Origin of the sequence: Pseudoalteromonas caenipelagi, assembly GCF_013140855.1 — a bacterium.
GTDB classification, from domain to species: Bacteria; Pseudomonadota; Gammaproteobacteria; order Enterobacterales; family Alteromonadaceae; genus Pseudoalteromonas; species Pseudoalteromonas caenipelagi.
Map to the genome: position 1 here is coordinate 1 of NZ_JABBPG010000010.1, position 57,671 is coordinate 57,671.

55 protein-coding genes and 11 tRNA genes (1 of these 66 running past the window's edge) are annotated in these 57,671 nt (G+C 41.7%); 33 read left to right on the plus strand and 33 right to left on the minus strand.

All coding sequences use genetic code 11. The annotated features are described in order from the left end of the window. Nucleotides 1-277: 277 nt before the first annotated feature. The 4 genes from HG263_RS18300 to HG263_RS18315 form a co-directional block, all read right to left on the minus strand. Nucleotides 278-353, minus strand: a tRNA-Glu gene (locus tag HG263_RS18300). 73 nt (nucleotides 354-426) lie between these two features. Continuing rightward, nucleotides 427-502, minus strand: a tRNA-Glu gene (locus HG263_RS18305). A gap of 189 nt (nucleotides 503-691) precedes the next feature. Beyond that, nucleotides 692-767: transfer RNA gene (locus tag HG263_RS18310), tRNA-Glu, on the minus strand. Nucleotides 768-804: 37 nt separating this feature from the next. Further along, nucleotides 805-880 (minus strand) — tRNA-Ala (locus tag HG263_RS18315). A 625-nt stretch (nucleotides 881-1,505) separates the two neighbouring features. Between HG263_RS18315 and HG263_RS18320 the strand changes: the two genes are divergently transcribed. From HG263_RS18320 to HG263_RS18355, 8 genes are all read left to right on the plus strand, one after another. Then, nucleotides 1,506-1,581: transfer RNA gene (locus tag HG263_RS18320), tRNA-Val, on the plus strand. 39 nt (nucleotides 1,582-1,620) lie between these two features. Beyond that, a tRNA-Val gene (locus HG263_RS18325) sits at nucleotides 1,621-1,696 on the plus strand. Nucleotides 1,697-1,713: 17 nt separating this feature from the next. Further along, nucleotides 1,714-1,789 (plus strand) — tRNA-Val (locus HG263_RS18330). A gap of 212 nt (nucleotides 1,790-2,001) precedes the next feature. Continuing rightward, nucleotides 2,002-2,077, plus strand: a tRNA-Val gene (locus HG263_RS18335). A gap of 16 nt (nucleotides 2,078-2,093) precedes the next feature. Then, nucleotides 2,094-2,169 (plus strand) — tRNA-Val (locus HG263_RS18340). 33 nt (nucleotides 2,170-2,202) lie between these two features. Continuing rightward, a tRNA-Val gene (locus HG263_RS18345) sits at nucleotides 2,203-2,278 on the plus strand. A gap of 194 nt (nucleotides 2,279-2,472) precedes the next feature. Further along, a tRNA-Val gene (locus HG263_RS18350) sits at nucleotides 2,473-2,548 on the plus strand. 522 nt (nucleotides 2,549-3,070) lie between these two features. Continuing rightward, nucleotides 3,071-4,702, plus strand: coding sequence for a response regulator (locus HG263_RS18355; protein WP_171627543.1), 1,632 nt, complete (start codon nucleotides 3,071-3,073; stop codon nucleotides 4,700-4,702). Here the strand turns inward: HG263_RS18355 and msrB are convergent. Continuing rightward, nucleotides 4,699-5,139 (minus strand): peptide-methionine (R)-S-oxide reductase MsrB, encoded by a 441-nt coding sequence (gene msrB / locus HG263_RS18360; protein WP_171627544.1) that lies wholly within the window; start codon nucleotides 5,137-5,139, stop codon nucleotides 4,699-4,701. The genes HG263_RS18355 and msrB overlap by 4 nt on opposite strands. A 22-nt stretch (nucleotides 5,140-5,161) precedes the next feature. Further along, nucleotides 5,162-5,647 carry a DUF2919 domain-containing protein gene (locus tag HG263_RS18365; RefSeq protein ID WP_171627545.1) on the minus strand — a complete coding sequence of 162 codons (486 nt, stop codon included), beginning with the start codon at nucleotides 5,645-5,647 and terminating at the stop codon, nucleotides 5,162-5,164. Between the two features lie 435 nt (nucleotides 5,648-6,082). On the opposite strand from HG263_RS18365, the gene HG263_RS18370 reads away from it, so the two are divergent. The 8 genes from HG263_RS18370 to HG263_RS18405 all read left to right on the plus strand — a co-directional run bounded on the left by HG263_RS18370 (nucleotide 6,083) and on the right by HG263_RS18405 (nucleotide 11,641). After that, a complete protein-coding gene (locus HG263_RS18370; RefSeq protein WP_171627542.1) occupies nucleotides 6,083-6,244 on the plus strand; it encodes a hypothetical protein in 162 nt (53 codons plus the stop codon). Between the two features lie 86 nt (nucleotides 6,245-6,330). After that, on the plus strand, nucleotides 6,331-7,308 hold the full coding sequence (locus HG263_RS18375) for an MvdC/MvdD family ATP grasp protein (RefSeq protein WP_171627546.1): 978 nt from the start codon (nucleotides 6,331-6,333) through the stop codon (nucleotides 7,306-7,308). Continuing rightward, entirely contained in the window at nucleotides 7,305-8,204 is a 900-nt protein-coding gene (locus HG263_RS18380) for an SDH family Clp fold serine proteinase (RefSeq protein WP_171627547.1), read from the plus strand. Before HG263_RS18375 ends, HG263_RS18380 begins: the two co-directional genes overlap by 4 nt. 3 nt (nucleotides 8,205-8,207) lie before the next feature. Then, entirely contained in the window at nucleotides 8,208-8,717 is a 510-nt protein-coding gene (locus HG263_RS18385) for a MauE/DoxX family redox-associated membrane protein (RefSeq protein ID WP_171627548.1), read from the plus strand. Next, nucleotides 8,710-9,252: a redoxin domain-containing protein gene (locus tag HG263_RS18390; protein ID WP_171627549.1), complete on the plus strand. Its 543-nt coding sequence runs from the start codon at nucleotides 8,710-8,712 to the stop codon at nucleotides 9,250-9,252. The genes HG263_RS18385 and HG263_RS18390 overlap by 8 nt, the downstream gene beginning before the upstream one ends. Continuing rightward, a complete protein-coding gene (locus tag HG263_RS18395) occupies nucleotides 9,252-10,883 on the plus strand; it encodes an ABC transporter ATP-binding protein (RefSeq protein ID WP_171627550.1) in 1,632 nt (543 codons plus the stop codon). The genes HG263_RS18390 and HG263_RS18395 overlap by 1 nt, the downstream gene beginning before the upstream one ends. Nucleotides 10,884-10,969: 86 nt before the next feature. Continuing rightward, entirely contained in the window at nucleotides 10,970-11,395 is a 426-nt protein-coding gene (locus tag HG263_RS18400; RefSeq protein ID WP_171627551.1) for a GNAT family N-acetyltransferase, read from the plus strand. A 93-nt stretch (nucleotides 11,396-11,488) separates the two neighbouring features. Further along, entirely contained in the window at nucleotides 11,489-11,641 is a 153-nt protein-coding gene (locus HG263_RS18405; protein ID WP_171627552.1) for a PDZ domain-containing protein, read from the plus strand. Nucleotides 11,642-11,690: 49 nt separating this feature from the next. Here the strand turns inward: HG263_RS18405 and ligA are convergent, their stop codons facing one another. From ligA to HG263_RS18430, 5 genes are all read right to left on the minus strand, one after another. Then, nucleotides 11,691-13,709, minus strand: coding sequence for an NAD-dependent DNA ligase LigA (gene ligA / locus HG263_RS18410; RefSeq protein WP_171627553.1), 2,019 nt, complete (start codon nucleotides 13,707-13,709; stop codon nucleotides 11,691-11,693). A 76-nt stretch (nucleotides 13,710-13,785) separates the two neighbouring features. Beyond that, complete coding sequence (gene zipA / locus HG263_RS18415) at nucleotides 13,786-14,529, minus strand: cell division protein ZipA (RefSeq protein WP_171627554.1); 744 nt, start codon at nucleotides 14,527-14,529, stop codon at nucleotides 13,786-13,788. Nucleotides 14,530-14,548: 19 nt separating this feature from the next. Continuing rightward, nucleotides 14,549-17,947: a chromosome segregation SMC family protein gene (locus tag HG263_RS18420; protein ID WP_171627555.1), complete on the minus strand. Its 3,399-nt coding sequence runs from the start codon at nucleotides 17,945-17,947 to the stop codon at nucleotides 14,549-14,551. A 55-nt stretch (nucleotides 17,948-18,002) separates the two neighbouring features. Further along, nucleotides 18,003-18,734: a TrmH family RNA methyltransferase gene (locus HG263_RS18425; RefSeq protein ID WP_171627556.1), complete on the minus strand. Its 732-nt coding sequence runs from the start codon at nucleotides 18,732-18,734 to the stop codon at nucleotides 18,003-18,005. A gap of 70 nt (nucleotides 18,735-18,804) precedes the next feature. Further along, complete coding sequence (locus tag HG263_RS18430; RefSeq protein WP_171627557.1) at nucleotides 18,805-19,530, minus strand: DUF6445 family protein; 726 nt, start codon at nucleotides 19,528-19,530, stop codon at nucleotides 18,805-18,807. Between the two features lie 494 nt (nucleotides 19,531-20,024). Between HG263_RS18430 and HG263_RS18435 the strand changes: the two genes are divergently transcribed. Beyond that, the gene (locus tag HG263_RS18435) at nucleotides 20,025-20,456 is read left to right on the plus strand and encodes a hypothetical protein (RefSeq protein ID WP_171627558.1); all 432 of its coding nucleotides are present in this window, start codon (nucleotides 20,025-20,027) and stop codon (nucleotides 20,454-20,456) included. A gap of 59 nt (nucleotides 20,457-20,515) precedes the next feature. Here HG263_RS18435 and HG263_RS18440 read toward each other — a convergent pair whose 3' ends face one another. Beyond that, nucleotides 20,516-23,011 (minus strand): S8 family serine peptidase, encoded by a 2,496-nt coding sequence (locus HG263_RS18440; protein ID WP_171627559.1) that lies wholly within the window; start codon nucleotides 23,009-23,011, stop codon nucleotides 20,516-20,518. A 483-nt stretch (nucleotides 23,012-23,494) separates the two neighbouring features. Here HG263_RS18440 and HG263_RS18445 point away from each other — a divergent pair, with 483 nt between their 5' ends. The 5 genes from HG263_RS18445 to HG263_RS18465 all read left to right on the plus strand — a co-directional run bounded on the left by HG263_RS18445 (nucleotide 23,495) and on the right by HG263_RS18465 (nucleotide 27,419). Next, a complete protein-coding gene (locus HG263_RS18445; RefSeq protein WP_171627560.1) occupies nucleotides 23,495-23,962 on the plus strand; it encodes a curlin subunit CsgB in 468 nt (155 codons plus the stop codon). A 23-nt stretch (nucleotides 23,963-23,985) separates the two neighbouring features. Next, the gene (locus HG263_RS18450) at nucleotides 23,986-25,710 is read left to right on the plus strand and encodes a curlin (protein WP_171627561.1); all 1,725 of its coding nucleotides are present in this window, start codon (nucleotides 23,986-23,988) and stop codon (nucleotides 25,708-25,710) included. Nucleotides 25,711-25,838: 128 nt separating this feature from the next. After that, the gene (locus HG263_RS18455) at nucleotides 25,839-26,171 is read left to right on the plus strand and encodes a CsgE family curli-type amyloid fiber assembly protein (RefSeq protein WP_246240028.1); all 333 of its coding nucleotides are present in this window, start codon (nucleotides 25,839-25,841) and stop codon (nucleotides 26,169-26,171) included. 2 nt (nucleotides 26,172-26,173) lie between these two features. After that, nucleotides 26,174-26,596, plus strand: coding sequence for a curli assembly protein CsgF (locus HG263_RS18460; protein WP_171627563.1), 423 nt, complete (start codon nucleotides 26,174-26,176; stop codon nucleotides 26,594-26,596). Further along, nucleotides 26,583-27,419, plus strand: coding sequence for a CsgG/HfaB family protein (locus tag HG263_RS18465; protein WP_171627564.1), 837 nt, complete (start codon nucleotides 26,583-26,585; stop codon nucleotides 27,417-27,419). The genes HG263_RS18460 and HG263_RS18465 overlap by 14 nt, the downstream gene beginning before the upstream one ends. Here the strand turns inward: HG263_RS18465 and HG263_RS18470 are convergent. Then, nucleotides 27,364-28,113: a helix-turn-helix transcriptional regulator gene (locus HG263_RS18470; protein WP_171627565.1), complete on the minus strand. Its 750-nt coding sequence runs from the start codon at nucleotides 28,111-28,113 to the stop codon at nucleotides 27,364-27,366. The genes HG263_RS18465 and HG263_RS18470 overlap by 56 nt on opposite strands. Nucleotides 28,114-28,454: 341 nt before the next feature. On the opposite strand from HG263_RS18470, the gene HG263_RS18475 reads away from it, so the two are divergent. Then, a complete protein-coding gene (locus tag HG263_RS18475; RefSeq protein ID WP_171627566.1) occupies nucleotides 28,455-28,751 on the plus strand; it encodes a hypothetical protein in 297 nt (98 codons plus the stop codon). Between the two features lie 63 nt (nucleotides 28,752-28,814). Here the strand turns inward: HG263_RS18475 and speB are convergent, their stop codons facing one another. The 5 genes from speB to paeA all read right to left on the minus strand — a co-directional run bounded on the left by speB (nucleotide 28,815) and on the right by paeA (nucleotide 34,192). Then, nucleotides 28,815-29,738: an agmatinase gene (gene speB, locus HG263_RS18480; protein ID WP_171627567.1), complete on the minus strand. Its 924-nt coding sequence runs from the start codon at nucleotides 29,736-29,738 to the stop codon at nucleotides 28,815-28,817. Between the two features lie 3 nt (nucleotides 29,739-29,741). Beyond that, nucleotides 29,742-31,655 (minus strand): biosynthetic arginine decarboxylase, encoded by a 1,914-nt coding sequence (gene speA / locus HG263_RS18485; RefSeq protein WP_171627568.1) that lies wholly within the window; start codon nucleotides 31,653-31,655, stop codon nucleotides 29,742-29,744. Between the two features lie 229 nt (nucleotides 31,656-31,884). Beyond that, nucleotides 31,885-32,475 (minus strand): CBS domain-containing protein, encoded by a 591-nt coding sequence (locus HG263_RS18490; protein ID WP_171627569.1) that lies wholly within the window; start codon nucleotides 32,473-32,475, stop codon nucleotides 31,885-31,887. A 57-nt stretch (nucleotides 32,476-32,532) separates the two neighbouring features. Then, entirely contained in the window at nucleotides 32,533-32,814 is a 282-nt protein-coding gene (locus tag HG263_RS18495; RefSeq protein WP_171627570.1) for a hypothetical protein, read from the minus strand. A 76-nt stretch (nucleotides 32,815-32,890) separates the two neighbouring features. Continuing rightward, nucleotides 32,891-34,192: a polyamine export protein PaeA gene (gene paeA / locus HG263_RS18500; RefSeq protein ID WP_171627571.1), complete on the minus strand. Its 1,302-nt coding sequence runs from the start codon at nucleotides 34,190-34,192 to the stop codon at nucleotides 32,891-32,893. 260 nt (nucleotides 34,193-34,452) lie between these two features. On the opposite strand from paeA, the gene cysZ reads away from it, so the two are divergent. Together cysZ and HG263_RS18510 are read left to right on the plus strand one after the other, a co-directional pair. Continuing rightward, nucleotides 34,453-35,178 (plus strand): sulfate transporter CysZ, encoded by a 726-nt coding sequence (cysZ, locus tag HG263_RS18505; RefSeq protein ID WP_171627572.1) that lies wholly within the window; start codon nucleotides 34,453-34,455, stop codon nucleotides 35,176-35,178. Nucleotides 35,179-35,336: 158 nt separating this feature from the next. Further along, complete coding sequence (locus tag HG263_RS18510; RefSeq protein ID WP_171627573.1) at nucleotides 35,337-36,671, plus strand: glycerophosphodiester phosphodiesterase family protein; 1,335 nt, start codon at nucleotides 35,337-35,339, stop codon at nucleotides 36,669-36,671. 55 nt (nucleotides 36,672-36,726) lie between these two features. On the opposite strand, the gene HG263_RS18515 is transcribed toward HG263_RS18510, so the two are convergent. Continuing rightward, entirely contained in the window at nucleotides 36,727-37,455 is a 729-nt protein-coding gene (locus HG263_RS18515; protein ID WP_171627574.1) for a transporter substrate-binding domain-containing protein, read from the minus strand. 282 nt (nucleotides 37,456-37,737) lie between these two features. On the opposite strand from HG263_RS18515, the gene HG263_RS18520 reads away from it, so the two are divergent. Next, nucleotides 37,738-39,486, plus strand: a complete 1,749-nt coding sequence (locus tag HG263_RS18520; RefSeq protein WP_171627575.1) for a winged helix-turn-helix domain-containing protein — start codon at nucleotides 37,738-37,740, stop codon at nucleotides 39,484-39,486. A gap of 104 nt (nucleotides 39,487-39,590) precedes the next feature. Here the strand turns inward: HG263_RS18520 and HG263_RS18525 are convergent, their stop codons facing one another. Beyond that, entirely contained in the window at nucleotides 39,591-41,171 is a 1,581-nt protein-coding gene (locus HG263_RS18525; RefSeq protein ID WP_171627576.1) for a formylglycine-generating enzyme family protein, read from the minus strand. Between the two features lie 288 nt (nucleotides 41,172-41,459). Between HG263_RS18525 and HG263_RS18530 the strand changes: the two genes are divergently transcribed. Next, a complete protein-coding gene (locus HG263_RS18530; protein WP_171627577.1) occupies nucleotides 41,460-41,753 on the plus strand; it encodes a putative quinol monooxygenase in 294 nt (97 codons plus the stop codon). Between the two features lie 47 nt (nucleotides 41,754-41,800). Here HG263_RS18530 and HG263_RS18535 read toward each other — a convergent pair whose 3' ends face one another. From HG263_RS18535 to hemA, 13 genes are all read right to left on the minus strand, one after another. Further along, nucleotides 41,801-42,166: a cupin domain-containing protein gene (locus HG263_RS18535; RefSeq protein WP_171627578.1), complete on the minus strand. Its 366-nt coding sequence runs from the start codon at nucleotides 42,164-42,166 to the stop codon at nucleotides 41,801-41,803. A gap of 164 nt (nucleotides 42,167-42,330) precedes the next feature. Next, nucleotides 42,331-43,416: a 23S rRNA (cytidine(2498)-2'-O)-methyltransferase RlmM gene (rlmM, locus tag HG263_RS18540; RefSeq protein WP_171627579.1), complete on the minus strand. Its 1,086-nt coding sequence runs from the start codon at nucleotides 43,414-43,416 to the stop codon at nucleotides 42,331-42,333. Between the two features lie 12 nt (nucleotides 43,417-43,428). Continuing rightward, a complete protein-coding gene (locus HG263_RS18545; RefSeq protein WP_171627580.1) occupies nucleotides 43,429-43,797 on the minus strand; it encodes a DUF423 domain-containing protein in 369 nt (122 codons plus the stop codon). Further along, complete coding sequence (locus HG263_RS18550; RefSeq protein ID WP_171627581.1) at nucleotides 43,790-44,419, minus strand: alpha/beta fold hydrolase; 630 nt, start codon at nucleotides 44,417-44,419, stop codon at nucleotides 43,790-43,792. Before HG263_RS18550 ends, HG263_RS18545 begins: the two co-directional genes overlap by 8 nt. Further along, the gene (locus tag HG263_RS18555) at nucleotides 44,419-45,312 is read right to left on the minus strand and encodes a transcriptional regulator GcvA (protein WP_171627582.1); all 894 of its coding nucleotides are present in this window, start codon (nucleotides 45,310-45,312) and stop codon (nucleotides 44,419-44,421) included. Before HG263_RS18555 ends, HG263_RS18550 begins: the two co-directional genes overlap by 1 nt. 56 nt (nucleotides 45,313-45,368) lie before the next feature. Beyond that, entirely contained in the window at nucleotides 45,369-46,223 is an 855-nt protein-coding gene (kdsA, locus tag HG263_RS18560; RefSeq protein WP_171627583.1) for a 3-deoxy-8-phosphooctulonate synthase, read from the minus strand. Between the two features lie 12 nt (nucleotides 46,224-46,235). After that, nucleotides 46,236-47,486: a DUF819 family protein gene (locus HG263_RS18565; RefSeq protein ID WP_171627584.1), complete on the minus strand. Its 1,251-nt coding sequence runs from the start codon at nucleotides 47,484-47,486 to the stop codon at nucleotides 46,236-46,238. A gap of 24 nt (nucleotides 47,487-47,510) precedes the next feature. Then, nucleotides 47,511-48,314, minus strand: a complete 804-nt coding sequence (locus HG263_RS18570; RefSeq protein WP_171627585.1) for a tetratricopeptide repeat protein — start codon at nucleotides 48,312-48,314, stop codon at nucleotides 47,511-47,513. Nucleotides 48,315-48,502: 188 nt separating this feature from the next. Then, complete coding sequence (locus HG263_RS18575) at nucleotides 48,503-48,877, minus strand: SirB2 family protein (RefSeq protein WP_171627586.1); 375 nt, start codon at nucleotides 48,875-48,877, stop codon at nucleotides 48,503-48,505. An 11-nt stretch (nucleotides 48,878-48,888) separates the two neighbouring features. Then, a complete protein-coding gene (locus HG263_RS18580; RefSeq protein ID WP_171627587.1) occupies nucleotides 48,889-50,439 on the minus strand; it encodes a response regulator in 1,551 nt (516 codons plus the stop codon). Between the two features lie 34 nt (nucleotides 50,440-50,473). Beyond that, nucleotides 50,474-51,328: a peptide chain release factor N(5)-glutamine methyltransferase gene (prmC, locus tag HG263_RS18585; protein ID WP_171627588.1), complete on the minus strand. Its 855-nt coding sequence runs from the start codon at nucleotides 51,326-51,328 to the stop codon at nucleotides 50,474-50,476. Nucleotides 51,329-51,330: 2 nt separating this feature from the next. Next, a complete protein-coding gene (prfA, locus tag HG263_RS18590) occupies nucleotides 51,331-52,416 on the minus strand; it encodes a peptide chain release factor 1 (protein WP_171627589.1) in 1,086 nt (361 codons plus the stop codon). 7 nt (nucleotides 52,417-52,423) lie between these two features. Further along, the gene (gene hemA / locus HG263_RS18595; RefSeq protein WP_171627590.1) at nucleotides 52,424-53,680 is read right to left on the minus strand and encodes a glutamyl-tRNA reductase; all 1,257 of its coding nucleotides are present in this window, start codon (nucleotides 53,678-53,680) and stop codon (nucleotides 52,424-52,426) included. Nucleotides 53,681-53,763: 83 nt separating this feature from the next. On the opposite strand from hemA, the gene lolB reads away from it, so the two are divergent. From lolB to ychF, 6 genes are all read left to right on the plus strand, one after another. Then, on the plus strand, nucleotides 53,764-54,348 hold the full coding sequence (lolB, locus tag HG263_RS18600; RefSeq protein ID WP_246240029.1) for a lipoprotein insertase outer membrane protein LolB: 585 nt from the start codon (nucleotides 53,764-53,766) through the stop codon (nucleotides 54,346-54,348). Between the two features lies 1 nt (nucleotide 54,349). Then, nucleotides 54,350-55,198, plus strand: a complete 849-nt coding sequence (ispE, locus tag HG263_RS18605) for a 4-(cytidine 5'-diphospho)-2-C-methyl-D-erythritol kinase (protein WP_171627592.1) — start codon at nucleotides 54,350-54,352, stop codon at nucleotides 55,196-55,198. An 80-nt stretch (nucleotides 55,199-55,278) separates the two neighbouring features. After that, a complete protein-coding gene (locus tag HG263_RS18610) occupies nucleotides 55,279-56,226 on the plus strand; it encodes a ribose-phosphate pyrophosphokinase (protein ID WP_070993200.1) in 948 nt (315 codons plus the stop codon). Between the two features lie 166 nt (nucleotides 56,227-56,392). Next, nucleotides 56,393-57,007, plus strand: coding sequence for a 50S ribosomal protein L25/general stress protein Ctc (locus tag HG263_RS18615; RefSeq protein ID WP_171627593.1), 615 nt, complete (start codon nucleotides 56,393-56,395; stop codon nucleotides 57,005-57,007). A gap of 19 nt (nucleotides 57,008-57,026) precedes the next feature. Then, nucleotides 57,027-57,611: an aminoacyl-tRNA hydrolase gene (gene pth, locus HG263_RS18620; protein ID WP_171627594.1), complete on the plus strand. Its 585-nt coding sequence runs from the start codon at nucleotides 57,027-57,029 to the stop codon at nucleotides 57,609-57,611. A gap of 47 nt (nucleotides 57,612-57,658) precedes the next feature. Continuing rightward, a protein-coding gene (gene ychF, locus HG263_RS18625; RefSeq protein ID WP_171627595.1) for a redox-regulated ATPase YchF crosses the window boundary here: on the plus strand, nucleotides 57,659-57,671 show its beginning. It continues 1,079 nt past the right edge of the window; 13 of the gene's 1,092 nt are visible here — the first part of the coding sequence; it begins with the start codon at nucleotides 57,659-57,661; its stop codon lies beyond the right edge, outside the window.

Here is a 57,671-nt window from a genome sequence, read left to right on the forward strand (position 1 = left end):
CTAGGGGATTCGAACCCCTGTTACCGCCGTGAAAGGGCGGTGTCCTAGGCCTCTAGACGAAGGGGACGCAGAAATTGGTTTGCAAATCACTGATTTGCTATTTCTGCGTTAGATGAGACCGAGCCTGAGAGGCGAATGGCCTTATTATCTTTTGCAGAAATTGGTTTGAGTATCGAAGATGCTCTTAGTGAGTATCTAGATGCTCATTTCTGTGTCACTAGGACTGGCTGTTTTAACTCGCACCATATGAGTTTTTTGTACTTCACCTAAAGTAAAGTGGCGTCCCCTAGGGGATTCGAACCCCTGTTACCGCCGTGAAAGGGCGGTGTCCTAGGCCTCTAGACGAAGGGGACACAGAATGTGTCACTAGGACTGGCTGTTTTAACTCGCACCATATGAGTTTTTTGTACTTCACTTAAAGTAAAGTGGCGTCCCCTAGGGGATTCGAACCCCTGTTACCGCCGTGAAAGGGCGGTGTCCTAGGCCTCTAGACGAAGGGGACGCAGAAATTGGTTTGCAAATCACTGATTTGCTATTTCTGCGTTAGATGAGACCGAGCCTGCGAGGCGAATGGCCTTAAATAATACAGAATTTTCTGTGTCACTAGGACTGGCTGTTTTAACTCGCACCATATGAGATTTAATTTTACAAGCTACTCGAGAACTTGCAAAAACATCACTTAAAATATAAGTGGCGTCCCCTAGGGGATTCGAACCCCTGTTACCGCCGTGAAAGGGCGGTGTCCTAGGCCTCTAGACGAAGGGGACACTAAAATGTGTTCTAGGACAATGCACTTGGAAGAAATGGTGGAGCTATGCGGGATCGAACCGCAGACCTCTTCGCTGCCAGCGAAGCGCTCTCCCAGCTGAGCTATAGCCCCATTCCTTAACGAACTTAGCAAACAAAACTGTTTAACCGTATCGCTGAGTGCGGGGCGCATTCTATGCAGGCACACAAACAAAGTCAACAATTTTTAGCGAACTTTTTGCTAGGCGTTTTAAAAAGCGTCAATTAGGCGACAATATAATCAAAAAACTTCCTAATCACAATAAAAACCCTTGTTTTTGCACAAAAAAACAACGCCCCTCCCCTGATGAATCTTCTTTTTTATTTACCGAGATAATCAACTCTCGTCCATGAGGGTATAAAGCCTTTATATTGAATCAGGTTTACGACTAGCCTTAGCAAGCTCAAACTTGCATTTGTGATGACATGGCAACAGCAGAAAATATGATTGCAAACAAAACTGCGCGTGCCCTCGCTACTTTGCATAAAAATCAAGCAGCGCATTCATTGCATATTCACATAAAAGCTAATTAAAAGCTCCAAAGCGCATCACGCAACTTTTAAACATTAATTCTGGTATATAAAGAAGGACTATTTCTATTTGGCGATAAAAACCGCACCTAAACTAAATTTGTAACTTCAAGTATTGACACTATTTCAAGTCTCCCTATAATAGCGCCCCACAACGACGCAGCAATTGTCGTGTGTAACTTAGATATGGGTCGTTAGCTCAGTTGGGAGAGCATCGCCCTTACAAGGCGAGGGTCACTGGTTCAAGTCCAGTACGACCCACCACTTAATTTAGTGGTAAATCATTATCTAAGGTTCTATATTGGGTCGTTAGCTCAGTTGGGAGAGCATCGCCCTTACAAGGCGAGGGTCACTGGTTCAAGTCCAGTACGACCCACCATTATAGAGCAGCATATTGGGTGATTAGCTCAGTTGGGAGAGCATCGCCCTTACAAGGCGAGGGTCACTGGTTCAAGTCCAGTATCACCCACCACTTTTATAGGTGGTAAAATCGGGAGAGCATCGCCGCCCTTCATAACGAAAGGCGAAGATAACTGGTTAAGTCCAGAGCACCCACCACTTTTATAGGTGGTAAAATCGGGAGAGCATCGCCGCCCTTCATAACGAAAGGCGAAGATAACTGGTTAAGTCCAGATCACCCACCACTTCGGTGCTTCCTAAGCATAGAAGGTTAGAAATCTAAATGGGTCGTTAGCTCAGTTGGGAGAGCATCGCCCTTACAAGGCGAGGGTCACTGGTTCAAGTCCAGTACGACCCACCATTTAGATACTCTTTGCGGGTCGTTAGCTCAGTTGGGAGAGCATCGCCCTTACAAGGCGAGGGTCACTGGTTCAAGTCCAGTACGACCCACCATTAATTTGGTGAACGCAAAGAACTGATTACTTGGGGTCGTTAGCTCAGTTGGGAGAGCATCGCCCTTACAAGGCGAGGGTCACTGGTTCAAGTCCAGTACGACCCACCATGTAATCAAAAACATAGTGGAGAGCATCGCCACCTTTTACTAAGTAAGGGCGAGATTAGCTCAAGTCCAGTACGACCCACCATGTAATCAAAAACATAGTGGAGAGCATCGCCACCTTTTACTAAGTAAGGGCGAGATTAGCTCAAGTCCAGTACGACCCACCATGTAATCAAAAAGCACTACCTTACATATGTGGGTGATTAGCTCAGTTGGGAGAGCATCGCCCTTACAAGGCGAGGGTCACTGGTTCAAGTCCAGTATCACCCACCACATATGTCTACTCTGATTTATCCACTGTAAAAAAGCATCGCCATTCTCTTAGAACAAAGGCGAGGGTCACTGGTTCAAGTCCAGTATCACCCACCACATATGTCTACTCTGATTTATCCACTGTAAAAAAGCATCGCCATTCTCTTAGAACAAAGGCGAGGGTCGCAGGTATAAGTCCAGTATCACCCACCACATATGCCTATTCTGATTTATCCACTGAAAAAAAGCATCGCCACTCTCTTAGAACAAAGGCAAGGCTCACAGGTATAAGTCCAGTATCACCCACCACATATGTCTACTCTGGTTTATCCACTGTAAAAAAAGCATCGCCATTCTCTTAGAACAAGCGCGAGCGCTTCTTAGATTGCCTCTTCTAAGCACCTTAACCTCTTTATAAAGCAACAACCACCAAAACCAATACTTTATAACTAATTTACGCCTCCACTCTGCGCTAAATATTTTAAAACTATCAATATCCGACTAGACTTGAAACAAGCCAATTATTACAAGTAAATATTGTTCGTGAGTATTCAGCCCTTTGTTAATGCAAAAATTTTAATTGTTGAAGAGCAACCTCTTGCGCTAAGTTATATGAAGCGCTCTTTAGAACAATTGAGTTTTAGAGATATACAATTTGCAGATAATGCAGCCACAGCAAAGGATTCATGTAAAGCGCATAACTTTGAGCTGATCATTTGTTCGTTTGATCTAACTAATGGTCAAGATGGCTACCAACTATATGAAGAACTCAAACACAAAAAGCTAATTCGTAAAACAACAGCATTTATTTTTGTGTCAGCTGAAACTAGCCCCAGCGTTGTACATAGTATTTTGGAACTCAACCCAGACGAGTTTTTGGTTAAACCCTTTTCGATAAAAGAATTGAAAACTAGGATTGACCGCGTCCTAAAGCGAAAGCATGCCTTGAAAAATATTTATGCGTTGATTGATGATGGCAACGACTCCAAAGCCTTAAAGCTAATTGACGCAGCGCTAGACAAGCAAGACCATGCGTACAGCCCTATTCTACTCAAATTAAAAGGTGAAATCTTACTCAGACTTAAACGGATCGATGATGCAAAACACTTTTATAAATCAGCATTAGAACTGCAAAAGTTTACTTGGGCAAAAATCGGCTTAATAGAGGCACTCATCATAAACAATGAAGATACCTTAGCACAACGAATGCTCGCAAATATGATTGAGCAACCAGAGACTAGGCTAGTTGCTTTAGATTTGCTTGGCAAACTGGAAATAAAACTAAACTTGCTTGAGCAAGCACAAGAAAGATTGCAGGAAGCATCACAGATTGCACCTAGAAACATAGATAGGCAAAAGTCACTTGGTCGTATCGCATCATTAAACCATGATTATGAGTCAAACTATAATGCGATGAAAGAAATTGCCCATTATGCGAAAAACTCTATTCATGACGGTCCTGATGTTTATTTAAATGCAGTGAGAGCCGGCATTGATTTTGCTCTAACGACCGATCAAAGCGACCAGATACACAGAGTTACACGTCAAAGCCAACAATATCTAGGTGATTTAAAAAAGCAGTTTCCTGATTCGAGTAATCAAGCACAAATAGATGTATTACATGCGAGGATACACTATTTAAAGGATGAGAGTAAAAAAGCACGCCAGCTTATTGAGCAATTAGATGACGAACCAACTATAAAGTCAGTAGATGGGGCCCTAGACAAAGCAAAGGCTTTTCATGAACTTGGGTTTCATAACAAAGCACAAACTTTGTTTACCCAAATAATCGAACACTGTAAACATCACGAGCAAGTGAGCGATCCAATCACCAGGCGATATATAGAACAACAACAACAAGAGCGCAAAGATATAACCTTGGGCCCTAAAGAGCTCAATAACCACGCTGTTACTCAATTTAAGCGTGGCCAGTTACAAGTCGCGATGGAAGCATTTTCTCAAGCATTTAGGATTATGCCTAAGAATACCAGTATTGCATTGAACTTACTCCAATGCATGTTGGATCACACTGGAAAAAGCGGAGGCACGTTCAACTCCACTTTAGCAAAAAAGTGTTATAAAACATTAAGCACAATGCCCTTAGACGCAGAGCAGCACCAACGCTTTGCCAAACTACTCGCACATATGCAGGAGCTCGGATTATCTATAGACTAGAGCTTGGCCATTGACAGAGCATTCACACAATAGCGTAAACCACTAGGAGGAGGCCCATCAGGGAATACATGTCCTAAGTGCGCATCACAAACATTACATATAATTTCTATACGCTGCATACCAGCAGAACAGTCTTCAACATACGCAATGGCATTTTTTTGTACGGGCTGAGTAAATGACGGCCACCCTGAACCACTTTCAAACTTTTCTCGTGCATCAAAAAGTAGATTGTTACAACAGACACACGCATATTCACCTGGTTCAAATAAGCTGCAGCTAGCACTACTAAAAGGCCTCTCTGTGCCCTTTTTTCGGGTTATGTAATAAACCTCCTCATTGAGCTCTGTGCGCCACTGTTCAGGGCTTTTCTCAACTTTGTACGCAGGCTCTGGGTTACCTGTTTGGGCAAAGTTTAAAATATCTTTCCACTTCAACATATGCTCTCCTCGATGGAACACCTCAACGTGACTTATCACTGTTTTCAGGTTCAGGCCAGTCGTTAAAGAAGTAGCCTAAATAGTTACTTTTTAGTAAATATAAAATAACCCACAGCAGCATAACCATTTGCACTGCAATAAACATCGAAAACTGATAATGGCTTTGCGAGGCTTGGATTGTTAACCATGCCAAATCTGCAATAGCAGTCAATAATAAAGGCCAACGCATAAATCGCCAATATTTAGCCAGCCTTTGTGAACTCGAAGGTCTGCGCAAAGAAAAAATAATGGTTGGAATAAGTGCTATCGCACCGATCCCCAAGGCAACAAAGAAATGTGTTTTAGATTTAAAGAATATGGACATTAAATCTAAATCTGGTCGCCGAGCGACAGCCGAAAATATCCATAACAAATATGCACGCAGAAGCACCACTAACGTTAAGTTAAAACCAATAGGTGTGCGATATACACCATACTTATCCCAGTACTCTGGGCCATACTGCTTCATTTTCTTACTCCGGATAGCTCTATTGAGTACAGGTTTTGCCCTATAAAACTTTAACTATGCTCGCATTGAAGTGTTGATACTTCTCGTATCATGGAGTCTAGTTGGCTCAAATTCAAGGTTTACCGATGGAAGAGAGTTGTTTTTTGTGAGCACATACACACCTTCACTAAAACATACAACCGCTTTGCATGCTAATCAAATGCTCAGCATACCAGCAAAAATACATATAGCATTTTAACGTCACTTCTTCCAAGGAATGGAAGCACTGCAACTTAAAAAAGGAAAATTTAAAAAGCAGAGATATATTACCTTTTGAAATATAAAAACAACAAACATTAAAAAATTAATATAAAAACATCATTGACCAAATATAAAAACATCGATAGTGTGAAATTCGACCACTTGGTCGATAAAATAAATCAACAGGATATGATTATGAAAAATGTAAAACCATTTGCATTCGCTTCTGCAAATAAAAACGAAGTGAAAAACGATAAAAAATGGCAAGCTAATAACAAAGCTGCAACTGCTGGCTGTTCAGGCCCTTGGGCAAGAGGTAGCACCCGCTGGGGCAGAGATGATGGCATTTGGTGTTAATTAATCACTAAAGCATTAACGGCACAAAAACAGCTTTTAGTGCCGTTATATAAAATAAGTAAATCGTTTTAGTCAAGGAATGAACGATGAAAGAAGTACTTATAATAAGTTACAGTGACGACTATCATGTAAAAAAAATTAAACCCCTCCTAAAACACAATAACATAAATTATTACACACTTTATTTAGATAAATTCCCAAAAGATTATAGCTTTACGCAGCTATTTAAATCCGATAATTCTGAAGTTTATATTACTCACTTAGAAACACATAAAAAAATTAAATTTAGTGATATTGGTGCTGTATGGTTAAGAAAGCCTTCTACATACAGCTACTTAAGTGAAGAAATGGAATCAGGCCTAAGAGAATTTGCCGATCAAGAAACTGAACACGCTCTTTTTAGTGCTCTCTACTGCCTTGACTGTTTCTGGATAAGCCATCCTAAGCACTTACGTGCGGCAATGTGGAAAGGAGAGCAATTACAAAGGGCAAGCCAATTTGGGTTTCAAATTCCGAATACAATTATTAGCCAAAATGCGAGTGACATCAGGTCCTTTTATCTTGATCACAATAAAGTAGTATATAAAGCAATGGCAAGTAGTACATTTATCGACTCAAACGGTCAAGAACAGGGTGTTGCCACAACGTTAGTTGATCAAACTATGCTAGAAAACACCGATTCGTTATCACTACTACCCAACCAGTTTCAAGAATACATCGACAAAGCCTATGAGTTAAGAGTGACTATCATTGGTGAGCAAGTATTTGCAGCAAAGCTAGATTCACAAGCACACGAAGAGACGCAAGTCGACTGTCGAAATTTAACCGTAGATATACCTATGTCCGCCTATACCTTGCCATCTCATATTGAGCATGCATGCTTGTCTTTGGTAAAGAGTTATGAGCTTAATTATTCAGCACTTGATTTGATTGTCACCCCCCGCGGGGAGTACATATTTTTAGAAAATAATCCTAATGGGCAATTTATGTTTGTTGAGGAGAAAGTCCCCGAATTAGGTATCTCAAACGCACTTATTAATACTCTACAGAAGGCATGCCAATGACAATTCACAATGCTTCTCTACATGCTCAATTAAAAGCAGCACAAGTACGCTTTTATCCACCAATAAACGATACCTTACAAGGCAGTAAGGTGATCACGTTAGCCGCCTCACATATCGATATGAGCATACTCCCAACACTAAATCGTCACCTAAAAAGTACGCCAAAAAGTGATAAACTAGCGCTACTACTTTATACTCGCGGCGGTGACGTTAATGCAGCGAGGAGAATAGCTTTGCTGCTACGCCATTACTGCAATCACCTGAGTATCATTGCTCCCTATTGCTGCCAATCATCAGGCACTTTGTTAGCGCTAAGTGCTGATGTTATTTACTATACACCCTTATCTGTGTTTTCAGCTTTTGATCCACACTTAGAAGGTGGTGATGAAGGAAATATAGTTTCTCTCTCAAGTGCAGACGTTAAGCTTTTTAAGGATATGGCGCACGAATGGTTTAATCTAGATATCGCCGAGCAAAGCAATATGCTTGGTATGCTATGTGAGCATATTTTCCCCCCGACGCTCACTTCATTCTACCGCACAGTGTGCGAGGTAAAGAAAATTGCTAGCGAACATCTAACACTAGCAAACATTGTGTGCCCAACAACCAAAGATGAGATCCTCAATAGTTTACTCCTAGGTTCATATAGTCATGATTACGCCATCAGTGGTGAGCAGCTCAATACTCTTGGCATTAACTGCATTCAAAATAATTACATAGAAGACAACACTCTACCTTTTGTTGAGATTTTTGAGCTACACCTCGGCGCTGGTAATCGTGAAAGCTTAGATGCTCCTTGGTGCGATTCCGTGATAATGAGCCCTACATTATTGAGCACGAGATATAAAAAACCTTCGGGGCTTAATCCGCAATGGTCAACTGAATTGCTGGAGTAACTAATGGAACAATTTAGTACATTTTGTCTTATGGTGATTGCTGTCACCTTTTTTGTAGCCGCACTAAAGAAAACACAGAACTTTAGTACTTTTTACGCAACCCTAGAATTATCATTTAAGGTACCTCTACCACTTAGCAAACCCCTTGCTGCCATCATTATTTTTATAGAGCTAGGATTAAGTCTATTACTATTAGCAAGCGGCGATGCTTTATGGCTACGTATTTTCACAGTAATAATTACCTTTATTTTTATGCTTGCTCCCTTATATGCCTTAATATCAGGTAAAGAGATACAATGTAGCTGTTTTGGTGAAGAAACCACTTTAGGTGCTTATGAGTTAATACGTAATTTAACTTTATTTACGCTTTCTACTTACGCTTATTTAATAGAACCAAAAAACACATCTATAACAAATTTATTAATCATTATCTTGCTAGCCACAGCAACATTCCTACTAATAAAAAACACTAAGGAAATCCACTACTTTATCAAGGAAAGCAAAAATGATTAACCAACAAGAAATGCAAATAATATTATTAATAATAGCATCACTAACTTTAATAAGTATAAGCCTAAATATAGTTATAATAACAACCTTGGTTAAATCCAGAAAAAGCAGAGAAAGCGCTAGTTTTGATTTAGAGTTATTCCCTAAAGTTAATGCCAAATCATTTTCAAAAAAAACTGGTAACGAGATAGAAAACCAGAAAAACAAAGTCATAATATTTCTTGCCACTAACTGTCCAAAATGTAAAAGCAAATTAAAAACAATAGAAAAGGTCGTAAAAAAATCCCAAACACTAGACTTGCCTGTTTACATTTTACTCCATGAAAACATGAAAAATATCGATAAATTTTTTACTGACACGGCGCTCTTAGACCATATTTGGCTACTCGACTATAACGAATATAAAGAAATTAACCCTCATGAAATTTCACCCGGATATTTATTTGTGAACGAAGAAGACCTAGTAGAAGGTCACGGTATGATTGACGATGAAAATTGGCGCTATTTCCATGGCCAAATAATGCAAGAGGCCGCGTAATGTATCAGGCTCACAAACAGCGCTTATCACTGCTATCCCCTTATCAAAAAGACACCTTTGTTGCACTACTCATTATGGTGATCACCGCAGCTGCGCAACTCACGTTACCAGAAATAGCCAATTACTATATCGATGGACATGCACCAACTACACTGCTAGACCCATTTCACCTGTGGATAATGGCTTTCATTATGATTTTTGCGCTACTCAGCGCGCTTCGTTTTTATTTGTTTGAAAGCCTTGGTATTAAAGTCATTACCCGATTTAGAACGTCTTTACACAAGGCTCTGCTCAATAAACCTTCGAGTTACTTTGACGAAATAAATGCAGCCGAGCTAACAAGTAGAATTAATGCTGATACTCACATGCTTAAAGATGTGCTTACAACCAGTGCCGCACTATTTTTGCGCTCAGCCCTGATTGTATGTGGCTGTATTATCATGATGCTAAGTATTTCATATCTGCTTAGCGCAGTTTTATTGCTGCTAATTCCTATTTTTGTGTATGCGACTAAGCTTCTAACAAACAAAATAGAAAGTCTCGCCGAATATGAGCAAGATGCACTAGCAAAAACCAATAAAGTCGCATTCGATAACCTAAACTGTCACACGCTAATCAAGTTGTATAACTGGTTCGACTCAAGTCAGCACCGATACGAAGGCGCCAATAAAACATACATGTCTTATGCGTATAAAACTATCTACTCTATTTCAACCTTTCAGGGTTTTTTCAATTTACTGATTTACAGCTGTTTAATTTCGATGCTTATTTTAGGCAGTCATCAAATTGCTAAAGGCCAATTAAGCATTGGTGAGCTCACTTCCTTTGTTTTATATCTTGGAATGGCTTTTACCAGTCTAAATACTTTATCAGGCTTTTGGGCTGAGTGGTGCCAATCCATAGGTGCAACCAAGTACTTATTTGAGCTTGAAAGTATGCAACCACGCAACGCAAGTGCTCAGCCTCGTATCATTTCAATAGAGGATATTCAGTTTAAAGATGTCTCATTTGCTTATCCAAATAAAGCACAACAAACCGTGCTTTTTGAACTGAATTGTAAAATAAAAAAGGGCCAAAAGAACGTCATCGCAGGCCCATCAGGAAGCGGAAAATCAACCATTGCTAAGCTCTTGCTTGGCTATTACTCGCCCACTAGCGGTAAAATTTTAGTTGGCGATAATGTGCTTGATGAACAAGGGTTCATTAATCTTCGTCAGCAAACCGCCTATGTTGAACAAGAGCCGCTATTTATGTCTCTATCAATATTGGATAATTTACTGCCAGAAGCAATGGGAACACCCAGCGAACAGCAAATGCAGAAAGTTGTTCAAGCCTGTAAGCAAGCTAATGCGCATGATTTTATCATGACCTTGCCTGATGGTTACAACACACATATGGGAGATAGAGGAAACTTATTATCTGGTGGTCAAAAACAACGTCTTGCTATTGCCAGAGCACTATTGAAAGAGCCTGAAATGGTAATTTTAGATGAATTTACCAGTGCGCTTGATGCAGCTAATCGTCAAGGTATCGAAGATGCGTTAAATAACCTTTTAAAAAATAAAACTGTATTAGTCATATCGCACCAACAATCACATATAGAACATGCAGATAACTTGATCACGCTATAAATCATAAGCTTGCTTAATATTTTTTAGTCATGCACTCTAAAGGGCTTAAAAATATTATCAGTAGCCTCTTCGACTAGGATAGTAACTTGAAAATAGAACTTACAGTCTCTCCGACCCAAGCTCAATTAAACGCAATTAGCCGAGGGATCGCGGAGTTTAACGCCCAATATCTCCCCAATGATAACAGCCATGATACTGGGCTAAAGTGTGTCATCACCGTTCAAGATGATAATGAACAAATCATAGGCGGTTTACAAGCAAGTGTGGTGTGGAGCCATTGCGTATTAGAGCTTTTGTGGTTAAGTGAGCAAGTAAGAGGCAAAGGTGTTGGCACACAACTTATGCAATACCTAGAACAATTTGCAAAACAACATAACCTTTACCAAATTCGCACTGAGACCTTGGACTTTCAAGCTAAACCGTTTTACGAAAAATTAGGGTTTAAAGTTTACGGTGAACTGGAAAATACCCCACCTGGGCACACCAGTTATTTTTTAGTTAAACAGCTATAGCAGCTCAACGCCCAACTATTAAGTGTATTTATTTAACTTAATAGTTGGGCGTTAAACCAAAGCACTTCTTAAGCTGTCGGTACATATGACAGCGTGATCATACAGATTAATCACCAAGCACTCACGGCCAGTAACTTTGATGAGCTACGCCAACTGCTGAGCAGTGCCAAGCAACCTGTTACCCTATGTTGGCAAGCTGGTGAGTTACAACAATGTGGCAATTTAAAGCTCTTTAATCGTTTTTAAATGCAAAATCAGCGCGGTTCAACCGCGCTGATTTTCAACAGCTAGGGAGTTATTCGTGCTCTGCAAACAATGCAATTAAGGCGTCCTCATCTAATACATCAATACCGAGCTCTTGCGCTTTGGTTAGCTTTGAGCCTGCCTTTTCACCTGCGACCAGCGCATGCGTATTCTTCGAGACACTCCCCGATACTTTTGCGCCAAGTGCTTGTAATCGCGCTTTAGCATCATTGCGATTGAGTTGGTTAAGAGTACCAGTCAGCACGTAGGTCAATCCAGCCAGCGGTTGTTGCTGTTCAGATTTACGCTCAATAGCAGGCCAGGTTAGTCCTACCGCCAATAACGCACTGACCACCTCTTGGTTATGTGGCTCCGCAAAAAACGCGTGTAAGTGTTTGGCAACAATTACACCCACATCACTTACTTCTTGTAATGCTTCAACCGATGCTGTCATCACATTTTCAAGCGTTAAAAAGTGATTTGCAAGGTTCTGAGCGGTGGCCTCTCCTACTTCTCGAATACCCAGCGCATACAAAAACTTAGCAAGCGTGGTGATTTTAGCAGCATCAAGTGCTTCAACTAGGTTTTTTGCCGATTTTGGCCCCATACGCTCAAGGGATTCAAAGTGACCTTGTTTAAGAATAAACAAATCAGCCGGTGTATGGATAAGCTCTCTATCAACCAACTGCTCCACAATCTTATCGCCGAGGCCGTCAATATCGAGTGCCTTACGTGAGGCAAAATGCTTAATCGCTTGTTTGCGCTGCGCTTGGCACACCAATCCTCCAGTGCAACGTGTCACTGCCTCACCTTCAACTCGCTCAACATGCGACTTACATACTGGGCATAAACTGGGGAAAGTGATTTCTTTTGCGTCATCAGGACGGCGCTCTAGTACCACTTGCGTCACTTGTGGGATTACGTCTCCTGCACGGCGCACTATCACTGTATCGCCAATTTTTACCCCTAAGCGCTCTATCTCATCACGGTTATGTAAAGTTGCATTAGATACCGTTACGCCTCCAACAAACACAGGTTCTAAACGTGCTACTGGGGTGATTGCCCCCGTGCGACCCACTTGAAACTCCACATCTAATAACTGGGTAATTTCTTCTTGGGCAGGAAATTTAAAAGCAATCGCCCAACGAGGTGCTCTGGCAACAAAACCCAGCTGTTCTTGATAAGCTTTATTGTTAACTTTGATCACCACACCATCAATTTCATATGCCAAGTCTGCGCGTCGTTCTAGAATGTCGTTGTAGTACGCCAGTACGCTTTGTGTCCCTGTTACTAAACGTGTTTCAGGGCACATAGGAAAGCCCCATTCAATGAGCTTTTTAAGCTGCGAAAAATGCTCATTAGGTAGCTCAACGCCCTGTACAATACCGAGCGAGTATGCATAGAACATCAATGGACGCTTAGCGGTTATTTTAGAGTCTAGCTGACGCAAGCTCCCTGCTGCTGCGTTACGTGGATTAGCAAACGTTTTTTCGCCTTTCGCAGCGGCAGTTTCGTTTAAGCGCTCAAAGCCCGCGCTGTCCATAAATACCTCACCGCGTACTTCGAGCTCTTGAGGAATATCATCGCCTCTTAAACGCAGCGGTATGTTACGAATGGTTTTGACATTCTCGGTAATGTTTTCACCGACTTGTCCATCACCACGAGTGGCCGCTTGCACTAGCACACCATCTCGATACAAAATCGATACAGCTAAGCCATCGAGCTTTGGCTCACAACAAAATTCCAGCTCTTCAGAGGTTATTAACCGCTCTTTAATACGACGATTAAAGGCCACAAACTCCGTGTCATCAAATGCATTATCAAGCGATAACATTGGCACCTGGTGCTGTACTTGCTCAAACTTACCTAGAGCTTCACCGCCTACTTTTTGTGAAGGAGAGTCTGCTGTCAGTAATTCTGGGTGCGCTGTTTCAAGAGCAATAAGCTCACGCATTAGACGATCATATTCGACGTCAGGTACAGACGGATTATCCATTACGTAGTATTGATAATTATGCTCTTCTAACTGCGCTCTTAAGCTTAGAATTTGGCTATTTATTGACTCAGACATTGCTACCTCTAAAACAGAAAAGCCACGAACTTGAAAGTCAATTCGTGGCTTAAATTAATTCATTCAAAGTGTGGACTTATGAAAACTCACGTACCTTTTCTACATAAGCGCGTACGGTATTAACACTTAGCGGTTCACGGTTGCTATCTAAAACCGTTGCACCAAATTCATCTGCAAGCTTTTTAGCTGCGCCATGAAGCATGTTAAACGCACCTAGGCCATCCCCGTCACACGGTAAGGTCATAAACAAACTAACACCCGCAGTACTAAATTGTTCCATATTATCAATATCGAACGTGCCAGGGTTAAACATATTGACCAATCTAAACAGTACAGGACCATTCCCCGAAGGCTCCACATGACGATTGAAAAAACCCTCTTCTGAATATTTAAAGCCAAGGCTTAATACCGATGGTAACAAGCGAGATCCGGCCATTGTCAGTCCCTCTGGCATCTCGATATGTAAAATAATGAAATCTTGTGGTTGTTGCGCTTGCTCTTGATCATGTTCCTGAGTTTGCTCGGCTTCTCTATCCTGTTCATGCAACTGAGCGTCCTCATCACTGTTTTTGGACTTCTCCACATCGCTGTGCTCAAGTTCATCATCAGTGGCAGCAAAGCTCAGCTCTCCAATATCTGGCTCATCATCACGCAAGGCATTTGTCGTTTGGTGCTCATCATTAGACTCTGCTTTGCTACCTGACTGTACTTTGGCTTCATCACTGCCCTTTTTACGTACTGACCAAAGTCCATGGATCAGCAATCCACCAATCACTATTGCGCTGATCACGATTAACGCCCATCTTAATTCTGTGGCCATCAACTCACCTTTTTTATTATTACGCTTGTGCCATCTGCACTGCTTGTTCAATATCAACGGCAACCATTCTAGAAACACCCGGTTCCGCCATGGTTACCCCCGTCAGCCTACCAGCCATTTCCATCGCTATTTTATTGTGGCTGATATAAATAAACTGCACCGTTTGCGACATTTCTTCAACTAAACGACAGAATCGTCCAACATTGGCATCATCAAGTGGCGCATCAACTTCATCGAGCATACAAAATGGTGCTGGATTGAGTCTAAATATAGAAAACACCAATGATAATGCGGTCAGCGCTTTTTCTCCACCACTTAACAGATGAATTGTCGAGTTTTTCTTTCCCGGTGGCCTTGCCATGATAGAAACACCACTTTCTAGTAAGTCATCACTGGTCAATTCTAAATAGGCACTGCCACCGCCGAATACTTTTGGAAAGAGTTCGGCTAAATCTTCATTAACCTGATCAAAGGTGGCTTTAAAACGTGTTTTTGTCTCGCGGTCAATTTTTTTAATTGCCCCTTCCAGAGTATCTAACGCTGCTGTTAAATCGTTTAACTGCCCATCCAAATACTCCTTGCGCTCTTTGGCTTGCTCAAATTCATCAATCGCGGCTAAGTTAACCGCCCCTAACTTAGACAAACTTTGGCTCACGGTATTTAACCGTCCTTGATGAGCACTTTGTGTTGCGTCATCAGTTAGCTGAGCTAACACCTCTTTTAAACTTTGCTGTAACTCTTGTAAGGGCTCAAGCGCGGCTTGCGCTTTGATCATCAATCCTTGCTCATCAAGTTTGAGCTGCTGTAATTTATCATTGACTATCTGAACTTCAGATTGCGCTGACTTCAAACTCGCTTGTTTTTCTTGTAACTGTGTTTTTGCGTCAATGTGCTGCTGCTTAAGCTCAGATAATAATGCTTGTTGCTGTTCATGCTTTTCCAATAATGACGCTATTTTTTCGTCTAGCTCACCAAGGGGCTCTTGCAAAAACACTTGCTCCTCAAGCAACTCTTGTAATTGCTCTTGCGCCTGCATTTGGCTGTGCTCTAAATGCTGAGCCTTAGACTGACTAAGCTGCCAGTCACTCGTTGCTTTTTGTTGTTGCAACTTGGCATCATGTAGCTGTTGCTGCGCTTTTTGCTTGCTGCTGAGTGCGGCTTGTTGGGCCTGCTTAGCCTGCAAAAACTCAGCATTAAAGTTGGCACTGTGTTGTTGCAACTTGCTCAATTGCTGCTCACAATCGTCAAGATCTTTCTGGCATTGTGTTACTTTGTTGGCCTGCTGAACCTGTTGCTGCTTTGTTATATCCAGTTGCTCAGATACGCTTTGTTGTTTTTGCTGCCACGCACTCACTTGCTCTTTGAGCATATCTATACGCGTTTGTGTGCTGGCCATCTCTTGCGCCAACTGATGAACCTGTGCTTTGTTGTCTTGTAGTTGTTTATTAGTGTTATTATGCGCCTGCTCAAGATTTTCAAGCTGAGCGCTCAAATCGGTATTTTGTAGCTCAAGCTTAGGTAGCTGCTGTTCAAGCTCCCTCAGCTGGGAGTGTTGCAACAGCACGCTGCTTTTGCTTTGTTGGTCGCCGTTACAGCTTTCCTGCCAGTTCTCTCCATACAAACAGCCTTCGCTATCAATAGCAAGCAACCACTTATCATCTGCAACATAGCGCTGACCATTGGCTAATAATTGAATGTGGTTGAGCAATTCGGGATAGCACCCAGACTCAATTAAACTTGCCACAGAGTCTGGGGGAGCAATTCGTTGCGTCGGCCAAACCGCATCACTCTGTGGGCCAGAAGTGTGCTTTAGGTGTGTTAGCCCCAGTAATGCGCGCTCTACGAGCGACTCACATCCTGCTTGTACTCGTAAAGATGCTAAATAGCTCTGCTCTTGAGTACCTTCTTTTTTATCAAGTACTTGCTTAAGTGCATTTATATTAGCTTGGCAATTTGCGTACTCTGACTGACTATGTTGAAAGTCTTTTTGCAGTGTCACTTTTTGCGTATTCAGGGCAGCTAGCCCTTCATTGAGCTCTTGAGCTTGAGATTGTAAACGCGCCATATCTTGGGCTTTTTCGCTATATGCGTCGCGTTGCTGTGTTAGTTCATGGTCAAGATTTTGGCTCTTTAATTGGCTTAATTGCTCATTAAGAGATTGATACTTTTCTTGTTCATGGTTTTGAGCTTGCACAGCGCCAGACAAACTCTGTTGCGCTAGGTGCAGCGCTTGCTGTGCTTCATTTTGCTGAACTTGTATGGTCTGTTGCTGAGTTTCTAGGTTTGCATACTCATCCAACAGGCTCTGATAATACGCTTCACATTCTTGATATTGTTCTTGATAGATAAGTTCATCTTCAATGCATTGCTGCAGGGTGTCATGGAGCTCGCTAACATGGGCTTGTTGCTCCACCAGCAAACGCCCCGCTTCAACATGTGTTTGCTTTTGTTTATCAAGGTTTTGTTGCAAACTGCGTTGCTTATCTAGTAAATGTAATTTTTGTTGCTCTGTTCGCGTAAGTTCGGTGTGGATTTGATGAATACTATTTTGCTGTTCACTGATACCGTCACTAAAATAACTTACTTGGTTTTCAAGCGTAGCCAACACGTCATCATGCCCGCCATGAGCGGTATTCAAAAAATCTAACTGCTGCTGTAATTGAGTTATTTGTTCTGATTTTTCTAATTGCTTTTGGTGTAAGGCTTGCCATTTAAGCACAGCTAGTTCGCCCTTTAAGGTTCGCTCTTGGGCTTTTAATTCACGGTATAATTTGGCGTCTTGAGCCTGCAACGCTAATTTATCTAGCTGGTTTTGCAGCTCTTGTCGCACATCGAGCAAACGCTCTAGATTCTCACGAGTACTCTTGATGCGCGTTTGTGTCTCTCTGCGTCGCTCTTTGTATTTTGATACGCCCGCCGCCTCTTCTAAGAAGATTCTCAGCTCTTGCGGCTTACTCTCGATTAAACGCGAGATCATCCCTTGCTCTATAATTGCGTAACTACGCGGCCCTAGCCCCGTTCCCAGAAAAATATCGGTGATATCTCGTTTTCGACATTTACTACCATTAAGAAAATACAAAGACTGACCGTCACGGGTCACTAAGCGTTTAATTGCCACTTGGTTTCTATCTGCAAGCGTTCCTGGCAAACGCCCTGCTGCATTATCAAAAACCAGTTCAACCGATGCCTGAGAAATAGCTTTACGATTAGTTGAGCCATTAAAAATAACGTCGGTCATGGCATCACCACGTAAGTTCTTAGCTGAACTTTCGCCCAGCACCCAACGTACGGCATCAATCACATTAGATTTACCGCAGCCATTTGGACCTACGACACAGGTCATTGGATCTGGAAAAGGAATTTTGGTGGGCTCAACAAATGATTTGAACCCTGCCAATTTGATACTGCTTAAACGCATATTGTTATTTTTATTCGCTACTTATATGAAAAGATAGCAAAGCAAGCAGCAAAAATTAACTACCGCGCTTTATGTTATCTAAAATAATCCCTGTCGCCATTGCCACATTCAATGATTCAGCGCCGCCAAATGCAGGTATAGTGATAGGGGTATTAACGTATTTACCTGCCTGCTGGCGAATACCGTGTGACTCACTGCCCATCACCAGTACACCTCGTGCGGCAAATTCAGTACTATGCACACTTTGCCCATCAAGGTATGCACCATAAATGGCACCGTTATACTGAGCTAAAAATGCTTCGAGATCTGTTCGTACCACATTAACACGCACAAATGATCCCATAGTGGCACTAATTACTTTAGGATTAAGGTGATCAGCACAATCTTCACTGACCACTATCTGCTTAAAACCATACCAATCAGCAACTCTAATTATGGTGCCTAAATTACCGGGGTCAGATACCCCATCAAGGGCTAAAATCATTGCCGAATCATCAATTGGCTGAGCCTCGGGCGACTGCACAATGGCTATCGCGGCATTATTACTGGTTAGCGTGCTCGCTTTAGTTAAGCTCTCTGCGTCGGCTTCAACATAGTCTATATTTTGCAACAAAGATTGATGTTCAGCGATAAACTGTTCGCTTGCAAATAGTTGCTGAATCGGGATATTTGCCGCTATTAGCTCCTGAACATTTTTTTGTCCTTGCACTAAATACAGGCCATGTTGTTTGCGATATTTTTTTTGCGCTAAAGCGCGTAACAGCTTGAGTTGGTTTTTAGAGATCATAGCTACCCCAGTTGAAGAATGATGAATTATACCTGAGGCAGCGCAGAATGCGAAAGAATGAAGTCGATGTTTACTCGTCGTCCGTCATCCAAAAAAAGGTAACCGCGAGACGCTTGTTCTCATTATTGTCTCCAAAATAGTCACTGGCGCTGTGTGCTAGATTACCTTTAAACAGGGCTAAACGGTTAAAGCGGTTTTCAATTTCGACATCTTCATACCAAGCACTAATTGGTAACGCTTCGATATTAAGCGCATCGACTAAGTTATTGTATGGAGCATACACCGCATTACCACCCGCTGCGTGGTTTGCATAACGTAAGCGATAGAACGAGGTTCCTGAGTGCCCCCTAGGATTTGGGGTAAGATACAGAACAGCCGCATATCGGCAGAGTTGTCTATTATCTACATGTGGACGCGCCGCTCCTTCTTCATCTCCCACCAAAATAGCTGTATTGGTATCAACCACAACTTTGTCTGAGGTCGCGACCCATAACTTATCTTTACCAAGCTTTGTTTTTACCCACTGTTCAACCTGTGCAAGCTCTTCGTGTGTTAGTGCATCTGGCGCTCGTCGACCCGGCCATAGCTCTTGCGTATACGGCTTCCCTAATTTCCAGTCTGTTTTATTCAAACAACGCGTGCGTATCGCCATCGCTTGTTCTTCAGAGAAGAAGTCATCTGCAACCCAAAAATTCTTTCCTTCTTGTGGCCTTTCATAAGGGATCTGGGCAAACCCATTCGGAATGTCGGGTAACTCCTCTTTACCTGTTAATTTGGTATGTACAAACTTCGCCAAAACGACTCCTTAGCCTAGATTTTATAATTCTTATCGGTCATTTTACACCCATAAATAGACACCAGCACCTGTGTACCTAATATTGATTTAAAGACCCAGCTTCAATTTGGTCAAATACTCTAAGTGATTTAGACAAGGTTTGCACCATAACACACAAAAAAATTACGACTCATCTATTATGAAACTCCCTGTATAATTTTTAATGACTCTTTTTTGTACTCTCAGCTTTCGCCAGACAACCGATCTTGCACATCACAAAATCACTTTTAGCCACCAAGAAACTTAGCCGAAAAAAATTCATAAAAAAATTACGTCCCAAAAAACGGGACGACACTATTTATCAAAGTTATATGAGGCGGTAACTACCAAATTTTTTTATTGACAAGAGCTGTACAAAGACTCTATCTGATTGATTATATTCAACTTTCACATGTTGACGATAAAACAATGACAGGTTAACTTAGCCGCGAATTTAAACATAAGGAAATATCACAATGAAAAAAACAAGCATTGCTTTAATTTTATCAGCTCTTACTTTCTCATCGTTCTCTAACGCATCAACACTAGGTGTTAGTATTACAGAAAAACCTCGTCCTGGTGTTCCACAAGCACGTTGGACAGATGTAGTAGTGGGAGATCAATACTCACAAAATGGGAACGCAAAGTTTAACTACAATGTTAATAACTATTCAGTGTCATTCACTTGGACAACAAATGACGGTGCGCAAGGTGGGTGTCAGATTAACTATGATGTAAATAGAGACAACTCTACTGATTTTAGCTATCAAACAGCTAAAAGAAGATACAATAACACTAAACAAATCTTAATGAACTTAAAAGCTGGTGACCACTTATTTATTCAATCTGGATTCAACAGTAACACAGCTCCATGCGAAGTAACGCTTAAGCATAACATCGGTTTCTAATATTATTTGAACCAAAAAAGCGAGGCGTCAAAGCCTCGCTTTTTATTTCTATTTAATACCTACCTAAAAGTAACAGTTACTTCTTCAGAACAGATATTCTCACCAACACAGATTTTATATACATATTGCTGTTGTGTTGCTTGGCGAATAAAGTCACGATAAGTGCCTGTATTGGCAGCTGTCGCAATCTTAGCGCCATCACGATATACGTCGATGCTATCCGCAGATGCACCTTGGTAAGCAAGTTCGATACGTGCATAGTCTAAACGTGTTTTATTGGCACGTTTTACTTTCAGCTCTAACGCTTGGTCAGCTACTGTAACAGCTTGCGTCGTGGTGTTAGTCAGACCCGTTTCATCAGTTACAGTTAAAGTAACAGTGTAAGTACCTGCAGCTGCGAAAGTATGGCTTGGGTTTTGATCTGCTGATGTATTGCCATCTCCAAAATCCCATGCCCAACTAACGATGTCGTTGTTTGCATCAGTACTAGTGTCGGTAAATGTTGCATTTAGCATATCAGCGGCATAGCTAAAGCCTGCTACTGGCTCTGCTGGCGAAACATCGCCCAATCCAGTCAATGTTAGTGACCACTGGTTTAAAGTACCCGTGTCTTGAGCGTAGGTATCTTCTACTCTCAGCGTCCAGTCACCTGTTGCTACTTCGCCATTGAATGCGTCAGAATCAAATGATCCATTAATATCATCTGCACTGCCACCAGCTTTATTATGCAATGTTGCAGTAGTACCCGCTGGTGAAGTTAAGGTGACGATTAAGTCGCCAATATAAGTGTGTGTGATATCAAGGAAAGTACTTGAGTCAAAAATAGTTATTTGATCTGGTACCGTGATCACAGAAGTAATGCCCGCTGGGTCATTATCTGGAATATCAGCGCTTGTGTCATTGCTATAAGTAAAGTCATTCAGACCTTGAGGATTGACGTACAATGATACTTGCTTGCTCTGTACCAGCTCGCCACTGGTTGCAGTGACATTAAATGTGTAACTGCCCCACTGTGTTTCTCCGGTAGTTGGTACTGATAATGAGAAGCTTTGCCCTGGCTGCACAACGTCTGAAGAAAGCACCGCGCCTGGTAATTCACTCTCTACAGTCAATGCCACATCACCTGTCCAATCAGCAACTGATAGCACATCAAAGTTATACGTTGCAGTATCACCTGCTACGATTTCTTGTGATGCTGGTACGACCGATAATCTAAAGCCTGGCTCAGGATCTGCAAATTCAAGTGCATTAGCAGCATTTAAACGCTTGCCAGATACAACCTTGCCATTGAGTGCTTCATTATCATCGCCAGAATCCATTAGTACTGCTTTTAGCTCTTGCGTTGTTAAAGTTGGGTTAACTGATAATGCAAGTGCCGCAACACCAGCGACATGAGGTGTTGCCATTGATGTACCTGAGAAAGAGCTATAACCGCCTCCTGGAACCGTAGATAGAATTGAAGAACCAGGTGCACCTAAATCAACACTGGTTAATCCCCATTGAGAGAAACCTGACATTTCATCAGTATGGGTTGTACTTGCTACCGCTAGAATAGAGTCGTGCTCATAGCTTGATGGGTAATGTGGATTTACATCATTATCAACGGCACTGTTACCAGCCGCTGCAACAAATAGAATACCCGCTTCTTCTGAAGCTGTCAGTGCATCAGCCATTGCTTGGTTGAAGCCACCGCCACCCCAGCTGTTATTTGATACGCGAACATCAACGCCAGCTTCACGTAAACCGACTAGATAATCGATACACTTGATTGCATCAGACGTTGAACCACTACCTGACGCGTCTAAAAACTTACAACCGACGATTGATACTTCGTGGTTTACACCCACAACGCCTGTTGCATCATTACCTACCGCACCAATGGTACCAGATACGTGTGTACCGTGACCTTGATCATCCATTGGGTCGCCAACATTTGTGATTGCATTAATGCCGTGAATATCATCAATATAGCCATTGCCATCATTATCGATGCCATCACCTGGGATTTCATTTGGGTTAGTCCAAATGTTTGCAGCTAAGTCAGGGTGAGTATGGTCAACACCCGTATCAATGACACCCACTACCACATCACGGCTACCAATTGAGATATCCCATGCTTCAGGCGCGTCAATATCCGCATCAGCCACACCGCCAGTTTGACCGGTATTGTGTAAGCCCCATAGTTCATCAAATCTAGGGTCATCAGGCATACCAAGCACGCTGACTTTATAATCTGGTTCTGCATATTCTACCGCAGGGTGGTTGTTCAGTGCTTGCAATGCACTTTTTGTGTCTTTTTTATCTAATTTATATTTCGCTAGACGACCTTTTAAAACATGGCGATATGCATCGTCTATTTCATCTTGGTTAAGATCACTGATTTTTGCTGCAACTAGCTTTCTGGCAGAAATACGCTGCTCTTTTGTTGCGTCTTTTTTATATACAACAATCAGTGCATCGTCAGCAGCGCTGATTGTTTGTTTATCAATATGAATGGCAGCCTGTGAAAGACAAGGGATTAATGCGAGCGTTAAAGCAGATAATTTTAAATTCATTGTTGGGATCCATAAAGTTTATTTATTTTGTCATATGCCGATGACATATAACTTATAATCAAAAGTAGCCTCAGCAATTGAGCCTACCCACTTTTGAGTTCCCACCTGTATAAATTGAGTATTAAAGCAATCTTGTTAGTACGTTACATGCACAATAGTAAAGTACTGAAAACATAAAATTAAGCAACACAACTAGAAAACACTAAATCGCTACATCGCGCAAGCCAATCTCAGTAAAACCACAAAAACAGACTAAAAAACCAAAAAGGCACAATAAATTAACAATAATGTATGAGTGGACACATATTTCCTAAAGTAGGAAAGTCAGCCTTTTTGACTGGAAATTTACGTTATATATAAAACCAAATAGTTATAACTATGATTTTAAATATGTTTTTTTTCATAAAAATTTCGTATTCCTTCTTTAGGTACTCTTCTCTAATGTGGGGTACAAGGTCTTCGGCGCAGTAAAAGTGAAACAATATGCTAACAAAAATAAAGGCTCATCTGGCTTCATCACTTAATACAAACGTGTATAAGCGCGTGATGTTACCGATGTCTTTATTAATGAGCTGTGTCACTTATGCAGGCTCTGCAGATCTACAAGAGTCCCCCTTGTCTTTGAGTATAAATCCCTCGTTGTCAGTACATGCACAATTACTTACAACGGTAAAGCAAAACGGAACACTAAATAAAGCAACGATAACGCAAATAGGTGACGAGTTAAATTTGGTGTCACTTGTGCAATTGGGCTCGAACAATCTAGCCGAAATAACACAAGCAGGCGCTAATAACAGCGTTAACTTAATTCAGTATGGCAATAACAACTATACGTCCATAGTGCAACAAGGTGACGCCAATGTCGTCAATCTAACGCAACTTGGTGAACAAACGTTGCTCATCCACCAACTTGGTAATGAGATGGTGCTCAATGTCAGCGTTAATAAATAATAATGATACACAAGGAAAATATCATGCTTAAAAAATCTCTCATTTCCTGTGCCATAGTAATGGCACTAGGTTATGGCAATGCTGCTTTGGCAGCAGAGCCACAGAGCAAAAATACGCAAGACACTATCCAAAGCGACTTTATGGCTGGCGCTCAACAAAACCGTGTTGAGATCAACCAAAACTCTTCTGAGAGTGTTGAAGGTAACGAAATAAACTTACTGCAAAGTGGCGAAACCAACGGTGCCAAGGCAACGGTCACTGGAGGCTCGAACCACATCACCTCCGAACAAAAAGGTAACAATAACTTACAGCTCACAACGGTAGAAGGTCAAAGTAACCATATTACGCATTATCAAACAGGTAACGAAGCACAATCGAGTGTAGAACTTACTGGCGATGCTAATATGCTGTCTTTCAATCAAAGTGGTGATACGGGTAGAGGCGGCATTTCCAACGAAATCAGGTTGAAAGCCCAAGGTGATGATAATATCGTTAACGTTACTCAGGGCTCAGGAGGACATTGGACTTATATTGATGACTTACAAGGCCACAATAACGAAGTCACAGTGGAGCAACAGGGTGAATGGGGTGAAGTACGTCTTAAAGAAATCGTTGGTGAAGAAAATGAGTTCACGATTGAGCAAGATGGCTTTTGGAATGTAGCCACAGTAACAGAACTTAACGGCGATGAAAATACGGTAAAAGTTAAACAAGAAGGCGATCGAAACAGCTACCGCATCGACTTGTTAAACGGTGATGAGAATAGGCTAGAATCAGAGCAATCTGGTGATAACAATGCCATTGCAATTAGCACACTTAATGGTACAGACAATCGCTTAGAGTTCGAACAATCAGGTGATAATAATGCCGTTGCTATAAACGAGCTTACAGGCGCTGACAATCGCTTAGAGTTCGACCAGAGCGGGAATCAAAATAGTGTTCAGATTGATCTCATCAATGGTGACGATAATTCCCTTTCTACTAATCAAGATGGCGACAGTGGTGTAATATCGTTTGCGATTATTGAAGGAGAAGACAACAATCTATCCGTGCAACAACAAGGCAATAACAATAGCCTTGTCAGTGAAATGATTGTTGGCACAGATAATAAGCTAACTGCACTGCAAAGTGGTCAAGACAACAAATTTGAAGTTGAAATGATCGGTAGTGATAACAATTTCAATGCCACACAAACGGGTCTTGAGAACACCTCTTACATGGGCGCGGTTGGTGATAATAATAAATTCACTAACATCCAATTAGGCAACAACAACGATAGCCATATTGCTAACTTCAATGGCTCAGACAATACCTTTACTGTTAACCAAGTTGGTAATGACAACAGAGCGCTAGTTCAAACGTCATACCCTAACGTCTCTTTGGATACAACAGGCAATACCATTACGCTAGACCAACTGCAAAACGAAAACGATGCATCCGTGACGTTAAGCAGTGAAGTAGCCAGTGTTAATAACACCATCGACTTAGTGCAAGATGGTAACTTAAATGCCATTGACCTAATGCTTGAAGGTTCTAATAACTCGGTTGATATCGCTCAAATTGGTGATATGAACATGGTAGTAGGTATTGATCAAGGCGCATTCGTTATCGCTGGTAACGACCTCAGCTTTAATGTCGTTCAAGACGGCACAGGCAACTTAGTCGAAGGTAGTATGTCGCAACTCAACGGTGATGTATCAGTCACGCAAGTAGGTGATTACAATACTACGACAATAGTACAGCAATAATTGTGTCATTTAAAAACCGATAAGGGTGCCCTTTGGCACCTTTATCAATTGCACTGCCGTTAAAGTGATATAAGCCAATGAACTCTCTTTCTAAAATCTTCTTTTTTTGCTCTTTTCTAATAATCAGCATGTGTAGCAAAGCAGACGAAATCAGTGGCTTTTTACTCGATCAAAGTATTAGTCGCTCAGGACATGAGTTTTATCGTCAATTAAGTACGCTTTGGCTTGATATTCCCTCAACGGCAGGCGCAACGGTAACAATAAAAGAAACGCTAATACCAAAAGCGGGAACAATTTTAACGGTAGAGCTAAACAATCAAGCAGTGTACAAAACTTACTTGGGCCGTAGGCTAAAACCGGTAGACGACCAAGTAGAAGAAGCTGCACTAACCCTAATTAAAGTGCTTGCAAGTAATAATTTCAGCAAGTTTAGTGATGACTTATCAAGCAGTGGTCTTTAACTATGAAAAAATATCTTTTCCTATTATTAGTGCTCAGCCAAACAGGCCAAGCCAGCGAACTTGTTTACACCCCCATTAACCCAAGTTTTGGCGGTAATCCACTCAACGCCAATATGCTTATGAATAAAGCACAAGCGCAAAATAAGCATAAAGCCCATGTTGAACCCAAAAGCTATGCAGAGAGAATGCAGGAGTCTTTGGAGCGAGCATATATAAATAGAATCGTTCGTGAAGTCACCGATCTTGCTTTTGGCGAAAACTCCGACGAAAACGTATTTGGCCAAGACTCTGTGTTTGTCAGCGGAGATCATCAAATAAGAATGCTAACCAGCAACGCTGACAGTATCACAATAGAAATTACAAACCTCGTATCAGGGGAAGTGACAACAATAGAAATCCCGAGGTTTGGCAATGATCTTCCGTAAACAACTTTTTATTAGTATATTTATCATGGCATTAGGCGGGTGCAGCCATATATCAAATACATTGCCTCCAGATATTACTGAAGCTCAGACGTTAGAGCATACGCAGTCTTATAAAGCGCTAAAATCACTGCCTAAGCCAATGGGAAGTATTCCCGTATCCGTGTACTCCTTTCGAGATCAAACAGGCCAATATAAACCGATTGCTAATGTAAGTTCATTTTCGACCGCGGTAACACAAGGTGCCTCAGCGATACTGGTACAAGCATTAAGTGAAACAGACTGGTTTGTTCCTGTAGAGCGCGAGGGCTTGCAGAACATACTAACTGAAAGAAAAATAATTCGCGCAGCCCTTGATAACAATGACAATGAAAGCAACGCTTTACCGCCGCTGAAAACGGCTAAAATTATTCTTGAAGGCGGTATTATCAGCTATGACTCAAACACTAAAACAGGTGGATTAGGCGCTGAGTATTTTGGCATTGGTGTTTCTGAGCTATATCGAGAAGATGTCATTTCGATATATATGCGTGCGGTCGATGTGCGAACAGGGGTTGTTTTAACATCCGTTGCGACCACTAAAACAGTGCTAAGCTTTGAGATGCGTGCCGGATTCTTCCGCTACGTAAGTTACAAGCGCCTTGCAGAAGCTGAAGGAGGCTACACCAACAATGAACCTATGCATATATGCGTAAAGCAGGCGATTGAAAAAGCACTGGTAGACCTCATCAACAGCGGTATAGATAAAGGCTTATGGTCAGCAAAGCCAGTCACTCAGAATAAGAGCGAGTCAACGCATCAGGAAAAAACTGCCTCGCCCAGTTAAGTAGCTCTATACGATTTCTAGACTTGGTCTTTCGAAATGCGCTATAGAGATGTGTTTTAACTGTATGGTCGCTAATATGAAGTTTATTGGCGATCTCTTTATTCTGCGCCCCTTCAGCAATTAATTTAACTATCGTTTTTTCTCTTTTTGTTAAATTAAATGTGCCATCTTCTAGTTTAGGTGTCGGAGTTGGGTTACTAAAAATAGCGTGCTCAACTAGCAGCTCTGAAAAAGTACTGCTAATAATACTGCGCCTAAACCACAACTCACCGTCTTTTACTGCTTTAATGCCCTTCAATTTGATGTCTGGTTCATCTTTAGCATAAATAACGCCTTTAACACCCGCCAACAAAGCACGGCGTTCATCTACTTGTCCTTCGCAAGCATTGAATAATATCAATGACTTTCTTTTGGCTAGTACCGCCATATCAAAAGAATATACTTCCTCGCAGGTAAAACCAGTTAAATCAACAAATACCAGTTGCTCGATAGGCAACTCCACAAGTGCTTTATCACACTCAAGGACCTGAGAAGATATATTTAATAATTTGAGTAAACTTCGAATACTCTCTAGGTTTTCATCCGTTCTGCATACAGCAGTTCGGGTTACTATTGCGGCTTTACAATTCACTTTGCCCATATTAATTCCTACTATACCGAGTGACACTTTGATTTGTGCCTGTCTTGTTCCCATGAACTTCCAAGCTACACAAAATCCGCTTATATGTAAATATTATGTTTTATATCAAAATGAAAAGTGTTTACATCGTTGCAAATAAAACCAAAAATAACATAAGGTTAAGCGCTAAAATCACGCCCCTGTATTAGTATCTTTTTTTTAACAAAGTGCTTTATATACCTTTTAATTTAACTAAGCCGCCTAGAAACTAATAAATTTTCATTAAAGTAAATTCATCTAAGGCCGATTTATAATTATTATAAATTTCACCTTTGCTAAATCCATTAAATGGCAGAAACACACAATGAAACAGTGTGCGTTTAAAGTAGCAGTGAATCGAAGTGGGCCTAGATATTATGGGAATTGAGTTTAATGTGGTCGTATTAAATATGATCGTGCTAAGTATTGCATATGGGTTGATCTATCCTCATTGCGCTAACACCTTAAAGAAGATATCGCTTCAGGATATAATGGCAGCCTGCGCTTCATTATCTGTTGTTGGTTCTGTATTTTATTCAAGTGGTGTGAAGTTTAGCTTTGTTTGGGTCGATGTGAACTGGTTCTGGTTTACCCTGATAACATTTATCGCCTTAGAGATCCCCCTTTTTATTTGGTATGCGAGGCGATACCACCTACCATTTCCAAGTCGATAAAAAAATGCCGAACAATCGTTCGGCATTTTTACATATCAGCCTCGCTTTTATATAACAGCGAATTTATGGCCTGTGTTTTACAGCCCAAAGATGTAACAACTCATGGGCGATAGTCGCAGCCGCGATTGCCGTGAGTTCGCTTTGATCGTATGCAGGAGATACTTCTACTACATCCATACCAATCATATTTACACCCTGCAGAGCACGTAAAATTTTTAAAACTTTATCGCTCGTTAGTCCTCCACATACTGGTGTACCAGTACCTGGCGCAAAAGCGGGATCTAAACAGTCTATGTCAAACGTTAAATAGACAGGTAAATCTCCCACTCTGTCTTTAATCTGCGCGGCTAATTGCTCGGCACTCAAGTCATTGGCTTGCATCGCATCAATAACAGCAAAGCCGTGATTATCCTCATTATATTCAGTTCTAATACCTATCTGAACCGAGTGCTCAGCGCTTATTAAACCTTCTATTGGGGCATGATAAAACATCGTACCGTGGTCATAACGCGAGCCTTGGCTATAGGTATCGGTATGAGCATCAAAGTGGACCAATGCCATCTTTCCATAAACTTTGTGATGCGCACGCAGTAAAGGCAAGGTTACAAAGTGATCTCCCCCTAAGCCGAGTAGCGCTTTTCCTTGTTGGAGTATCTGCTGAGCCGCCAACTCTAACTGCGCCGTAAAATATTCTGGATCACCCGTTGGATAAGTAAAATCGCCCGCATCAGAAATACTCAGCTTATCCCAAAGTGAAAAACGCCATGGGTATTTTTTTGACTCCCAAGCAAGATGAACCGATGCCCTGCGAATCGCATCAGGCCCCAAACGCGCACCAGGACGACCTGATGTTGCCAAATCAAATGGTAAACCTAAAACGACAACATCTGACTCAATATTAGTCATATCACGTACCATAGGCTGACGTAAAAATGTCATACCATTTGAATATAGTGAGTGATCGGTATGGTCAAATAACTGGTTCATAAACTAAACATCTTCCAAATAGGTATAACCATCTAACCCTTGCTCAAGCTCTGCCAAGCAACGTGCTTGCTCATTCTTTGGCAACTTGCTTTGCACCTGCTGAGCAAAGTTAGCTTTAAATTGTGCAACATCCAAATGAACATAGCGCATCATATCGGCAACACTATCCCCTTCATCTACATCACTTAGCTCTAGCAATCCATCATTATCTAATCTTGCAACAACGCTATGTGTGTCACCAAATAAATTGTGCATATCGCCAAGTATTTCTTGGTAAGCGCCCACTAAAAAGAACCCCAGTAAATAAGGTCGACTAGCATTGTATTCGGGAACAGGTAAGGTACTTTCGATACCCTGACCATCCACATAATGTTCAATCGTGCCATCAGAATCACAGGTTATATCTAACAATAACGCTCTCTTTTTAGGCGCTTCAGTTAAACCACTTAGTGGCAATACTGGAAATACTTGTTCAATTCCCCATGCATCAGGCAATGACTGAAACAACGAGAAGTTAACAAAAAACTTATCTGCTAATTTTGCGCTCAATTCATCAATAATAGGTCGATGAAAACGGTTTTTATTATCCATTCGCTGATTAAGCTCATAACACACACGCAAATTAACTTGCTCAGCCCAAGCCCGCTGCTCTAAGTTAAGTAAACCCATTGCAAATTGGCTGTGTACTTCAGCTAAATCACTTTGTGTATCGTGATAAATCTCAATTAATGCCCTATCATCCCTTTGACCATTAAGCCCCTGCCACGATGTCCACATGTTATGTAACAAGCGTGGCGCATCCTGTTCTGGCGCCAATACGGCTTCTGGCTGATAACTTTCAGTACCAATAACATCCGTGATCAACACGGCATGATGCGCTGTTAATGCACGGCCCGATTCTGAGATAATCTTTGGCATCGGTTGCTCATATTGTTTACACGTATCTCCAATGGTGTACACAATATTATTTGCATATTCAGCTAGGCTGTAATTCATGGAATTGTGAGATTGGCTGCGTGTTCCGTCGTAATCAACTGCCAGCCCACCACCTACATCTAAGCATCGTAAATTGGCACCTAATCGACGTAATTCACAATAAAAGCGTGCCGCTTCGCCAACACCAAGTCGCACATCACGAATATTGGCCATTTGCGAGCCAAGATGAAAGTGTACTAACTGTAGCGCGCTTAACAACTTGGCCTGCTCTAGCTGATTTATCACCGCCAACACTTGTGACGCCGACAAACCAAACTTAGACTTTTCACCACCGCTTGCTTGCCACTTACCTTTGCCTTGTGAAGCGAGACGTACGCGTAATCCCAGACGTGGTGTCACGTTTAGCGCTTTAGCTTGTTCCATAACAATATCAAGCTCTGAGCGCTTCTCTAACACGATATAAACTTGATGTCCGAGCTTTTCACCCAACAGTGCCAAACGCACATATTCTTTGTCTTTGTAACCATTACATACAATAACAGCCGAAGTTTGCTCACTCATAGCAAGAACAGTGAGCAGTTCAGCTTTGCTGCCGGCTTCAAGACCCAATTGCTTTTTATCATTGCCCACTTGGCTTGCAATTAAACCCTCTACTACTTCGCGCTGCTGGTTAACTTTAATTGGATAAACCAATAAATAGTCTTCTGGGTAACTATAATCAGCAATCGCTTGATTAAACGCATCACAAATACTATGAACTCGTTGACTCAATATTTGAGGAAAACGCACCAAAGCAGGTAATGTATAACCTTGAGCTTTGATTCGTTGAGCGATATTTTCTAAAGTCACGGCATGCTCTGGCTGTGCTAGTTTCGGCATTGCAGTAACCTCTCCCTGATCATTAATACCATAGAAGCCCTGGCTCCAATGGCGCACGTTGTAACAATCACGCGCGTGTTCAGAAGAGATGTTTTTGGTCATTAAAGTTCCTTAAAAAATCATAGAATTTGGGAGGTCATTTTTGCGCATTACAAAGAATTCGTGCCGCTGTGTCTAACGAAATATTTCACTCTTCAAGAGTAGTAAAATCACTCGTCGATCCTAAAATTTGCCATGAAAAAGGCACCTCTCGGTGCCTTGACTTTCATTAACTTCATTTTTTAGGAGCATCAAATTACTTTAATCGATAGAACAAAGTAATCAGAATTTTTTAAATCTCGGCATGGTGCCAAAGGCTATCTACTATTTCACTAAATGAATTAGCACTCTTAACTTGATTGAGTTGATAGCCTACCATGCGGCTAATATCAATGAGATCAAAGTAACCACATATGCGCTCAGGCGCTTGGCTGACCACCAGCAAATGCTCGTGACCACCCATTTCCATACTTTTTACAATATCCCCTACCCGAGCACTGCGCACAGCAAGTTCATTGACACTGCTTAAGGAAGACAGCGGGATCATCACATCTACAACGGTCATATCAGCTCGACTAATGCCTGTTTTAGCTGAGATTTTCAGTACATAACTACTTGAAAGACGCGCTTTAGATATGATCCCAAGCATATTGTTGTGGCTGTCTACAACAAAGCTAATACGCATATGGGTTTGTTCCATGATTAACAGCGCATCATTAAGCCCTGTGCTGCTATCAATTAATTGCGGTGGCACTTGATGAAAACCATGCATTGCTTCGCTTGCTGGACTATCTAGTGAAATGGTTACATTGCTATCAAGCGACGTATTAAAATGGGTATTTGTGGCAAGCGCTTGGCTGCCAATAGTTTGGTATTTAGACATAACACCACCTCTATCTATATAAGCTGACGACAAAAAATAAATTTGTTTGAGAAGAGCTTACTTTTTAGGTGGAGCGCGAATGCTTAAATGGAGATGTTGTGATTCACGAGGAGATGGGATTTCCCCTGCAATACTAGTAGTACCAGCCACCTCAAAATCATAAGAAATAGAGCCAATAATAAGCTCTTGAGGATCGTGGTCAATTGGATCTGAATCTATAAATACGCTTTGTTGCTGTTCATAGTAATTTTCAACTTTGGCATAGCTCATTGGCGCGTTGATCACTGATAGGAACAACACACACAAACAAGAAATGACAAACCACTTACTATACCGCATCAAAACTCCAGATTAAGTTAGGCACAAAAAAAGTGCCTAACTTCAGTGTATGAGCATGTATTAAAATTAGCAAGTATTAAAGTACCACCTCAGAGATGGAATCCTTAATTCGACTAACCAATAATTGTTCTACTCTCACTCCTTCAATATCGATGGCTTCAAATTTAAAACCGTCGCAAAGTATGTAGTCTGCTCGCTTTGGTAAGCGTTTTAGTCGATATATTAAAAACCCTGCCACTGTTTCATATTGGTTTACTTCAGGGACGTCTTCCCAACCTATAACACGACATAGGTCAACCATAGGCGTAGAGCCATCCACTAGCCATGATTCATTATCGCGCTGAACTATTTGCTCCTCACCATGAAACGTGACTAAGTCTCCCATAAAGCTACTCATGAGATCTTTTATCGTCACAATCCCAACAACTAAGGCGTACTCATTCACAACCACTGCAAATTGTTCATTGGACGACTTAAATGCATTGAGTGCCTCTGATAGCGTTAATGTTTCTGGTAGGTAAAATACTTCTTTTTCGATAATTTGTTCATTTAAGTGCACCATTTCGCCACGTAACAACTGCTTCAAGATTTGCTTAGTATCGACAAAGCCAATTAATTTATCCAAGTGCCCATCACATACCAAAAACTGGTTATGTGGGTTATCTAATACCTTCTGACATATCGCCTTACTGTCATCGCTGATGTCTAAAAATGCGATTGACTCTCGTGTGGTCATGGCCATTGGCAAAGTTCGACATTCTAATTCAAGTACATTCCCAATCAGTTGATATTCTTGCGCCTGCAGCGTGCCACTTTTCGCCCCTGCATCCATCATTGCGACTATTTCTTCAGTGGTCACCTCATCCTTTCGCTCAGTGGGAAAGCCGAGCAATTTCAACACTAAATTGGTAACCCCGTTAAAAAATAGCACTAAGGGTTTAAATGCCGTTGTGACAGCATTCATTAACCCAACCACTCTTATAGCAACGGCTTCAGGCATGAGCATCGCTACTCGCTTTGGCAACAAATCAGCAAATAAAATAAACAAGGAAGTAATAATCATAAATGATATGACAAAACTAACCTGATCTAACATCGCCCCTTGATACACCATTGCAAGGTAGGAACGCACAGTATCCGTCAGTGCTTGTTCTCCCAAAATACCACCAAGTATTGCGATTGCATTCAAAGCTATTTGCACCATCGCAAAAAATGCTCCTGGTTGAGCTTGTAGCTTAAGCACTTGCTCTGCACCATGATAGCCTTCATCCATCATTATCTTCAGTTTGATTTTACGCGCTGCAGCTATGGCAATCTCAGACATTGCAAATAAAGCGCTGATAAAAATTAAACATACAATTCCAAGCAATTCGCTCACTTAATGGTTTCTCCAGGTTAAATCGATTAGTGCTTTTAGAATTAGTCAAAAAGCGAGCAATTGTAGCGTAACCCACACACGAAGCAACATATATAAGAAGTTAAAAATCAAAGAGTTAAAATATATATTTTCATATATTTACACACTACTCTATACCAAGGTGATAATCTGCAATAGTTTGTTACGCATTTAGGTTTATCCGCTTGCCATACCCAGCGTATACTGTGCTACAAAATTAATGCTTTTATTTGAGGTTGGTTGTGCAGTTAACTCAAGGTATCGAGTATTTTCTCTCTGGATTTTCTTTGATCACGCAAAAGGGATTGAAGCGTTTTGTGTTTATTCCGTTACTGATCAACGTATTGCTTTTTGGTAGCTCATTGTTCTTTTTATATGATTGGCTCACGCAAGGGTTTAATTACTTAAACAACTTATTACCAAGCTGGCTTAGTTGGTTAGAGTGGCTTATGTGGCCTATTGCCATTATGGTCATTTTATTCAGCTACAGTATGGTATTCACCGTGATCACTAACTTTATCGCGGCGCCTTTTAATGGCTTGTTAAGCGAAAAAGTAGAAATGCACCTTACCGGGCAAAAAGTGAATGATGATGGCTTAGCGGACCTACTTAAAGATGTGCCTCGTATGCTTGGCCGCGAGTGGACTAAGCTGTGTTATTACTTGCCTCGTGCAATTGGTTTTTTCATCTTACTTTGGGTTTTACCCCTAGTTGGGCAAGTATTGTGGGTAATGTTTACCTGTTGGATGTATAACGTACAATACAATGACTATCCGTTTGATAATCATAAAATCCACTTTAGCCAAATGAAAAGTGACTTAAAAAGCAAACAAGGACTGTCGTATGGGTTTGGCTTTGCCGTATTCGTACTCACTTCAATTCCGCTGATTAACCTGATTGTTATGCCCGTTGCGGTATGCGGAGCCACCCGCTTATGGGTGGATAACTATCGTAAAAACTATCGATGAACATCCTTACTCAGAAAAATAGAGTGCAAGCCCTAAATGCGCTCTATTTTGCAACCAGATATAAAGCTATTGTTTTATCTGTCATAGAGTTATCATCTTTCTTTCATTTTACGTCTATAACATTTGTTTTCCTTATTTAAACAAGATGATGTACTACCATGAAGTATAAAATATTACTCTCCATGAGCGCTTTATTAGTATTGAGCGGTTGCAACGATGACACAAAAATCAAAGAAGTGACCAAAGAAGTCGTCGTTGAAAAACCAATTACCGTAGTTGAAAAAGTTGAAGTGCCAGTGATTGTTGAAGTGGCCAAAGGCGGTGCAAATGACGCTCAAATCGGTGCTCGTGCGCAGTTTTTGGTGAATCAGCTACAAGATAGTGCCCTAAAAACAAAGCTACAAGCTTGCCAAAACGGGCCTTTTTACAAAACCGATTTTTCTATCGGCCATCGTGGCGCACCTATGCAATATCCTGAGCACACCAAAGAATCATATGTGGCTGCAGCAAAAATGGGCGCGGGTATTTTAGAGTGTGACGTTACGTTTACTAAAGATAAAGAGTTAGTGTGCCGTCACTCACAATGCGACCTGCACACCACAACAAATATTTTAGCGATCCCAGAGCTTGCTGCAAAATGTTCAGAACCCTTTACCCCAGCAGATGCTGCATCAGGTACTCCAGCTAGTGCAAAGTGCTGTACATCAGACATCACACTCGCTGAATTTAGACAATTAAAAGGCAAAATGGATGGTGCAAACTCACTTGCAACAACCATTGATGAATACCTTGCAGGCACAGCAAGTTTTCGCACAGACTTATACGCAAGCCAAGGTACGCTGTTAACCCACAAAGAAAGCATTGAGTTATTCAAATCATTGAATGTAAAAATGACACCGGAGCTGAAGTCTGCCAGCGTTCCTATGCCGTTTGATGGCATGACCCAACAAATGTACGCACAAAAAATGATTGATGAATACAAAGCCGCAGGTGTGGATCCGAAAGATGTTTTTGCTCAGTCTTTTGATTTAGAAGATGTAAAGTATTGGATTAACAATGATGCGGCATTTGGCGAGCAAGCAGTCTACTTAGACGACCGCTACGACATAGCAGGATTTAACCCAAATAACCCAGATACTTGGCAACCTACAATGGCAGAACTTAGCAATGACGGCGTGAAGATTATCGCCCCTCCCATGTGGATGCTCGTTACTTTGAACAACGATAAAAAAATTGTGCCCTCTGAGTATGCAAAAGCAGCCAAAGAAGCGGGTCTTGATATCATCACTTGGACTTTGGAGCGCTCTGGCCCGCTAGCAACAGGTGGTGGTTGGTATTATCAGTCAATCAAAGATGCTATCAACAGTGATGCTGATGCGCTTGTGTTACTCGATGTATTAGCAAAAGAAGTTGGTGTTATTGGTGTATTCAGCGACTGGCCTGCAACAACCACGTTTTATGCTAGCTGTATGGGTATGACACCGAGTATTTAATCGCTAAAGTAAGGGTCGTTTCGGCCCTTACTTTAACAGTGCTAAACATTGGCAACTATTGAGCACGATTGTATTTCGAGCGAATTAACTCATACCTTCCTGAGCCCTTTAACTGTTGCAGAGCGATATTAAATCTATCTCTTAACCCCTTGTCACGAAAACCAACATAAAACCACAGAGGGTTATTTTTTACTGGCAATAACACCTTACCCCAACTCGCATTTGAATATCGATATCTTCCGTCTCGTAATTGTATTAGATGCCAATTTAGCAAGGTGTCATCTATCAAGATAACCTGACACTTTCCCGCCAGCCAATCAATCACTTGCTCTTGCTGTTTAGAGTATTCAGAATAATCACGTTTTTCAGCTATAACAGTCTCAATATTCAAATGCTGTTTAGCATTTTGCCAAGCACAAATGCTGTATTGACTTAATTGTTCAATCGTACTTATGGAAAACTTCGATTTACTGCTATGTATTGCAAAGTTGCTGTAAGAGATAAACGGAAGAGAGTAATACACATGTTCATTTACTTGCTGAACTTCAACAGCAATATCAACGCTTCCAGTCTTAAGTAAACGCTCCATACGACGATTAGAGACGAAAATACTCTGATATTGCCAGTTCAAACTCTGAGCTATTTGCTCAAACAATTCGACGCTGATCCCTGACTGGCTTGATTCATCAACATAAGGAGGCCGACTTTGACCAAAAGCGACTTTTAATGGCTCTGCAGCGACTAAACTAATGGGTGATAAAAAGAGTAGCCACAACCAGAACACAAACTTTCCAGATAAATACTGAATAATACGCCCTCTCTATGACATCATCTAACTCTTAACACTGCATGTTTACAGTGAGTACATAGTAACTAGTGTAATGCACAATTTAGCGGCTCTCTACTTTATTTAAGTTAGCTAGTTGCCCGCCCACACATCTTTTAATAAATTATGGCGTCAGCCATTACAATTAATACTCTTTAAACTCCCTCACTTGGCTTTCACGTTTACCTTACTGATAGAATGTTTAATAATATATCTAATTAAAACAGTAAGAATCTATACATGGTTGTAACGTTTGATGGCTTTCACTTAGATACAAAAAGTGGTGTATTAACACGCAAAGGAAAAGAGATAACTCTCAAACCAAAGCAACATGCCTTGTTACTTTTCTTTGTTAGTAATCCAGCTGTCGTGCTAAGCAAAGAGCAAATTCTCGACCATGTTTGGCAAGGAAGAGTCGTCTCAGAACAAGTTGTATTTCAAACCATTAGCCAATTAAGAACCATTGTTGGCGAACGCGCTATCCAAACTTATGCTCGCCAAGGGTACAAATGGACTTATCCGATAAATAATGATGAAGAAGAGCAAGAGCGAGTTAGTGTGAGTCGGTCAAAAAAGTCGCACACATATACTTATTTTATTATCGCTATATTATTAGCCGCTACCGCAGTGACAAGCTACCACAGCTTTATCCCACTAACTGGTAAGCGAGCACAAATTTTCTATTTACCTCAAGAGCATACAAAAGATGTAATTGAAGATACCTCTAATGATGCCTTTTCTTTACAAGCAGTAAAGTTCAATTCAAGTTACCAGCTTGATGTATTGAATATGCCCGCGCTTACTTTTAAAGAGTTGCAATTGGATAAAGCCAACTGGCTGATTGGAATGCAAATTTACCCAGCTCCAGAGGGAATCTATTTAGAATTTAAGTTGCAAAGCGATAAAAACCAATGGCATGACTATGTGTTTGCAACCAAGCCAACTGCTGTAGCAGCTGCGCTCCATAAGCAATTAGCGGAGTTAGCACAATTAGGATTATTTACGACACCGACCACTGCCAAAGTTTGGGTTAGTAAGCTTGAACAGCAAACACAGTACAGTAGGGCAAGTGTCTTGTTCTTTTTGGCAAAGTATTATCATGGATTAGGCCATCTTGACGTTGCACTGGCGTATTTGGACAGTATTTCAAAGCAACCTGTCGATGTGCAAACAATGCCATTGCACATCGAAGCCGCTTTACTAAGAGCCACAATTTATAAACATAATGGGCAATTTACATTAGCTAAAACCACACTCACACAGGCTGAGCAAAATCTTGGCGAAAAAATATGGCCACTACAGTTTGAGCTCATTAAAAAACAAGCTTTTTTAGCCTATGCAATGCGTAACCCTGAACAAGTTAAACAGCAACTTGAGCGTGGAGCTAAACTTGCCCAACGCAATATTGATTCGTTAAGCCGCTTTCAGCTACACATATTAGACTCCATTTTATCTGCTAAGCTTGGCTTAAACGAGCGAAAATACATACAACTTAACGAGGCTCAGCAGGTTGTAATAGATGAAAAGCTTCACCCTGCAAATCTTGCGTTCATTTACTTCCATTACGCGCTATTTGCCGAAGACAAAGATATCAAAGTTAAGTATCTGAGCAAAATACTTACACTCCCTCGCAGTCAAACTAACTTTTGGGTCATTGATGACGCTTTTGAGCGACTTTTTGACCTTTATATCCAGCATGGACTTTTTGCTCAGGCAGCTGAATTACTGCAGCAAAACACCAATCATGCCGTTAACAAAAAGCTGTTAAACGCAAGGTTACTGCTGGCACAACAACAAACCCAGCAAGCAATAGCGCTGTTGGAAGAGGCTTATCAGCAATCACACAAAGCCTTTGATAGAAATGCCAGCATTAATGCCGCTCGTGCCCTGTATCAGCATCTCGATAAGCAAAGTCAAAAGCGCCAAATTTACTATAATTTTTTGCAGCGTAATGGTGAGCAAAAATGGCTGGATAGTCAAAATATCTAGAAGTAACTCTCGATGGTGCTGCGTTTTTAGTGCTCCATATTGATACTGCACCACAGTGATTTAGTGTATAACCCTTTATAAAACACCATCGAGATAACTTTACATTATTTAAACTCAAGCCAGTCAAGTTCAAACCACTGTGGCTTATCCATACGTATTTCTAAAGGCGCATTGCTTTTAATAAGATCAGCCATGCCCTTTTGAATAACAAATTTATCTCCAGCTGGAATATCATATCTGCCCACTAGATGCATACCTTGCCATAATTCAAAACTTGCCTCCTGCTCAGAAACAGCCCTAAAAGTCAGTTCTGCTCGTCTGGCTTGTTCACTCTTAAAACCTAATCTTATCCATGCTGGTTTGTGTGGCTTAACACCAGTAGGGAAATGATCTGGGTTATCGCTAAAGCCAACTATCGTCGCCTTTTCACGTTTGCTTACCCAGTAATAAAGACCTGTGAAAAAATGCTCAACTTCTATTCGCTCATTGCTAGAGAAGTGTTTTGCTTTGCCAAAGGTTACAATCTCGCTACCCAACCCCTCTCCAACACTGTTGTATGAGAATACTTGATATCTCGCGAAGATTTTTTCAGGGAGAGTGCTGTCAATAAATGTTGCTTGGGTAAGTTTATCCACTACTTTAGTAAAGCGTGTCGCTTCATTACTCGATGGGTTGCTCAAAGCTCTATAAACCGCATATCTAACTTCATCTCCTGGAACCGTGAGCCAGTTGAGTTCAACACGACTATTGTCAATCGCCTTAGCCGAAAGCCCCTTGGGTGAAGCAGGAATGGTTTGCATCTGTGCATGTACTTGCTGTTGAACATACTGAGCACTTTTGAGTTTTTCGATAAAATCTTGAGTAGCTACAGAGAGGGGCTCTACTTTATCGCTTTCAAGTACGAGCCGGAAGCCTTCAATACCACCCTGAAAATCTGTATCCATCCAATCAGGCGTCATCACCCCTCTAGGTTGCCAATGCCAAGCTTCGCCAACAACCACATATTGCTCACATTGCGCCGGTTCAGACTTATTAAATGTATGGCAAGTTCTTGTTATTTCTCGCACATTTCCTACCATATCATACAAGCCATACTGATTCGGCCGATACATTCCCACCACAGTATGATACACCGCCCCATCATTACACTGAGCACTGCGCTTGTAACGCACCTGATGATGCTTTTTCATCCCTGCAATATTGGCAATATCTTCGGTATTTTCATAATCGCAAATTTCGCTCTGTTGAAAGTCATCCGCAAAAGCCATACGCCCACTCTTTCCGGCCAACGCTGCATGACGCCACTGCTGTGCACTTGGAAGCCGATAAGACTTACCGGTCTTTTCTGATAGCCATTTTGCATAATCAATTGCACCTTGAACACCTGTACACACCACAGGGCGGTATGGGTTTTCTATCAAAGCCGGTAAATCCCAACGTCCCGGCTTTTCTGGATCTGGCCAAAGCGCCTCTGTAAATGCCATACAGTTTTTCGGCACTTGATAGCCAGTGTCACTGACAAATTGTCTAAACTGTGCAACGGTTATTTCATATTTACTCATTAAAAAGCTTGGCAACCCCTGAGTATCATTGCCTGGAATAGGCTGTAGAATTGGCTCGATTACAGCATTGTTGGCGCTTACCGTTGTGCATATACTTAATAATGCGGAAAAAACGTATTTCATAGTCACTCCTGTTTATTGTTAAGAGGCACTATAAAAATCACTTGTAGGCGCGTCTTATTCCCGCTCTATTTTTTATAGAAATATTTTTATATTTATATTTATTAGAAGGTTAAAGCGTTTTCTATTTTTCTCTTTTGTATCACAAGTCTTTTCTTATTGTTAAAAGCAATACAAGCGTCAAACAATTTGCTCGACGCTCATTGACTCATAAAAGTAAATCACCTAGATTGCTGCGCAAGAGTCAGTACCTTATAGAAATGCTGATATACACTCAAAAAAGGAAATAGCATGAGTATATTAACTTGTATCGCAAAGCTAACAGCAAAAGAAGAGTACAAACAAACAGTGCAATCTGAATTAAAAAAGTTAGTGCTACCAACACGCCAAGAAGCTGGCTGTATTAGCTATGACATGCACATCGATAATGACAACGATACGGTATTTATGTTCTATGAACGTTGGGAAAAAGAGCAAGACTTGGACAATCATCTTGAGTCGAGTAATATAAAACACTGCTTTGAAATGATAGGTGACATGCTGGAGTCAGTTGATATTTCTCGGCTCACAAAAGTTGTTGGCTAATAACGTGTCGTTTGGGCCAGCTGACAACATAACTGGCCCTAAATCACTTAAATCCATTGCTGATGATCTTGAGCAACCGTTAATTCACTTTCAACCGACCCGGTATGAGCTGTTGATGCTGGCTCAACCATCAAAAAATGAGTATCGGGTGTTGCTTTAGGACAGTGTTCAACACCTTTTGGCACAACGTACATTTCTCCAGGGTTTAAAACAATATCTTCATCTTTCAGCTGCAACGTGAGCTGACCTTTAAAAACGATAAATAACTCATCTTCGTTATCATGTTTATGCCAGACAAGCTCGCCATCACCTTTGGCTATTTTTACCAGTTGCGAGTTCGACTCAGCAATAATTTTTGGTGTCCAACACTCAGTAAATTTGGAAAACTTTTCTTCTAGGTTAATTTTTGACATATCTCACTCCCTTAAATAAACAAAAGTTTGTAACCGATATCACACCAAAGCGTTGTTAAGTTAATGATTTAAATGCACCTTCGACAAAAAAATCAACGATGAACGATATTGTTGATAAAGCAAAATAGGAGCTAAAGAGTAGCTCATCAAGAGCTACTTCGTTGCTAGCTATACAGTTTCTCAGGTACTTTGTTAACTTGAATATGCACTGTCACCTCTTCTCGATCATGATACAAATGCTTAGCTTGTAATGTGTAGTCGACTTCATATTTGGCGAGCTCTTCATGAATAAGCGTTAAGCACTCATATACGCTGTCAAAACGCTTTTTCATTGGTAACTTAAGATTAAATATCAACTCTTTAGCGAAAGCGTTTACTATCCAATCTAGCATCAAGTTAGTAACCTTTAACGGCTTTTCAACCATATCGCACACTAACCAGTTGATATTACGCTTTTCAGGTAGGTATTTGAAACCATCTTCGCGAAAGTGTTTAACTTGCCCAGATTCCATCAATGCATCGTTCATTGGACCGTTATCGATAGCCGCAACAAACATGCCACGACGCACCAACTGATAGGTCCAGCCACCTGGACACGCACCAAGATCAACGGCTCGCATACCTGATTGCACACGCTTTTCAACTTCATCTTTTGGCACGAACACATTGAATGCTTCATCCAGTTTCAAAGTTGAGCGACTAGGTGCATCTGATGGCATTTTTAAACGCGGGATCCCCATAAAAAACGGTGAATTATTATGGCTAAACGAATACCCTACATAAGCAGTATCATTGGCCAAAAATAAAACGTGTAGCACGGGTTTAGAAGGTTTGTGATCTCGGGTTAGCTTATTTTGCTTTTCCAAGCTCTTAGCCAATGGTGTCGAAAACTTTTTACAAAATTTAGACAGCTCTTTGCCCTCGTTGGTATCAGGCGTTTCAACGCGTAGATCGCCACACAGCGGAAAATCAGCTGCAGCGACTTTAACCTCGCTTACTCTGTCTTCGATTGGCATATTGCTAAGCAATTTTCCTGCAAACCATTGTCGTGCAAATACCAGACTTTTAAAGTCAACCTGCTTAATTAGCAATAGTGAATCATCAGCTGAAAAGCACTCAAACGTTACAAAGCCTGTGTTTGGCTTTGCTTTTACATAACCTGCAACCCCTTGCAAGGCAGCATGATGGTTAATTTCTGCAGCGGCATCACTTTCAAACCCACTGCGACAATAAATTACAACACTCGACATCTGTGCTCTCTTTTAAAAGGAATGCTTACTAATTTTAACGATTAAAATTACCCAAGCGACAATAAAACAGACGCCACCAATGGGCGTAATTGCGCCAAGCCATTTAATACCTGTTACAGCGAGCAAATATAAACTGCCACTAAAGAGCACAATACCCGCAATAAACAACCACCCTGCTAGCCCAACCTTAATACCCCATTTGAGCAACAACGCCACCGCAATTAACGCTAAACCATGACTCATTTGATATTCGCTGGCGGTTTTAAAAATAGCTAAGGCATACTCATCTAAATGCTTCTTCAGGCCATGTGCTGCAAACGCCCCCAAAGCTACCGACAACATACAAAAGATACTGCCAGCAAGTAAAAACACTTTAATCATGGCTGTGTTCCTGTATAAATTGCGCTGCGTGTTTTGCAGCATCAAGCAAGTGCTGTGATTCGCTAAAACCACTTTTCTTGCGAGGTTTAAGTGAGTGGTCGCCGTCAGCAAGCCATATGATATTCGGGGCATTATCAAACTGCAGTTGCGTAATTTCAGCTTGATTACCAAAGGTATCGCGTTCGCCTTGTAGAATTAAAAATGGGCAAGCGATCTCTGTAAAATGCTCGATTCTGAGCTTGTCAGGTTTACCTGGTGGATGAAATGGGTAGCCCATTGCAACAACGCCTTTGATAGGAGCTGTGCTGTGTGCTGCGAGCATCGAAGCCATTCTCCCCCCCATAGATTTCCCTCCAATAAACAGAGGAAGCCCGTCATCTACTTGTTCCAGAATGTTAGCAAAATAGTTCAACAACTTCGGGGCTCTATCTGGCGGGCGTCGTTTGTTTAGGGCTTTTGCTTGCTGCATATACTCAAAATCAAACAAAGCAACTTGAACGCCGTGTTCACACAGGTGCTGTGCCATTGTTTGCATAAAGTCTGAATCACTGCCCGCTCCAGCACCGTGAGCAAAAATAAATTGCGCGACGGGGCTTTCAGGCTTAAACCATTGTATTGTCATTACAATTGCTCTTGTTCTACGAGACTGAGCATCCAATCTCTAAATGATACGATTTTTCCAAGCTCGGCTTGAGATTCTCTGAGCACTAAGTAATAAGCGTTCTTACTTTCAAGCACGTGATTAAAAGGAATAATTAAACGCCCAGAGTCCAAATCAGGTTTTGCCAATACACTATTACCCAGCGCAACACCCTGACCGTGCACGGCCGCCTGAAGCACCATGGAAGAATGGCTAAATATCGGGCCAGCGTTCACTTGCACATTGCGTACGCCCGCGGTTTTCATCCACGCTTTCCATGCACGACGAGAGGTATCGTGCAGTAAGGTGTGCTGAGCTAAATCACTAGGCTGATCAAGCGGCTTGGGTCCACTAAGTAACAAAGGGCTGCATAAAGGCACTAAATATTCGGTGTGCAACTTGTGGGTTTGTACTCCACTCCAATGACCTCGACCATAGTAAATAGCCACATCAACATCATCGGTCAAAGAGTTTTCATCATGGTCTTGTGCTTTAATACGCACATCTATTTCGGGATGCAACTCATGAAATAGGCTTAACCGTGGCACCAGCCATTGAATCGCAAAACTGGGCGTGAGACTTACTGTAAGAGACCCTTTAGCACCTCGTGCCAGCAGCTTTTCCGTCGCATCGACCAGTTGAGAAAATATCTCTTTAATATCTAAAAAGTATCCTTGCCCTTCTTCAGTTAACAACAATGAACGATTTTTACGTAAAAATAGCTTTAAGCCCAAATGTTCTTCTAAGATTTTGATTTGGTGACTCACCGCAGCTTGCGTCACATAAAGCTCTTCAGCTGCTTTAGTAAAGCTCAGGTGCCTAGCTGCTGCTTCAAACGCTTTGAGCGCATTCAAGGGAGGGAGTCGTCTGGACATGAATAAGGGCCTTACAAATAATTCAAGCCCAACTCACATTGGGCCTGATGTTTTGCTTATAGATCAGCCGCGCTGGTATCAAGAGCCGGAAAGCTCTTTACCAGTTCATCAACCGCCTTCATTTGTTGCAAATAGCCTTCTAGTTTTGCTAATGGCAAAGCACAAGGACCATCACATTTTGCTTCATTTGGATTTGGATGCGCTTCAATGAACAAACCAGCCAATCCAAGCGCCATTCCGCTACGCGCCAATTCAGCCGCCTGAGCGCGACGACCATCAGCAGAATCACTACGACCGCCGGGGCGTTGCAATGCATGGGTAGCATCAAAAATAACCGGTGCCATGTGTTTCATATCATCCATACCCAGCATATCAACAACTAAGTTATTATAACCAAAGCTGCTTCCGCGCTCACACAAGATCACTTGGTCGTTACCTGCTTCGTTGAGCTTTTTAATGATATGACGCATTTCGTGTGGTGCAAGAAACTGTGGTTTTTTTACGTTGATCACTGCACCCGTTTTTGCCATTGCTACCACTAGATCGGTTTGACGTGCTAAAAACGCCGGTAACTGAATAATATCAACCACTTCAGATACAGGCTGGGCTTGATAAGGTTCATGCACATCGGTGATCAACGGCACATTGAAGGTCTTTTTAATTTCTTCAAAAATTTTCAGACCTTCATCCATTCCTGGACCACGATATGAATTTATTGAAGAGCGATTAGCCTTATCAAAAGACGCCTTAAATACATAAGGAATATTGAGCTTATTAGTCACTTCAACGTAATGCTCAGCAATGCGCATTGCTAAGTCTCGCGACTCGAGCACATTCATACCACCAAATAGTACAAACGGCTTATCATTTGCGATCTCTATATTAGCTAGACTGATCGTTTGTGTATTCATATTTTTTCCAACTTAACTGCCAATAATGCGCAGCAACTGTCCACAGAGCCACGCCATATATGTGCCCAATGCGTAACCAAGCACTGCTAATAATACGCCAACTGGTGCGAGCGCTGGGTGAAATGCTGACGCCACAACAGGAGCAGATGCCGCCCCACCAATATTTGCTTTACTGCCTACGGCAACATAAAACACTGGCGCTTTGATCAATTTAGCCACAATAAACAGTAAGCCAATGTGAATTAGCATCCATATGGCACCAATGATCATATACTTTGGCGCTTCAATAATTTTTGCGATATCCATATGCAAACCAATTGTTGCGATGAGGATATATAAAAAGCTTGCTCCTACTTTAGATGCGCCCACAGCCTCAAACTGCCTCGCTTTAGTAAAGGAAAGTGCCAAGCCAATTGTAGTTACTAAAACAATAATCCAAAATAACTTGCTGTGCAGCGAGAACTTTTTCAATTCTGGGTAATTTTCCACGAAAAATGGCACCAGCAAATCAGCTGAAAAATGCGCAAGTCCGGTTGCCCCAAAAGCCAATGCCAGCATAATCATTAAATCGCGTAACTCAGGTTTACGTGCATGCTGGGCTTCAAATTGCTGTACTTTGTCAATTAAGCGGTCAATTGAACTGGTATCGGCACCTGTTTTAGCATCTATTTCTTTATGCCTCGCGGCAATTAATAACAAACCTGCCATCCATAAGTTAGCAACTACAATATCAACGGTGACCATCACAGTGAAAATCTCACCTCCCGCACCGTATATTTCTTTCATGGCAAGCATATTTGCTCCACCACCAATCCAGCTACCCGCCAATGCAGCCATACCACGCCAAAGAGCTTCAGGGCCAGCTACGCCAAGCAAGTCTGGCATGACAGTAGCCACGATTAACAGGGCTATCGGGCCACCAATGACAACGCCCACGGTGCCTGTCAAAAACATAATGATAGCCTTTTTACCCAAGCCCATGATCGCTTTAAGGTCTATGCTCAAAGTCAGTAAAACCAAGCAGGCAGGAAGCAAAAAATATTTTGCAACGGTATAAACGGCATTATTATTACCGTCAACAATCCCAAAGGTATTAAGTAAAGAGGGTAAGAAGTAGCACATCAATAGTGCAGGAACATACTTATAAAACTTAGCCCAAAAACCTTGTTTTAAGTTAGATGTATAAAATACGAAACCTAATATGAGCGCAAGTAGGCCCAGTATTACAGCATTATTAGTAATTAAAGCTGACTCTTGTGGCATAGCCATCCCCATTATTTTTTATTCTTAGTGGAGTATATTGTTGTGATCGGCAAGTTCTGCAATTTGATGTTCAATAATTTCAATCGCAGGGTCATCTGGACACTCATCGACAAAAAACTGTAAATCCTCTTTAGCCATTTTGGGACAATTCAGTTGATTGAGCAAGTAACCTCTATCACGGCGCTCATACGGGTCATCACCAATGAGGTCCATCAAAAGCTCAACACAACTTAGTGCATGGCTAAATTTATCGACGGCAATAAAAGCCCACTTTTGCTGCGCTAGATATAATTTTACAGCTTCGTCGCCCAGCACGAGTTCTAGCGGCTCTTCTTGTTTTTCTTTTTCATTCTCAGGGGTAATGTACCAAGATTGTTGGCCACTGTTCGGATCGATTAAATAACCTTCATCGTTACTAATAGCGACATGCACCATAACCTCACCTTGGCTTAGAGCCATTTGAGCATCAAATCCACCGCGCTGTAGTAAATGACTTAGCACCAATGCCAAGGCCGTAGGCGAGCCCGAACGCATTTTCAACGTGTAACACACACTATTAAGTAAATACTCAGCAACATCTTGATCACTGCCACTAAATAACCATTGGGTGTAAAACGCGTCTAGCAGTTTATCTAGTCGTTGATGTATTTGTGAGTATTGGTTACAAAGCTGATCAACTTGATGCTCCAATTCAGCCAACTGACAGAAGCTGTCTTCTAATTTAGCTTGGGCGTCCCAGTGCAACTCTGCCCTAATACATCGAAGCAAAGGTTCTTGAGGTATGTAATCTGCACTACCGTCTTGTTCTTCGAACCAGATATCAGTCATATATACCGCGTTAACTCACATAATCTAACAAACGAACGACTAGTCTATCACTTTTTGATAAAGACCCAAATAGCGAAGCTCTGAAGCTTGTGTGAATTATTTCTGCGCACTGCGCCTCTTTTTATACAAAAACAAAAAAAAGCGCATGGCAATCCATACGCTTTTTACTCAAATGTTGCTTAATTCACTTATAAAATAAATGCCGATTTAGACCCTGCTAGATAACCAATGCCAAGCAAAGAAAGTGTTACCAACACTAAGCCTGTTACTTGTAGCGAGCGTGTCTTAGCCTTTGCGCTAACAACGCCAAGCGCGATATACGCTACAACCAAAATTATTTTTTCTAAAAGCCATGGCTGACCCAGTGGGTTGATACTGCCCATAATCAATAACGATATTGCAGAAATAAGTAGTAAAGTGTCGATGCTGTGGCTGGCTATAAATACACCTTTATGCGCGGCGATTTTCCCTGACGCTAAACGAGAAACTGCCCGTGTGTAAAATAACACAATGCTCAAAGCAGCAAATAATAGGTGGGTGTGTTTTAATGCTATATAATCCATTGGGTCTCTTATTATTGTGGTTGATCAGGATAGCGTGTCAAAATACCTTCGACATCGTCAATATGTGTATTTAATATATCAACAAGTTGAGGATCAAAGTGTTTGCCCTTTTGTTTGTTGATTTCTTCTAACGCTTGCTCTTTGCTCCAAGAAGCTTTGTAACAGCGCTTATGTCTAAGTGCATCATAAACATCCGCCAGCGCGACGATACGACCAAAAATGTGAATATCTTCACCTTTTTTGCCTTCAGGATACCCTGTTCCGTCCCACTTTTCATGATGCTCTTTGGCTATAACTGCGCCTGCATTCACAATTTCACGTCTTGAATTTTGTAATATTCTATAGCCTTTTAAAGTGTGAGATTTCATCACATCCCACTCTTTATCATCTAACTTGCCTGGCTTATTCAAAATGGCGTCTGGAATGCCTACTTTACCTACATCATGCAGTGGCGATGCCATTCTCAGCAATTCCACATCGTGATGGTTTAACCCGTAATGTATACCAAAAAGCTCACACATATAGGCAACGCGTTTAACGTGATTACCGGTTTCAGTTGAGCGCTGTTCAAGCGCTTCGCTCAGGCGATATACTAATTCTTGCTGCGTGCTTTCTATTTCAGCTTGCAACTGCACATTTTCGTATGCAAGCTGCACATTTTGCGAAAAAATCTTGATCAAGTGTTTTTGAGTATCTGTCAAAAACTCTGGGATACCGGATACAAATAACATCGAACTGTGATTATACTCACTAGAGCAGTAAGCAAATAAATAGTTATTTTTATAAATGATGCCTTTGTTATTTAGTGCCTGATTACAAGCCTCAAGCTGTTCTGATGTCAAAACTTCATTAATCGGTTTACCTTCGCAACGTTCAAATTCGCCTCGACCAGTAAATACAATGAGCTGACCACTAGATTTGCTACTTTGATTACTAGCCACCAAAGATGTCGCATACATTGCTTCGTCCACCGTACCAAGCAAAGAGGTCAATTGTTGCATCACACCTTGAATGAAGTGCTCAATTGAATGGGTGGCAAAAATATCTCTCGACGCACAGATTATTTTTTCCAGCCCCTGACGAGATTGTTCAATAGCCAATATGTCTCGATAAGAACGCAGGCTAGACATGACCACTGTGAACAGCTTTTGTGCGGTGAGTTCTGTTTTTGACTTGTAATCATTAATATCATAATTAACAATAACTTGACGTTCAGGGGCTTGACCTGGTTGTCCGGTTCTCAAGATAATGCGGATATGGCCATTTTTAGCCTCTTCGCGAATGAACTTAGCCACCTGTAAGCCCGCATCATCGGTTTCCATCACGACATCAAGTAATACAATCGCTGCATCAGGGTGATCAGTAATCACCTTACGAGCTTCTTCACCTGAATATGCACTTAAAAATTCTAATCGCTTTTTTTGAAATTCAAAATCACTGAGCGCCAACTTTGTCACAGCATGAACTTCAGGTTCATCATCTACAATGATGACCTTCCATTTACCGCTGTTTTCCGGCTCGACTATTTCGTTTGGTTCATCAGAAAACAAAAAATCATCCATATAGGGATCCTTCAAGTGCACATCTACGTCATTATTATGGGGACTCCCCTAGCCATTGAGCTAGAGTTACGCGATCACAGCCTGCCATATCTTTAATTGTAAGTATATTGCTATACGACATTTGTGCAAAATACTGCTGTAATTTAGTAGCTTGTTGGTAACCGTGTTCGATAAGCACATAGCCACCTTGGTTTAGGTGTTTCCTGCCTTGAGAAATGATCACTTTAATATCAGCCATGCCTGCATCATCAGCAACTAACGCACTTAGCGGCTCAAATCTAACATCACCTTGTGAAAGATGCTGATCGTCCTGCTCTATATACGGTGGATTACTAACAATAAGATCAAACTTACAATCACCAACTGCGCTGTACCAATTACTCTGCTCAATATGAACATTTTCAAAGCCGAGCTTTAGCTGATTTCGTTTGGCAAGTGCAACCGCATCTACTGAAAAATCCAACGCAGTGATATGCCATTGCGGCTTCTCCGATGCCAGAGCTAGCGCAATAGCACCTGTGCCCGTGCCAAGGTCAAGTACTTCAGCGTGTTCTGGCAACGCCAAATCGAGTGCATACTCAACCAATGTTTCGGTATCAGGACGCGGAATTAAGGTACTTGGGTTAACCTCTAATGGTAAACTCCAAAACTCCCGCTCGCCAATAATGTGTGCCACAGGTTCACCCACTTGTCGCCTTTTTATCAACTTGCAATATTCAACCTGCTGTTCATCAGACAGTTCGCTATCAGGCCAAGCGAACAAATAACTTTTCGGCTTATTTATCACATGTAATAGCAATACTTCACTATCGAGTTTCGGGCTATCGGAGGTGTCTTTAAGAAGTTGGGTAGCCCAAGCGATTGCTTGGGCAACTGTTTGTGCGGTCACGATTATTCGTCGCCCATCGCAGCAAGTAAATCGGCTTGGTGTTCAAGTAGAAGTGGATCAATAATCGCCCCTAAATCACCTGCAACAATTTCGTTTAGACGGTATAAAGTCAAATTGATACGATGATCGGTAATACGACCTTGCGGATAGTTGTAAGTACGAATACGCTCCGAACGGTCACCACTACCGACCAGATTACGGCGCTCAGATGCTTCTGCAGCCTGACGCTTTTCATCTTCGGCTTGCTGTAATCGTGCACCAAGTACCGAAAGTGCTTTTGCTCGGTTTTTATGCTGTGAACGCTCATCCTGACATTCAACAACAACGCCTGTCGGCAAGTGGGTAATACGTATAGCCGAGTCCGTTTTGTTAACGTGCTGACCACCGGCACCAGATGCGCGGAAAGTATCTATTTTTAAATCCGCTGAGTTAATCTGAATTGCTTCAGCCTCAGGCACTTCAGCCATCACCGCAACAGTACATGCAGAAGTGTGCACTCGCCCTTGCGACTCGGTTTCAGGAACGCGTTGCACACGGTGTGCTCCCGATTCAAACTTCAGTTTCCCGTAAACGCCATCACCACTGATATTTGCTATGATCTCTTTATAACCACCATGCTCGCCTTCATTGGCACTCACCACTTCCACTTTCCACTTTTGTGTTTCAGCAAAGCGGCTATACATACGAAATAAATCGCCTGCAAAAATAGCGGCTTCATCACCCCCTGTACCGGCACGGACTTCTAAAAATACGTTATTGTTGTCCTTTGGATCCTTAGGCAACATCAGTACTTGTAGATCATCTTCTAACTTTGCAATAGCAGCTTTGGCTTCTTTATACTCTTCTTGAGCCATTTCTCGCATATCAGGATCTGAGTCTTTTAGCATCTCTTCAGCTGTTGCGACATCTTCCTGAGCTTGCTGATAGGCAGCAAATGCTTTTACCACATCTTCTAGTTCCGAATACTCTTTTGACAGTGCACGAAAACGATTTTGATCCCCAATAACACCTGGATCGCTCAGCATCGCTTGCACTTCTTCATGGCGCTCAGCTAAGGTCTCTAACTTACGATATACAGACTCTTTCATTAACCTATTATTCCTGCTCAATACCTAATGTTTGTTTAAGTTGTGCCAACTGCTCAAAGTCTCCCATTTTTGCTGCGTGTTGAATCGCTTTTGTTGGGGCATGAGTCAATCTGTTCGTTAGTTTGTTGGCCAACTCTAGCAATACCTTTTCTGAAGGCTTGCCTGATTCTAGTTGGTTAAGTGCTTTTTCAACCAACTCTGCTTTAATTTTCTGGGCACTGTCTCTGTATTGAACAATGACGTCCACAGACTTTAGCGAGCGTTGCCACAAGGCAAATTCTCGCGTTTTTTCTTCAATGATAGCTTGCGCTTGACGGGCCGCCTGCTCTCGGCTTGCCATATTTTCGCTGACAATGGCTTGCAAGTCATCTACTGAATATAAATAAGCAGCATCTAAGTCCCCTACTTGGCTTTCGATATCCCTAGGTACAGCGATGTCGACAAACAGCATTGGCTTATTGCGGCGCTGTTTAAGTGCTTGCTCAACCACACCTTTACCAATAATAGGCAAAGTGCTGGCTGTTGAAGAGATGACAATGTCCGCATTATGCAATTCTTGTGGTAGCTGAGCCAAAGATATCACCTGCCCTTGTACTTCACTAGCAAGCCCCTGCGCGCGTTCAATGGTTCTGTTGGCAACAGTAATTGACTTAGGGTGGTGCTGGTACAAATGCTTCGCAACTAACTCTATGGTTTCGCCGGCACCTATCAATAATACTTTGGTTTTTTCAAGCTGACCGTAAATATGTTTTGCTAAATTTACCGCGGCATATGCAACTGAGACTGCACTAGCTCCTATATCCGTTTCGGTACGTACTTGCTTGGCAACAGAAAACGTTTTTTGAAACAAACGCTCAAAGGTAGGCTTAATTCCATTATGTTGCTTGGCACTATTATAGGCTTGCTTTATTTGGCCCAAAATTTGGGGCTCTCCGAGCACTAACGAATCGAGCCCGCACGCGACACGCATTAGATGGTTAATGGCATCCTGGTTATGATGCACATAAACATTTTCACTCAGTTGCGATTCATCGATGTTGTGAAAGCATGCAAGCCACTGAAGTAGCACTTGGGAATTCTCGCTCTCAAGGCTACAATAGATTTCGGTACGATTACAGGTCGAGACAATAACAGACTCTTTAAATTGGTCATGTTGTGTCAGCTCAGTAAGAGCCTGAGATAATTGCTCAGGGGAAAAGGCGACTTTTTCGCGTAGTTCTACCGATGCAGTTTTATGATTTATACCAAGTGCTATGATGGTCATAGATGCCTGAATTGCCCGAGCCCTGTTTTAAAGCTGGCAATTTTACCAAAAATCAATCGAATATGGAAAGTAAGGAACATCATTTGACACGATTTCATTTGATTTTGCTCATGTTTTTTTTATTTATCAGTGGATGTGCGCAAAAAATCTCCCCCTCAAAACAGCAAATTAGCGACTGGAAAGTCTTATTACAGTCACAGTCAACTTGGCAAGCGAGTGGAAAGTTAGCTTTTATCAGTAATACTGATCGCCAATCAGCTAATTTTAATTGGCAGTATATTGATAGCAAACAACAGCTCATTTTAACCAGCTTTATTGGTACGCGTATTTTGTCACTTAAGGAGTTGGCACAGCACAGTGAACTGCAATACGACGGCAACACCTATGTTGATACTAACAGTCAACAATTAGTCAAACGCCTCAGTGGCTTAGATTTACCTGTGGCACAAGCACCCGCTTGGCTTACTGGTACCGTTGATAATCCAACTAATCAATATGATGCGCAAGGCAGGCTTACTTCAAGCGCTTGGACAGATGAAAACGGCCAACTTTGGCAAGCACACTATCAACAATTTTCATTGGTTGAAGGCATGTGGCTTCCTACTCGCATGAACCTCTCTCATGACAAAGTGCGCATTAAAATTCAGCTCAACTCATGGCAGTTTTAGTATGACCTCGTTAACCCTTATGGCGCCAGCCAAACTTAACTTATTTTTGCATATCAATGCACGACGTGAAGATGGTTATCACGAATTAGAGACCTTATTTACCTTTTTGGATTTTGGCGATGAACTTACCTTCTCTCTGTCACATGACACTAAAATTCACATTACCGGAGACACCGCCGATATTCCTCTGGAAGATAATTTAATCTACAAAGCAGCGATGGCACTTTATCCCTACAAACAGGTTGAACAAGGTATTTGTGTTCAATTAACTAAGAAGTTACCAATGGGTGGTGGCGTAGGCGGCGGTTCTTCAGATGCTGCGACAACATTATTGGCAATTAATCAATTATGGAAATGTCATTTAAGTAACGAAAAGTTGGCACAATTAGGCCTCAGTTTAGGTGCCGATGTGCCGGTTTTTGTTAACGGAAAAACTGCACTCGCACAAGGTGTCGGTGAAAAGCTAACCCCCGTAACCCTGCCCCAGCGCTGGTATTGCGTGGTTTTTCCCAATGTACACGTCAGTACTGCACAGGTGTTTACTCACCCTGATTTACCCAGAGACACCAACAAGCTTTCGCAGCACTGGGCGCTGTCAAATACCCGCAATGATTGTGAGGCTTTGGTTAAAAAGCTCTATCCCGAGGTTGAAAAGACCCTAGTGTGGTTGCTAAAATATGGCCCGACTCGTATGACGGGAACCGGAGCGTGTTGTTTTGTTGAACTCGATTCAATGGATGCAGCACAGCGTGTGCTCAGTTCATTACCATCATACTGGCAAGGCTTTATAGCCCAGAGCAGCAATATATCAACTGCCCATGTGCAACTTGATAGTTGGCTCAAAATGTAGAAGTAAATAGTTTAAGTTAGCCTGTTTTGACTCTGTCATTGCATGTTAGTCCAAAAATTCAGTGCCTGAGGAACCCTACCGTGCCTGACATGAAGCTCTTCGCTGGTAACGCAACACCTGAGTTAGCTCAAAAAGTTGCAAAACGTTTATTCATTGAATTAGGTGATGCTGTTGTGGGTCGTTTTAGTGACGGCGAAATCAGTGTTCAAATCAATGAGAACGTACGCGGATCGGATGTTTTCATTATCCAGTCAACTTGTGCCCCTACAAACGATAACCTGATGGAACTTATCGTTATGGTCGACGCATTACGTCGTGCCTCTGCGGGTCGTATTACTGCTGTAATCCCTTATTTTGGTTATGCTCGTCAAGACCGTCGTGTACGATCTGCGCGTGTACCAATTACTGCTAAGGTTGTTGCTGACTTCCTATCTAGCGTTGGTGTTGACCGTGTATTAACGGTTGATCTTCACGCAGAACAAATCCAAGGATTCTTTGATGTTCCTGTTGATAACGTATTTGGTAGCCCAGTACTGTTAGATGACATGAAAGAACGTGAATTCGAAGATGTCGTTGTTGTATCACCAGACATCGGTGGTGTAGTACGTGCACGTGCAATAGCAAAGCTACTCAATGATACTGACCTTGCTATTATTGATAAACGTCGCCCACAAGCAAACGTATCGCAAGTAATGCACATCATTGGTGACGTTGCAGGTCGCGACTGTATTATCGTTGATGATATGATTGATACCGGTGGTACACTATGTAAAGCGGCCGAAGCGCTTAAAGAACACGGTGCTAAGCGTGTTTTTGCTTACGCTACTCACCCTGTTTTATCAGGTGCCGCAGCTGAAAACCTTCGTAACTCAGTCATCGATGAAGTAATTGTTACTGATTCAATTCCATTGTCAGACGAGCTACGCGCTTTAGATAACATTAAAGTGCTGACTCTGGCTGACATGCTAGCCGAAACGATTCGCCGTATTAGCAACGAAGAATCTATTTCAGCTATGTTTCAGCACTAATACACTGAATAACATAGCTACTAGCACTATAAAAGCACCTTAGGGTGCTTTTTTTGTATCTCTATGTTTTATTTATTCCCCAGCAATGGTATAGTAGCGCGCCTTTTTGGGTAGGGTGTTTGGTCGCGAGCACCTTAAACTTTAAACTAAAAATTTTGGAAACATTATGTCTAACGAATTATATACATTGAATGCCGAAGTACGTGCTGATTTAGGTACAGGTGCGAGCCGCCGCCTACGTCGTGCTGACAAGGTTCCAGCAATCCTTTACGGTGCTGATAAAGAAGCGCTAGCGTTAACTCTTGAACACAACAAAGTAATCAAAGCTCAAGAAGATGAAGGTTTCTACAGCCACATTCTTACGCTTAACATTGCTGGCGAGCCTGTTGAAGCTATCCTTAAAGACATTCAACGTCACCCATTCAAGCCAAAGATCACTCACCTTGATTTCCAACGTGTTGATGCAAACCACAAGATCCACACTAAAGTACCTGTACACTTCCTAAACGAAGAAGCAGCTACTAAAGGTGGTAATACTGTTGCTCACCACGTTACTGAAATCGATGTAACTTGTTTACCTGCGTCACTACCTGAGTTCATCGAAGTAGACGTAGCGGCTCTAGAAGTAGGTGCAACTTTACACCTATCTGACATCAAACTTCCAGCTGGTGTTGCTTCAGTTGAACTTGCTAAAGGTGAAGGTCACGACCAAGCGGTTGTTACTCTAAATGCACCTAAAGGCGCTGCATCTGAAGAAGCAACTGAAGAAGCTGCAGAATAATTATTAAGGTGTCAGCACCTTGAATAATATTCAAATGCTTGTGGGCCTGGCTAATCCAGGCCCCGAATATCAAAACACACGTCACAATGCTGGTGAATGGTTCATTCTCGAACTCGCCAAACGCTATAACTGCCAATTAAAACCAGACGCAAAACACCACGGCCTTACAGGTAAAGTACTTATCAACAATCAAGAGTTTAAACTTTTGATCCCAACCACCTACATGAATTTAAGTGGTAAATCGGTAAGCAGCCTCGCTAATTTTTATAAAATTCCCGTGGAAAGTATCCTCGTTGCTCATGACGAAATGGATTTAGAACCTGGCATCGCCAAACTAAAAAAAGGCGGGGGCCACGGTGGCCATAATGGTCTGAAAGACATTATTGCCAAAATGGCTAACTGTAAAGAATTCATGCGTTTGCGGATTGGTATTGGTCATCCTGGACACAGAGATAAAGTGACTGGCTGGGTGCTTGGAAAGGCCCCAAAAGAAGATCAAGAGAAAATTGACGCTGCGGTTGATGAGGCTGTGCGTTGCATGGAAATTTTAGCTAAAGACGGTGTGTTAAAAGCACAAAATAGACTACATTCATTTAAGCCGTGATTTTAAGTATATTGCGTTTATCTGAGTCAAATTAGGGTTTCAAAACTATGGGTTTTAAAT

Bases quoted from the DNA above. Each gene is read 5' to 3' on its own strand.
- msrB (WP_171627544.1), bottom strand. From the start codon at position 5,139: ATGTTGAAGTGGAAAGATATTTTAAACTTTGCCCAAACAGGTAACCCA.
- HG263_RS18365 (WP_171627545.1), bottom strand. From the start codon at position 5,647: ATGAAGCAGTATGGCCCAGAGTACTGGGATAAGTATGGTGTATATCGC.
- HG263_RS18370 (WP_171627542.1), top strand. From the start codon at position 6,083: ATGAAAAATGTAAAACCATTTGCATTCGCTTCTGCAAATAAAAACGAA.
- HG263_RS18375 (WP_171627546.1), top strand. From the start codon at position 6,331: ATGAAAGAAGTACTTATAATAAGTTACAGTGACGACTATCATGTAAAA.
- HG263_RS18380 (WP_171627547.1), top strand. From the start codon at position 7,305: ATGACAATTCACAATGCTTCTCTACATGCTCAATTAAAAGCAGCACAA.
- HG263_RS18385 (WP_171627548.1), top strand. From the start codon at position 8,208: ATGGAACAATTTAGTACATTTTGTCTTATGGTGATTGCTGTCACCTTT.
- HG263_RS18390 (WP_171627549.1), top strand. From the start codon at position 8,710: ATGATTAACCAACAAGAAATGCAAATAATATTATTAATAATAGCATCA.
- HG263_RS18395 (WP_171627550.1), top strand. From the start codon at position 9,252: ATGTATCAGGCTCACAAACAGCGCTTATCACTGCTATCCCCTTATCAA.
- ligA (WP_171627553.1), bottom strand. From the start codon at position 13,709: ATGTCTGAGTCAATAAATAGCCAAATTCTAAGCTTAAGAGCGCAGTTA.
- zipA (WP_171627554.1), bottom strand. From the start codon at position 14,529: ATGGCCACAGAATTAAGATGGGCGTTAATCGTGATCAGCGCAATAGTG.
- HG263_RS18420 (WP_171627555.1), bottom strand. From the start codon at position 17,947: ATGCGTTTAAGCAGTATCAAATTGGCAGGGTTCAAATCATTTGTTGAG.
- HG263_RS18425 (WP_171627556.1), bottom strand. From the start codon at position 18,734: ATGATCTCTAAAAACCAACTCAAGCTGTTACGCGCTTTAGCGCAAAAA.
- HG263_RS18435 (WP_171627558.1), top strand. From the start codon at position 20,025: ATGAAAAAAACAAGCATTGCTTTAATTTTATCAGCTCTTACTTTCTCA.
- HG263_RS18440 (WP_171627559.1), bottom strand. From the start codon at position 23,011: ATGAATTTAAAATTATCTGCTTTAACGCTCGCATTAATCCCTTGTCTT.
- HG263_RS18445 (WP_171627560.1), top strand. From the start codon at position 23,495: ATGCTAACAAAAATAAAGGCTCATCTGGCTTCATCACTTAATACAAAC.
- HG263_RS18450 (WP_171627561.1), top strand. From the start codon at position 23,986: ATGCTTAAAAAATCTCTCATTTCCTGTGCCATAGTAATGGCACTAGGT.
- HG263_RS18455 (WP_246240028.1), top strand. From the start codon at position 25,839: ATGTGTAGCAAAGCAGACGAAATCAGTGGCTTTTTACTCGATCAAAGT.
- HG263_RS18460 (WP_171627563.1), top strand. From the start codon at position 26,174: ATGAAAAAATATCTTTTCCTATTATTAGTGCTCAGCCAAACAGGCCAA.
- HG263_RS18465 (WP_171627564.1), top strand. From the start codon at position 26,583: ATGATCTTCCGTAAACAACTTTTTATTAGTATATTTATCATGGCATTA.
- HG263_RS18470 (WP_171627565.1), bottom strand. From the start codon at position 28,113: ATGGGAACAAGACAGGCACAAATCAAAGTGTCACTCGGTATAGTAGGA.
- HG263_RS18475 (WP_171627566.1), top strand. From the start codon at position 28,455: ATGGGAATTGAGTTTAATGTGGTCGTATTAAATATGATCGTGCTAAGT.
- speB (WP_171627567.1), bottom strand. From the start codon at position 29,738: ATGAACCAGTTATTTGACCATACCGATCACTCACTATATTCAAATGGT.
- speA (WP_171627568.1), bottom strand. From the start codon at position 31,655: ATGACCAAAAACATCTCTTCTGAACACGCGCGTGATTGTTACAACGTG.
- HG263_RS18490 (WP_171627569.1), bottom strand. From the start codon at position 32,475: ATGTCTAAATACCAAACTATTGGCAGCCAAGCGCTTGCCACAAATACC.
- HG263_RS18495 (WP_171627570.1), bottom strand. From the start codon at position 32,814: ATGCGGTATAGTAAGTGGTTTGTCATTTCTTGTTTGTGTGTGTTGTTC.
- HG263_RS18510 (WP_171627573.1), top strand. From the start codon at position 35,337: ATGAAGTATAAAATATTACTCTCCATGAGCGCTTTATTAGTATTGAGC.
- HG263_RS18520 (WP_171627575.1), top strand. From the start codon at position 37,738: ATGGTTGTAACGTTTGATGGCTTTCACTTAGATACAAAAAGTGGTGTA.
- HG263_RS18525 (WP_171627576.1), bottom strand. From the start codon at position 41,171: ATGAAATACGTTTTTTCCGCATTATTAAGTATATGCACAACGGTAAGC.
- HG263_RS18530 (WP_171627577.1), top strand. From the start codon at position 41,460: ATGAGTATATTAACTTGTATCGCAAAGCTAACAGCAAAAGAAGAGTAC.
- HG263_RS18535 (WP_171627578.1), bottom strand. From the start codon at position 42,166: ATGTCAAAAATTAACCTAGAAGAAAAGTTTTCCAAATTTACTGAGTGT.
- rlmM (WP_171627579.1), bottom strand. From the start codon at position 43,416: ATGTCGAGTGTTGTAATTTATTGTCGCAGTGGGTTTGAAAGTGATGCC.
- HG263_RS18545 (WP_171627580.1), bottom strand. From the start codon at position 43,797: ATGATTAAAGTGTTTTTACTTGCTGGCAGTATCTTTTGTATGTTGTCG.
- HG263_RS18550 (WP_171627581.1), bottom strand. From the start codon at position 44,419: ATGACAATACAATGGTTTAAGCCTGAAAGCCCCGTCGCGCAATTTATT.
- HG263_RS18555 (WP_171627582.1), bottom strand. From the start codon at position 45,312: ATGTCCAGACGACTCCCTCCCTTGAATGCGCTCAAAGCGTTTGAAGCA.
- kdsA (WP_171627583.1), bottom strand. From the start codon at position 46,223: ATGAATACACAAACGATCAGTCTAGCTAATATAGAGATCGCAAATGAT.
- HG263_RS18565 (WP_171627584.1), bottom strand. From the start codon at position 47,486: ATGCCACAAGAGTCAGCTTTAATTACTAATAATGCTGTAATACTGGGC.
- HG263_RS18570 (WP_171627585.1), bottom strand. From the start codon at position 48,314: ATGACTGATATCTGGTTCGAAGAACAAGACGGTAGTGCAGATTACATA.
- HG263_RS18575 (WP_171627586.1), bottom strand. From the start codon at position 48,877: ATGGATTATATAGCATTAAAACACACCCACCTATTATTTGCTGCTTTG.
- HG263_RS18580 (WP_171627587.1), bottom strand. From the start codon at position 50,439: ATGGATGATTTTTTGTTTTCTGATGAACCAAACGAAATAGTCGAGCCG.
- prfA (WP_171627589.1), bottom strand. From the start codon at position 52,416: ATGAAAGAGTCTGTATATCGTAAGTTAGAGACCTTAGCTGAGCGCCAT.
- hemA (WP_171627590.1), bottom strand. From the start codon at position 53,680: ATGACCATCATAGCACTTGGTATAAATCATAAAACTGCATCGGTAGAA.
- ispE (WP_171627592.1), top strand. From the start codon at position 54,350: ATGACCTCGTTAACCCTTATGGCGCCAGCCAAACTTAACTTATTTTTG.
- HG263_RS18615 (WP_171627593.1), top strand. From the start codon at position 56,393: ATGTCTAACGAATTATATACATTGAATGCCGAAGTACGTGCTGATTTA.